The sequence below is a fragment of the Kosakonia sp. S57 genome (genome assembly GCF_016516575.1).
GTDB lineage: Bacteria > Pseudomonadota > Gammaproteobacteria > Enterobacterales > Enterobacteriaceae > Kosakonia > Kosakonia cowanii.
In genome coordinates, this window is sequence record NZ_JACVUL010000007.1 from 1 (window position 1) to 56,337 (window position 56,337).

Genomic DNA, 56,337 nt, shown 5'->3' on the forward strand with positions numbered 1-56,337 from the left:
GGTGTTAGTGTCCTTACGGACGTGGGGGTTCAAGTCCCCCCCCTCGCACCAGATATCTTGCTCACCCCTCTTAATGCCCCTCTGTTTTTACACCATCATTTTCAAATTCAGCAGCATCAAAATGACACCGCCAATCAGAGCAATGCTTGATGGCAACAGAACGTAATGGCGTAATCGCTTGTGGTAAAGCATCACTGGCGTCAATAACAAACCCAGTAAAATCACCGCGCGCCAGCTGTTGACCGACAGGTCTGCCAGCACTAATGCGGCCACAATCATGCCCGGAAAAACGATCCCCCAACGACTTCCTAACGCGCGCTGCAGCATGGTTTCATCTCTTCAATCACGAATGATAACCAATATCATATGATAAAATTTCTCATCTGTCAGCGAGGTCGTCGTGCCGGAAGATTCTGCATCTTCTAATGACAGCCATTGAGTAAGGTGATAAATTAAGCACCGCTTAAATAAAAATTCTTATTACTAATATTTCGCGATGACCATTTCATTGCGCAACGCTATTTTACGACTCATAACGCACTGAAAAACTGCGGATAAATACGACTTATAGGTATGACATCACAAACATGGCAATCTCTTTGCAATAAGAGATATCGATTGTCCCTACGTCTCTTTTTACTGCTTAACGCCATTTCAGCACTCTTTTCTATGCTGGTGCCGCTCTATAATCTGCACGCCGTTACGCTGCCGGTTGGGGCGATCTTCACGCTCAGCGCGGTGTTGCCCGCGTGGCATAAATTTTACCCCAGAAGCAAAATCAACATCACACTGATCTCACTCCTGTTTGGCTGTCTCTGGGCGTGGCATGTTGTTCTTAAAGCGAAACTGATAGGGGATGATGCTTCGGCCTATCTGTTAATCGCGCTGCTTAGCGTTCTGTTTATCGGCACTATCGCCTTCTCCAATAATATCATCGCCTTCCTGCTCCACTCTCTGCCGCTTTTTGTAACCAGCTTATGGCTGAATGAGTCTGAGAGCTGCATGCGCCTCATCTACAGCTTCTCTCTGCCCGTTATCGGGATTGCCATTCAGCATGCGATTCAGAAGCGTAACGATAGTTTTGCCCGCGCTTTAATGCAGCGGTTGATGCAGGAGCGCAAAACGCTTAACGACCTGAGCATGCTCGACCCGCTCACCGGTCTCTATAACCGCCGCGGATTGCAGCATAAGCTCGATAACCTGCTTGCCGTCGATGACAGCAGCCGTTTTGTTCTGCTGTTGGATATCGATCACTTCAAAGCCTATAACGACCATTATGGGCATATGATGGGCGACCAGGCGCTTATCCGCGTCTCTGCTGCGCTGCGCGACGCAGTGCGCTCGCGGGACATTGTGGCGCGCTTCGGTGGCGAAGAGTTTATGATTTTGTTGAATAACATCGACCAGGATCAGGCGCGGATGGCCGCAGAGCATATCCGCCAGCGGGTTTACGATCTGAAGATCCCCCATATGTTTAATGAAAGCGTCGCCACCAATGTCACCATCAGTATCGGCATTGCGCCGTTGCAGAATAACGATATTGATGCCGCGCTGACGCAGGCGGATAAAGCGCTGTATGAAGCCAAGCATTTAGGCCGTAACAGTATTCTGGTCAGCGGAGACTTACAGCTCGCCTGACGTGCGCTGGCGCTAACTTTACGATAAACAACTTGCTATCGGTTTGGCCTCTGGATAGGATTGGCAATCATTATCATTTAGATTCCTTCTCCAGCTGGGGCTATGGCATACCGTACCGCATCGATTACGCAACATGTTATCTGGCAAAGCCCGCTTCATGATGAGCGCGACTCGCTGGCGACTGCCATGCGGGACGCCATTGCCAGCACGCGGGCCCATCTGCTCGATTTCCTCCGCCTTAATGAAGATGCGCCTCATCAGGCAATGACGCTGGCGGAGTGGTCGCGCCCGACGGCGCTAAGCTCGCTTATTGCCACCTACTCCGATCATATTTACCGTAACAACCCCACAGAGCCGCGTGAAAGCAAACCGCTGCTCTCGCTGTGGGCGCAATGGTATCTCGGGCTGATGGTGCCGCCGCTGTTGCTGACGCTGCTAACGCAAAAGAGCGCGCTGGATTTAGACCCCGATAACTTCCACGTTGAATTTCACGAAAGCGGGCGCGCCGCCTGCTTCTGGATCGATGTTCAGCAGGATCACAGCCTGACGCTGAAGAATGATGCGGAACGTATTGCCGCCCTGGTCACCCATACCATCCAGCCGGTAATAAAGGCGCTGGAAGCGACAGGCGACATCAATGGCAAACTTATCTGGAGCAACACCGGTTACCTGATTAACTGGTATCTGGGCGAGATGATGCCGCTTATCGGCGAAGCCCGGCTGGCCGCTCTGCGCCAGATCTGCTTTTTCGAAAAAGCGCTTGCCGACGGCAGCGACAACCCGCTATGGCGCACGGTCGTGCTGCGCGACGGCGCGCTGGTTCGTCGGACATGCTGCCAACGCTATCGCCTGCCGGATGTTCAGCAGTGTGGCGATTGCACGCTGAAATAGCGTCGTACGCTGGAATAGCAAAGGGGCGATGATTCGCCCCTTTGTTGTATCAGGCAACCTGCCGATTTTCCTCTTCTGCGCGACGCGCCTCTTCCGCCTCTTGCTCCAGCAGTTGCTTCTCATACACCTTGAAGAAGGGGTAGTAGATAACCGCCGAGATTGCGGCGAGGAGCAGAACCAGCACGGCAGCGCGGAAATCCCAGCCTAATGCCCACGCGGCACCAATCGGCGCGGGCGCGGTCCACGGTACAACCGAAATCACGCGGCCAATCAGATCCATCTTCATCACCGCCCAGGCAATGATCGCATTAAGCGTCGGTGCCAGCAGGAAGGGGATAAAGAACACCGGGTTCATCACAATCGGTGTGCCGAAAATCACCGGTTCATTAATGTTAAACAGGCTCGGCACAACGCTGAGACGGCCAATCGATCGTAGATGGACCGAGCGGCTACGCAGGTAGCAGAACACCAGCCCCATGGTTGCGCCCGACCCGCCAATCACAATAAAGAAGGTCCAGAACGCCTCCATAAAGATGTGCGGCAGCGGCGCGCTTTGCGCCAGCGCGCTCTGGTTGATACCCAGGTTGGTCAGCCAGAACATCTGCAGCATGCCGGAGACAATCGCTGCGCCGTGGATACCGGCAAACCAGAGCAGATGACCAATGATCACCGCCAGCAGGATCGCAGGCAGCGAGTCTGCTGCCGACACCAACGGTTTAAACAGCGCCATGATCGCCTGCGGGATGAGCATATTGAACTGGGACTGAATCAGCAGGCTGAGCGGATAGAGCGTCAGTACCACCACCAGCACCGGGATCAGCAGATCGAAGGAGTTCTTAATCATCGGCGGTACCTGGTCCGGCAAGCGGATGCCAATGTTGTGCGCCTTCAGAAAACGCATCATCTCCACGCAGTAGATTGCCACAAGGATCGCGGTGAAAATCCCCGTGCCGCCCAGGCTGTCCACCGGCAGCGTACCGCTGGTTTTCGGTGCGGCAACCAGTAAAAACGCCATCAGCGAGAGCATCGCGCACATAAAGGGATCAAGCTGATATGACTTCGCGTAGTGCTTGCCGAGGTTGTAGGCGATAGCGGCGCAAATGTAGATCGACATGATCCCCATGGTCATATCAAACGGCGTAAGGATCCGCCCTTCATACTGCTTCGCCAGATCCAGCCAGCCGCGGGCAAAACCCCACGTGGTATCCGGCGAAAAAGGGGGGTAAGCAAACACCAGTAAAAACGAACCGACGATCATAAAGGGCATCGCGGAGATAAAGCCGTCGCGGATGGCCATAACGTGGCGCTGGGAAGAGATACGCCCGGCTATCGGGCTGACATAGTTTTCAATAAACCGAAAGATAAGGTTAAACGCAGCATGGTTAGCAGACATCGTCGATCTCCTGTCAGAGTTGCAAGGTAATGGCAACAGCAGCGGTGCAGCCGTGCCGCGATCGGTTTCGGATGGTTGAAACCATGCTGATGAGCGGACCAGCATTACAACTGAGTAGGATAGGTTTCATAAGAGGCTCTTTTTATTTTAGGGTCAGGGGGAGTGACAAAATGAGTATTAACCTGCCCAGAGAACACTGCAACTGGTTCATGTAACCGGTTTCCGCGATTGTGAAGGGGATCGAGAAACGTAATGTAAGCGGTTTGTCATGATGGATTATTTACAGAGATAACTCGCTTGTGACAGATTAGCTGCGGTCTTTCGCAGGAGAACATCATGAGTTTGCAGTCCGTGCGGCAATTCTTTGCCGATAACGCCCCTGATATCGATATTATTGAACTCAATCAAAGTACGGCAACCGTTGCGCTGGCGGCGGCGGCTCATCGTGTCGAGCCGGGCCAGATCGCCAAGACGCTGTCGTTAAAGGTGAAAAACGAGGTCATTCTGGTTGTCGCAAAAGGTGATGCCCGGCTTGATAATAAAAAACTGAAAAACACCTTCGGCGCAAAAGCGCGGATGTTGAGCAGTGATGAAGTGGTCACGATTACTGGTCATCCGGTCGGCGGCGTCTGCCCTTTTGGGCTGGAAACTCCGCTGGCGGTCTATTGCGATGTCTCGCTCAAACAGTATCCGGAAGTGTTGCCGGCGGCAGGCGCGATTCACAGCGCGGTGCGTATCTCACCGGAGCGCATGGCGGCGCTGACCTCCGCAAAGTGGATTGACGTTTGCCTGTAGTGTTGCTGCGCCAGGCCCGGTCCTGGCGCTTACGCGCAATGAAGCGAGCGTTACATCAGCTCTGATGCCGCCCGGGTGCTGGGCGGAATCCAGGTCAGAATATCCGCGGCATCAAGTAAACCGACATCGGATGTCACGCCCAATTTTGTCATGGCATTAAATTTGTGCGCGCGGATGGTTTTCACATTGCGGTCCAGCTGCGAGGCGATCTCTGCAATGGAAAAGCCCCGCGTCATATAGTGCAAAATCTCCCTTTCGGTTGGGCTTAGCATACGAAACTGGCTGACGTAGCCATGATTGATCATGTTCTCGTTAACCCGCCGGGTTTCGCCAAGCAGCGTGGTGAGTTGCTCAAGCAGCATCGGCAACTCTGATGATTTACTTAAGATGCCGTGCAGCCGCGACGGGGAGAGGTGCCCCACCAGCCGCGCTTCTCTGTCATCTCCCGCCAGCACGATGCGCTGAACATCCGGGCAGGAGAGCGAGAGCAGATGCAGACACATCAGGCATTCGCGCCGCTCTTTACGCTGACCAAAAAGCGAATAGATGACCGAGAAATAGGCAGACTTTTTTAATGCCTGCCGAAAGGCAATATGATCCTTAAAAAAATGAAAAGAGTAGTTTGCAAAAACGGGCTCGCTGAATAAACTCTGCAACCCTTCCCGACTCATCATGCATTTTTCAATGATGGCTACATGTCCCGCTTGGCTAATGTTTTCCATTCATTATGGTCTCCATATGCTGATCCTAAATTCAGCTCTTTCATACCCTGATGGCTATTAATCCACGTGTACAAATCTGCATTACTGCGCAGTGATAATCGTCGCATTGCGCTATTTTTCTGCGCGCTGACGGTTTTGTTGCTTTTTTTGAGCAACATAGCGATTTGGTTTATTCCCCACCCCTTTCCAAGAAGGCGTAACACTTTCCTTTCCGAAAAGGTGAGTAATTTTCGCGGCGCTGGCGTCTCTGCACAGTGCTGCCGTACCGCAGAAAGTAGCGTTGGGCTCACTTTAGGAGCGTTTTCTTCTCCGCCGCGTAGCGCATTAACCACACTGTCGATAGGCTCAATATCGGCGAGTAGCATGGTTTGCGGCTGGATTAAAAAGTCCACCGCATCAGGATAAAATTCTGGGGAAATAAAGAAGAGCCAGCGCGTTTTATCGCATTGCGAGATCAAGGTGTAGTAGTGTTCACAGCGCTGCTGCGCAGACCGCAACCCACCGGAGAAATCAATGATAACCAAGCTGCTATCCGCTAACTGCGGCAGCGTGACCTCCTCTATCGTGGCGTAATGCGTTACCGAATACTCAGGAAAATGATGCTCAAATATGCTGCCAATACCGGCCCTAAGTACGGGAGCCTGGCTAATAATAATCCCGTGATTGCCGCCTGGTGATAGCATAAAAACCTCCGCTTCCATTTGCGCTCTCTATCAATCCTCGTAATGAGTATTTACTCAATCGGTACCAATAATGCGTAAATTAACAATAATGTTCCGAACCAGCCGTTATAAGAATTGTTGGAATTTATGATTAGCAATTTAATATAAATATTTAAAATCATAATATTGCCAACGTGCGTGACAACATAGCACAACGACTCTTCAAATACTTAGTGCCTTATTAAAAATAAAATAATTAAAAGAATATAATCAAATTGTATATGGTTAATAAAAGATCAATAACCTTAATAAATATTTAATCGCAGATGTAAACCAGGAATATTAACGCTTACCAGGATTATCCGTAATATGTCGCCGTAATTCACATGGCCCTTATAATAATATTCCTAGAAACATTGATGTGGTAAATAATCATAGCGAAATCATTATCCAGATTTATTGCACACTTCTTGATCTGCGTTAGCGCCAGCCTCCCCCGCTCCTGTGCTAAAAAGAGGTGTGCCGTTCCCCCTTTGCGAGCGGCGTGACCAGACAACCAGGGCAAGCATGCAAACAGACCACTCAACGCAGCGAACCATTACGCGCTTGTGTATTCAGTGCGGCCTTTTTTTGTTACAGCACGGCGCAGAGAGCGCGCTGGTGGAGGAGCTGTCGACGCGCCTGGGGAAAGCGCTGGGCATGGACACAGTCGAGAGCCTCATCTCCTCAAATGCCATCGTGTTAACCACCATTAAAGATGGCCACTGTCTGACCTCAACGCGCAAAAGCAGCGATCGCGGTATCAACATGCATATGGTGACGGAAGTGCAACATATCGTCATTCTCGCCGAGCATAAGCTGCTGGATCTTCAGGATATAGAGAAGCGCTTCACCCAGCTAAAACCGCTGCGCTATCCGCGCTGGCTGGTGACGCTGATGGTCGGTCTCTCCTGCGCCTGCTTCTGCAAACTCAACCGCGGCGGCTGGGACGGTGCGTTTATCACCTTTTGCGCCAGCAGCATCGCGATGTATGTCCGTCTGCTGCTGGCAGGAAGACATATGCATCCGCAAATCAACTTCTGCATTACCGCTTTTGTCGCCACCACCGTCTCCGGGCTGCTGCTCACCCTGCCCGCTTTTCTGCACTCCTCAACGGTGGCGATGGCCGCCAGCGTGCTGCTGCTGGTGCCAGGCTTTCCACTTATTAACGCTGTGGCCGACATGTTTAAAGGACATATTAATACCGGGCTGGCGCGCTGGGCGATTGCCAGCCTGTTAACACTCGCGACCTGTATCGGCGTGGTGATGGCGATGACACTCTGGGGGCTGCGCGGATGGATATAATCTCGTTCTTCTACGCACTGGCACAAGATATGTTGCTGGCAGCCATTCCGGCAGTCGGGTTTGCGATGGTGTTTAACGTTCCTCACCGCGCGCTGCGCTGGTGCGGACTGCTTGGCGCCATCGGCCACGGCTCGCGTTTTGCCATGATGCACTGGGGTTTTAATATTGAGTGGTCGACGTTTGTCGCCTCAATGCTGGTAGGCTGCATTGGGATCCGCTGGTCGCGCTGGTATCTGGCACACCCGAAGGTCTTTACTGTGGCAGCGGTCATTCCCATGTTTCCGGGCATTTCAGCCTATACGGCGATGATCTCGGCGGTAAAAATTAGCCACGTCGGCTACAGTGAAGCATTAATGATCCTGCTGTTGACCAACTTCCTGAAGGCCTGCTCGATCGTTGGCGCGCTGTCGATCGGTTTATCGCTGCCGGGGTTATGGATCTACCGCCGACGCCCGCGTGTTTGAGTCGCCTAAAAATATCTTGCAATTAAATCGCACACTACCTATATTTAAAAACATGAAGAAAAGCTCAACATCCACCGCGAATGAGCAGCTCGCGCTAGATAACCAGTTTTGTTTTGCACTCTACTCAACAAACCTGGCGCTGCATAAGCTTTATCGGCAGTTGTTAACGCCGATGAACCTGACCTATCCGCAGTATCTGGTCATGCTGGTGCTGTGGGAGAAAGATGATATTACCGTGTCGGAGATTGGCGAGCGTCTGTTCCTCGACTCCGCCACGCTGACGCCGCTGTTAAAACGTCTGCAAAGCGCCGGGCTGATCGATCGCCAGCGTTCGCGCCATGATGAACGCCAGGTAGTTATCACTCTTAGCGAAAGCGGCCGTGAGTTACAGCAGCAGGCAAAAGCCATCCCGGAAGCGATACGCTGCGCGGTGGCCTGCGATGATGCAACGCTGAATGACGTCAAAAAGCAGCTGGAGCAGTTTCGCCAACAGTTTCACCAGGCATAAATTCCCTTTCGGGGATTTATGCTGATATATAAATCGCACGCTATTTTATAGCAAACACTCAAGATGATAAGGAACCTGTCATGTCTTTAGAAAAAGTGGTTTACACTGCCAAAGCCAAAGCAACCGGAGGCCGTGACGGCCGCGCAACCTCTTCTGACGGCGTACTCGACGTCAAACTGGGTGTGCCAAAAGAGATGGGCGGCGCGGGCGGTGAAGTCACCAACCCGGAGCAGCTGTTTGCCGCAGGCTACTCTGCCTGCTTCCTCGGCGCGATGAAGTTCGTGGCGGGTCGCGACAAAATCAGCATGCCGAAAGAGGCCTTTATCGAAGGTGAAGTGGGTATCGGCCCGTTGCCGACCGGTTTTGGTATTGAAGCCAAACTGAACATTCACCTGCCGGGGATGGACGCTGACGAAGCGAAAAAACTGGTCGACGCCGCGCACATCGTCTGCCCTTACTCCAATGCCACCCGTGGCAACATCGACGTTACGCTGAACATCATCGCGTAACGCGTTTTTTAGCCAGCACGTTTGGGAAATGACAAAGCCGGGGCAACCCGGCTTTTTTCGTGCTGTGCTCCCCTTTCCGCGCGCTGTGTTACTATGTGCCTTTCTGTCGGCGGCCTCTACTGCGCCCGCCACTCTTTCTGTCGTTACCCTGTTTGAGAACGTGTTATGTCTTCCAGAATCCTGACGTCGAATGTTATCGGCATTGATGAATTTATGCGTGATAACGCCGCGATACTGGCGCGCGCGGAAGGCGGTACCGTCGCCGTATTTGCAAATAATAGCCCCGCGTTTTACGCGCTCACCGCCGAGCGCCTTGAGCAGCTACTGGCGCTGGAAGCGCAGCTTTCGCGCCCGCCAAGCGACGTGTCGCTTGATGCGCAATTCTATGAAGAGCCTGCCGCCGCGCCGGTGAGCGTGCCGATGGGCAAGTTCGCTATGTATCCGGGCTGGCAGCCGGATGCCGATTTTCAGCGCCTGGCGGCACTGTGGGGCATCGCCCTCTCCCAGCCAGCCACGCCGGAAGAGCTGGCGTCCTTTGTCGCTTACTGGCAGGCAGAAGGCAAAGTCTTCCACCACGTGCAGTGGCAGCAGAAGCTGGCGCGCAGCCTGCAAATCGGGCGCAGCAGCCAGAGCGGCGCGGCGAAGCGCGATATCAACACGCTCTCTGAACCGGACAACCACATTCCACCTGGCTTTCGAGGTTAGCGATGAAAAACGTTGGCGAATTGATGAAGAGGCTGCAAAAGATGATCCCGGCTCACGTCGAACCGGCGTTCAAAAACAGCGAAGAGTTGATGGCCTGGCAAAAGCAGCAGGGCGAACTGCGCTCAGCGGCGCTGGAGCGTGAAAACCGCGCCATGAAGATGCAGCGCACCTTTAACCGTTCCGGCATCCGCCCTCTGCATCAAAACTGCTCTTTTGACAATTATCGCGTCGAAACGGAAGGCCAGATGCGCGCCCTTAGCCAGGCGCGGCAGTATGTCGAAGAGTTTGATGGCAACATCGCCAGCTTTATCTTCTCCGGCAAACCGGGCACCGGCAAAAACCATCTCGCCGCCGCTATTTGCAATGAACTGCTGCTGCGCGGTAAGTCGGTGCTGATTATCACCGTGGCGGACATCATGTCGGCGATGAAAGAGACCTTCGGCAACCGCGAAAGCAGCGAGGAGCAGCTGCTGAACGATCTAAGCAGCGTCGATCTGCTGGTGATCGACGAAATTGGTATGCAGACCGAGTCGCGCTACGAAAAAGTGATCATCAACCAGATTGTCGATCGCCGCTCCTCTTCCAAGCGCCCGACCGGCATGCTGACCAACAGCAATATGGACGAAATGAATAAGCTGCTCGGCGAACGCGTGATGGATCGCATGCGTCTCGGCAACAGTTTGTGGGTCATCTTCAACTGGGACAGCTACCGCAGCCGCGTCACCGGTAAAGAGTACTAAAATCAGCGCCTTCAACGCCGCGTTATCCCCAATGCGGCGTTTTTACCCCTTTCACGCTGTGCGATAGCGATCACCTTTCCCGCTTTCTAAACCAATTCTGAATAAACCACCGATAAGATGACACTACAATTGCAGGCAGGTGACATCGTCATTAAATTATATCCCCTGTTACAAATATTCATGACCAGTAATATTTCTGGCGCTTTTGAGGAATAACGGTTGTCCGGATTGCTCTCCCTTGTCCTGTTTATCGCCTCGGTGGCGATTTATGCTACGAAAGCGGGCCGCAATAAGTGGTGGTTTAGCGCCACGCTTCTCGTATTAGGCCTGTTTGTTCTATTAAACATTACCCTTTATGCCAGCAACTACTTTACCGGCGACGGCATTAACGATGCGGTGATCTACACCCTGACTAACAGCCTGACTGGCGCGGGTATCGGCAAATATCTGCTGCCCGGCGCAGGCTTAGTGCTGGCACTGGTTGCCGTTTTTTGTGCCCTCGGCTGGGTGCTGCGCCGTCGCCGCCATATGCCCCACCATTTTGGTTACAGCCTGCTGGCTCTGGCGCTGGCCTTAGGCTCGGTGGATGCCAGCCCGGCATTTCGCCAGATAACGGAGTTAGTAAAATCGCAAACCCGCGAAAGCGATCCCGATTTTGCCGCCTGGTACAAAGTGCCTGCAAAGCAGATCCCCAACCCGCAGCTGAACCTGGTCTATATCTACGGCGAAAGCCTCGAGCGCACCTACTTTAATGAGGATGCTTTTCCCGGACTGACGCCGGAGCTTGGCGCGCTAAAAGCCGAAAGCCTTGATTTTAGCCATACCGAACAGCTTCCCGGCACCGATTACACCATCGCCGGCATGGTCTCCTCGCAGTGTGGCATTCCGCTCTTCGCGCCGTTCGAAGGCAATGCCTCCGCGTCGGTCTCCAGCTTCTTCCCGCAAAACCTCTGCCTCGGCGATATTCTGAAAAACTCCGGGTATGAGAACCACTTTATTCAGGGGGCGAACCTGCGTTTTGCCGGTAAAGATGTGTTCCTCAAATCCCACGGTTTTGACCATCTGATTGGTGCGGAGGAGCTGAAGAACCAGGTCGCGGATCCCAGTTACCGCAATGACTGGGGCTTTTACGACGATACGGTGCTGGATACCGTCTGGCAGCAGTATGAATCCCTCTCCCGCGCCGGTAAGCGCTTCTCCCTGTTTGCGCTGACGGTGGACACCCACCACCCGGACGGCTTTATCTCCCGCGGCTGCGAGCGCAAAAGCTACCGTTATGACGATAAGGTGAACCAGTCATTCAGCGCGGTGACCTGCAGCCAGCAGAATATCGCCAGACTGATTAACCGCATCAAAGCGTCGCCGTGGTTTAAAGATACGGTGATTGTGGTCTCGTCCGATCATCTGGCGATGAACAACAGCGCCTGGAAATACCTGAATAAACAGGATCGCAGCAATCTCTTCTTCGTCCTGCGTGGCGACCAGCCGCAGCAGGATCTCTCCGGCATTAAGCGCAGCACGCTGGATAATGGCGCGACCGTGCTCGATATTCTCGGTGGCGACAACTTCCTCGGCCTCGGTCGCAGCAGCCTCTCCGGGCAGTCGCTCTCCGGCGTCTTCCTCAACATGAAGCAGAAGGTGCTGGCGTGGAAGCCGGATATCATCCGCCTGTGGAACTTCCCCAAAGAGATGAAGGATTTCACCGTCGATGGGGAAAAACAGACCATCACCTTCTCCGGCAGCCAGTTCCGCCTGCCGCTGCTGGTGCGCGTGTCGGAGAAAATCGAGCCGTTGCCGGAGAGTGAATACTCCGCGCCGCTGCGTTTCCAGCTGGCGGATTTCGCGCCGCGCGACAACTTTGTCTGGGTCGATCGCTGCTACAAAATGGCGCGGCTCTGGGCTCCTGAGCTGGCGCTCTCAACCGACTGGTGCGTCTCGCAGGGTCAACTGGGCGGTGAGCAGCAGGTGCAGCGCGTGGATAAACCGCAGTGGCACGGTAAAACGGCGTTTAAACAGACAGTTATCGATACTGCCCGCTACCAGAAGAGCGTCGATACGCTGAAGATCCTCGATGATGACATTCGTTATAAAGCCGACAGCTTTATCTTTAATGTCGCGGGCGCGCCGGAAGAGGTGAAACAGTTTAACGGCATCTCACGCCCGGAAAGCTGGGGACGCTGGTCAAATGCCCAGCTTGGCAAAGAGGTGGCCATTGAATACCAGCAGCCGTTGCCAGCACAGTTCGATCTGGTGATCACCGCGAAAGCGTTTGGTGATAACGCCAATCGCCCAATCCCGGTACGTGTCGGCAATGAAGAGCAGATGCTGACGCTGAGTCATAAAGTGAGCACTACCACGCTCCATTTCACCAATCGCGCGGGCAGTAACAAGCTGGTAATTGTGCCGCCGGATCCGCAGTCGACCAACGAAGGGAATATCCTCGGTCATGCGCCGCGTCAGCTGGGGATTGGTCTGGTAGAGATAAAAGTGGTGAAACGCGAAGGGTAAAAGCGCGCCCTGCAGAGCAGGGCGCAGCGGGAAATCAGAAGGTTTCCCAGTTTTCGCCAGAGGTGGTCGCGACCACTTTACGCGGCAGCACTGCCGGCGCGGCTTTGTTACCACCCGATGTTTTCGCAGCAGCGCGCTGCTCGTTCATCAGGCGGAACACGGCAACCGCTTCGGTCAGACGGCTGGCCTGCTCTTCCAGCGCGGCGGCAGCCGCGGCAGACTCTTCCACCAACGAGGCGTTCTGCTGCGTCACGCGATCCATCTCGGCAACGGCAAGGCCAACCTGGTCGATACCGCGGCTCTGCTCATCAGAGGCAGAGGCGATTTCGCCCATGATATCGGTCACGCGGGTAACGGCGTTAACGATCTCATCCATCGTTTCACCGGCGCTCTCAACCAGCGTGGAACCCACTTCAACGCGACCAACAGAGTCTTCAATCAGGCTCTTAATCTCACGCGCCGCCTGGGCACTGCGCTGGGCAAGGTTACGCACTTCACCAGCAACCACGGCAAAACCACGGCCCTGTTCACCGGCACGCGCCGCTTCTACCGCGGCGTTAAGCGCCAGGATGTTGGTCTGGAAGGCAATCCCATCAATCACGCTAATAATGTCAGCGATTTTCTGCGAACTGGCGGTGATATCACGCATGGTCTGCACCACGTTATCCACCACTTTGCCGCCTTTCTGCGCCGTTTCCGACGCGCTCAGCGCGAGGTTGCTCGCCTGACGGGCGTTTTCGGCGTTCTGTTTCACCGTCGCAGTCAGCTCTTCCATGCTGGCAGCGGTCTCTTCCAGAGAAGCGGCCTGCTGTTCAGTACGTGAAGAGAGATCGTTGTTACCCACGGAGATTTCGCTGGCACCGCTGTAAATCGCGTTAGCGCCATTACGCACATCGCTGACGGTGCGCACCAGTTCACCCTGCATGTGACGCAGGCTGTCAGCCAGCACGCCCATTTCGTTGGAGCCCTGCACTTCAATGCGCTGGCCCAGATCGCCACCGGCGATATGGCGAATGTTGTCGATCAGGTGGTTCAGCGGTGCGATCAGCGCACGTTTGATACCGACCCACACGGCGATGATCACCAGCAGCACCACCAGCAGCACGCTGATAATGATCCAGATGGCAGAACCGTAGGAGCTCTCACTGTCAGCCACGGCGGCGTCATACAGACGATCGTTCTGCTGTAAGTAGGAGACATACTGCTTCTCGAAGCCATCCTGGTAGCTTTGCGTCGGCTGATCGAAGAACTCGTTGATCTTGCCTGCGCCAAGTAACTGGATCAGATCCGCCAGCGCGTTATGGTAGATATCGTAGTTACGCTTGATCTCCGCCGCTGCCTCTTCGCTCTGACGCGGATCGCGCGGCAATGCCTGGTAGGCATTCCAGTTCACTTCCGCCTGTTTCAACGAGGTGCTGGCAATCTGCATCAGTTCCGGAACGGTCGCGCCGCTGCCGATATTGTTCTGATCCATCATGTAGCGGATACCCGCGCGGTTCAGGGTATTACGGGTTTGCAGCAGCGCAACCCAGCTGCCGTTAAGCGTGGATTGTTGCTGACGAATGGTTTGAAGGACGGTGAAGTTTTCTTTGTCTTGCTTTAGCGAATTAAAGAACAATCCGCCGGAGGTGAGTTGTAAAAGGCCAAATAATCCGAGTACCAGTAACAAGCTGGTCACGATTTTGATGCGCGTTAACATATCATTCTCTTTCCTTATAGATAGTAAGTAGATTTTCGGCCTGGCGGGGAAAAACTTTATGGCTAAATGCACTATTTTGTAGGGATATTATTAGCGCCATCAGCTTGTTACGTTGGCTAAACTGTGGCGATCTTACGTGATCTTGCTCACATAATTTTTCGGAATAGTTGTAGTGTAAAACCTCTTAGACCCACTTCGATACCGCTCACCGCGCTTATATAACCGCTCGGCAAAATCGCCCCCTTTCACGCGCGTGATTTGCCATCATGGCGGGCAGCATTTGTCCTGTTTAATACCACACACATCTCTTCCCTATTTCTGATAAAAACCAGGTCTGCTATGGATACAAAAAAACTCTTTAAGCACGTTCCGTGGGTCATCCTTGGGGTAATCGGTGCTTTTTGTCTGTCGGTCGTCGCGTTACGCAGGGGTGAGCATGTCAGCGCCCTGTGGATCGTGGTCGCCTCCGTCTCTGTTTATCTTGTTGCTTATCGTTACTACAGCCTCTACATCGCCCAGAAGGTGATGAAACTCGATCCAACCCGCGCCACACCTGCGGTGATCAATAACGACGGTCTTAATTACGTGCCGACCAACCGCTACGTGCTGTTTGGTCACCACTTTGCCGCTATCGCCGGCGCCGGCCCGCTGGTCGGCCCGGTACTCGCCGCGCAGATGGGCTACTTGCCCGGCACCCTCTGGCTGCTGGCGGGGGTAGTTCTGGCGGGAGCGGTGCAGGACTTTATGGTGCTGTTTATCTCTTCACGGCGTAACGGTGCGTCGCTCGGCGAGATGGTGAAAGAGGAGATGGGCCGCGTGCCGGGTACCATTGCCCTCTTCGGCTGCTTCCTAATCATGATTATCATCCTGGCGGTGCTGGCGCTGATTGTGGTGAAAGCGCTGGCAGAGAGCCCGTGGGGCGTCTTTACCGTCTGCTCAACGGTGCCGATTGCGCTGTTTATGGGCATCTATATGCGCTTCCTGCGACCAGGCCGCGTCGGCGAAGTGTCAGTAATCGGCATTGTGCTGCTGGTAGCGTCAATCTGGATGGGCGGCGTGATTTCCCAGGATCCTTACTGGGGCCCGGCGCTGACCTTTAAAGACACCACCATCACCTTTGCGCTGATTGGCTATGCCTTTATCTCTGCCCTGCTGCCGGTGTGGCTGATCCTCGCCCCGCGCGACTACCTGGCAACCTTCCTGAAAATCGGCGTGATTGTTGGCCTGGCGTTGGGGATCGTGATCCTCAACCCGGAACTGAAGATGCCTGCGGTAACGCAGTATATCGACGGCACCGGCCCGCTGTGGAAAGGCGCGCTCTTCCCGTTCCTGTTTATTACCATCGCCTGCGGCGCGGTCTCCGGCTTCCATGCGCTGATCGCCTCCGGTACAACGCCGAAACTGCTGGCGAATGAGACCGACGCACGCTTTATCGGTTATGGCGCGATGCTGATGGAGTCCTTTGTGGCGGTGATGGCGCTGGTGGCAGCATCCATTATCGAGCCGGGCCTCTATTTCGCCATGAACACGCCGCCTGCGGGCCTTGGCATCACCATGCCAAACCTGCATGAACTCGGCACTGAGCATGCGCCGATGATCATGGCGCAGTTGCAGGATGTCACTGCGCACGCCGCGGCGACGGTCAGCTCCTGGGGCTTTGTGATTTCGCCGGAGCAGATCCTGCAAACCGCGAAAGATATCGGTGAACCTTCCGTGCTGAACCGCGCGGGCGGCGCGCCGACGCTGGCCGTCGGTATCGCCCATGTGTTCCACAAAATCATTCCGATGGCGGATATGGGTTTCTGGTATCACTTCGGCATTCTGTTTGAAGCGCTGTTTATTCTGACCGCGCTGGATGCGGGCACCCGCGCAGGCCGCTTTATGCTGCAGGATCTGCTGGGTAACTTCGTGCCGTTCCTGAAGAAAACCGACTCGCTGGTGGCCGGTGTAGTGGGTACTGCCGGTTGCGTTGGCTTGTGGGGTTACCTGCTCTATCAGGGCGTGGTCGATCCGTTGGGCGGCGTGAAGAGCCTGTGGCCGCTGTTCGGTATCTCTAACCAGATGCTGGCCGCCGTTGCCCTGCTGCTCGGCACCGTGATCCTGGTGAAGATGCAGCGCACCAAATACATCTGGGTAACGGTCGTTCCGGCTACCTGGCTGCTGATCTGCACCACCTGGGCGCTCGGCCTGAAACTCTTTAGCAGCAACCCGCAGCTGGAAGGCTTCCTCTACATGGCTAACCAGTACAAAGCGAAGATTGCCGCGGGCGGCAGCGAACTGAGCACAGAGCAGATTGCTAACATGAACCATATCGTGGTGAACAACTACACCAACGCCGGGTTAAGCATTCTGTTCCTCGTGGTGGTTTACAGCATCATCTTCTACGGCATTAAAACGTGGCTCCAGGTACGCAATAACACCACGCGTACCGATAAAGAGACGCCGTATGTGCCGGTGCCGGAAGGTGGCGTCAAAACCTCTTCACACCATTAATCTCAACCCTGTGCCGGAGCGGGCTCGCCCCTCTCCGGCATTACCAATATCTGGATGCGCGAATGTTTGGTAACTTAGGCCAGGCTAAAAAGTACCTCGGGCAGGCGGCAAAAATGCTGATTGGTATTCCGGACTATGACAACTATGTTGATCATATGAAAACCAACCATCCCGATACGCCCTATATGACCTACGAAGCGTTTTTCCGCGAGCGTCAACAGGCGCGTTACGGCGGCGATGGCAAAGGCGGCGTCCGCTGTTGTTAAAGGAGAGTCCATGACACCTGTTGCAGTTACCCTGCTGACCGGCTTTCTCGGTGCCGGCAAAACCACCCTCTTGCGCCATATCCTTAATGCACAACACGGCTATCAGATTGCGGTTATCGAAAATGAGTTCGGCGAGGTCTCCGTTGACGATCAGTTAATTGGCGATCGCGCCACGCAGATCAAAACCCTGACCAATGGCTGCATCTGCTGTAGCCGCTCGAATGAGCTGGAAGATGCGTTGTTGGATCTGCTCGACGGGCTCGATCGCGGCGAACTCCATTTTGATCGGTTGATGATCGAGTGCACCGGCATGGCGGATCCCGGCCCGATCATTCAGACCTTCTTATCTCATGAGATCCTCTGTCAGCGCTACCTGCTCGACGGTGTGATTGCGCTGGTCGATGCGGTGCATGCCGATGAGCAGATGAACCAGTTTACGCTGGCGCAATCGCAGGTCGGTTACGCGGATCGTATTCTGTTGACCAAAACCGATGTCGCGCCGGATAACGCGCCGCTGCGCGAACGGCTGGCCCGCATCAACGCCCGCGCGCCCATCTACACCGTGACCCACGGCGATATCGATCTGGCGCTGCTGTTTAATACCAGCGGTTTTATGCTCGAAGAGAATGTGGTTACCGCCAAACCGCGCTTTCACTTTATGGCCGATAAGCAGAACGATATCAGCTCAATTGTGGTGGAGCTCGATTACCCGGTGGATATCAGCGAGGTGTCGCGGGTTATGGAGAACCTGCTGCTGAGCTTTGCGGAGAAGCTGCTGCGCTACAAAGGGATGCTGTGGATCGATGGCGAGCCGAACCGCCTGTTATTCCAGGGCGTGCAGCGCCTCTATAGCGCCGACTGGGATCGCCCGTGGGGCGACGAAAAGCCGCAAAGTACGCTGGTGTTTATCGGCGTGCAGCTGCCAGAGGAAGAGATACGAGCGGCGTTTGCCGGGCTGAAAAAGTAACTGCCTGATGGCGCTACGCTTATCAGGCCTACAAAAACACAGCAGCACGTATATACGCCGATCAACAAATGCACTGGCTCACCCGTAGGCCGGATAAGGCAAAGCCGCCATCCGGCAAAACGAATGGCGGCCCAACAAAATGGATATGGGGTCATGCGTAGGCCGGATAAGCGCAAGCGCCATCCGGCAAGCGATGCCAGCTACGGCTACTGACGCACCACCACCAGCTTCTGGTTCACAAACTCTTTGATCCCCAGATCCGACAGCTCACGCCCAAAGCCCGAGCGTTTCACCCCACCAAATGGCAGTTCCGCTGCGGTATCGGTCAGCCAGTTGATGTACACCATCCCGGTTTCAATCCGCGAGGCCAGACTTTTCGCCCGCTCAATATCGCGGCTGAAGATCGCCCCGCCGAGTCCATAATGAGAGTCGTTCGCCAGGCGCACCGCCTCCTCATCGTCCTGCACCACATAAATCTGCGCCACCGGGCCGAAGAACTCTTCGAAATACGCCGGGTTGTCGCGGGTAATATGGGTCAGGATCGTCGGCTCAAAGAAGTTGCCTTCGCTGTTCGCCGGTTTACCGCCGAAGTGGAGTTTTGCCCCCTTCTGCACCGCTTCGCTCACCTGTTTGCTGAGGGTCTCCAGCGCATCTTTCGACGACAATGGCCCAAGCGTGGTGCTCTCATCAAGCGGGTCGCCCATCTTCACCTGCTGGAAAGCGTCAGTGAACTGGCGCAGGAACTGATCGGCCACTTTCTGGTGCACGATAAAACGTTTCGCCGCGGTACAGACCTGCCCGGCGTTAGCCAGACGCGCCTGCACCCCGGTTTTCACCGCCTTCTCCAGGTCGGCATCATCCAGCACGATAAAGACATCGTTGCCGCCCAGTTCGAGGGTCGATTTTTTGATGTGCTTCGCCGCCTGAGAAGCGACCGCGCTACCCGCTTTTTCCGAGCCGGTCAGGGCTGCGCCCTGCACGCGCGGATCAGCGATAATCGCCGAAACCTGATCGGAAGAGATAAACAGGTTGGTCCATGCCCCTTCCGGCGCACCCGCTTCACGCACCAGGTGGGCGAAGGCTTCGGCGCAGTGCGGCACGATGCTGGCGTGCTTACAAATTACCGGGTTACCGGCGGCCAGGTTCGGTGCCAGCACACGAATGAGCTGATAGTAAGGGAAATTCCACGGCTCGACCGCCATGATGATACCGATCGGATGGTGTTCAACCCAGGCATCGCCCAGCTCGGTGTCATATTTCACCGGGGCGAGGAATTTTTTCGCGTTGTCCGCATAGTAACGGGCGATCTGCGCACAGATCTGCACCTCGCTGCGGCTCTGGGCAATCAGTTTCCCCATCTCCTGGGTGGCGATTTTCGCCAGCTCCTCCTGATGGCTCTCCAGCAGGTCAGCCAGTTTATGCAGTACCGGCAGCCGCTGGTCGATGCTCCCTTTTGCCCACTCTGAGTGGTAAAGGGCGTCAGCCTGGCGCAGCGTCGCCTCAATATCGGCATCGCTGTGGTTCGGATACGCTTTAATCAGCTGATTGTTGAAAGGATTCACTGTCTGGTAAGCCATATGGGTCTCCTTAATTTACCACTTAGGATAATAAGGGTAGTAAAGCGTCAGGAGGCGTGAAGTAAAGTTGAGTATATCCGGAGTGTTCTTATGTTTCATTTAGCGTGATATTTTTGCCACCAGGAAATATAAAAACTACATAAGAAATTAAAGATCAATCACTTACATTATTTGGCAAGTAACAAAAACTTATTTAACCCTGAACTATCTCTGGATAAGTAAATAAGCGCTCCTGCCTGCCACTTTTTGTTCAATTAAAGCTTAATTAACGTCGCTTTATTTCCACCCCGTCTGCATCCGCTATGCTTAATACCACACAAATAACAGGAGGAAATATGCAGCAGAGCGTCCGCGGAATTGATCATATTGGTATTACCGTGCCGGATATAAAAGCCGCCACCCGTTTTCTTACCGAGGCATTAGGTGCGGAGCTGATTTACCAGTCCGTAGCACCGGAAGATGAGGATATTGATAGCGAAGCGCAACAAAAGACGCTGCGGCTGGTGCCGGGCACGGTGATTAAAGCGGTGAGCATGCTCAAGCTGCAACACGGGCCGGGCATTGAGTTGTTTGAAATGCAGGGGCCTTCACAGCGTGAACCGCTGCGGGCGAACGACTTTGGCCTGCAACACTTTGCGGTCTATGTCGACGATATCGACGCCGCGCTGAAACAGTTTTCTGATGCGGGTGGCGAAGTGTTTACCGCACCGCAGCCGCTCGGTTTCCCGACCGAGAAGGGCGACGGCAACTGCTTTTGCTATGGCCGCACGCCGTGGGGCAGCATCGTCGAATTTATCGCTTACCCAACGCCGATGCCCTACGAGCGCGACACGCCGCTGCGCCGCTGGAAACCGTGACCATTAGTCCGAAGCTCCACCCAATGTAGCGGCTTCTGCACAACGCGTTTCGCGATCCCAGGCGCGCTGTGCTATACCGGAAAACCGCTCCAGATCGAGATGATGAATAGCCATGACTCGCGATATCGCACAAACCTTTTTCCGCTCAGCGGCGCTGCCCGGTGTCGAGCTGCGTAGCACCCGCGCTAGCACGCAGGCGTATAAGCGCCACCGCCACGCAGAGCTCTCCATCGGTGCAATTATCGACGGTCAGACCCGCTGCGTCTGCCATCAGCAGAAGTACCTGCTGCGGCCAGGCGATCTGATTGTGATTCCAGCCCTGACGCCGCACAGCTGCAACCCGCTCGCCGGGCAGCCGCGCAGCTACCATATGCTCTACCTGGCTGATGAAAATCGCGCCCAGCAGGTGATTCGCGACCCGCAGTTGTTCGAACACTTCCTGCGTATTGTCGCGCTGATGGAGAATAACCAGATGCTGGCATTGCCAGAAGCCATCCAGACTCTGCTCGCCGCCCTACCGCAGGTGCCTGATGATGAACCGCTCCACGCAGTCAGTGAGCAGGTGCAGATGGCGTTGCAGGAGAATTTGCAGCAGCCACCGACGCTGGATGCGCTGGCGCACGCCTTTTCACTGCGCAAAGAGACGCTGATCCGCACCTTCAAGCGGGACACCGGTTTAACGCCCGGCAGCTTTCTCAACCTTGCCCGCGTCGAGTTTGCCAAAAGCCGGCTGCGCGCCGGGGATAAACTGGCAGATGTCGGCTACCAGAGCGGTTTTGCCGACCAGAGCCACTTTCATAAAACCTTTGTTAGCTACACCGCCGCCACGCCGCGCCAGTACGCGCGCGGATCAATATCAGACAATAAATAGCGCCGCGCAGCGGCTATGGTGACCGCAATGTTTATGCGAGGTCACTATGGATATCTTTCCCGCCGCTTTTCCCGCCCTGGCGCTGGCGCATTTTGTCGCGCTGCTCAGCCCCGGCCCGGACTTTTTCCTGCTGATAGGTTACGCCATCCGCTACCGCCTGCGCGGCAGCGTCGGGCTCTGCATCGGCATCGCTTTAGGTAACGCGCTCTATATTCTGCTGGTGATTATCGGGGCCAGCGCGCTGCGCCACTTCAGCGGGCTGTTTACCGCCATCGAACTGCTCGGCGCGCTGTATCTGCTGTGGATTGGTTCACACCTGGTGCGCAGCCGCCCGCAAACGCTGGCGCTGGATGAGACGCGTCAGCGCTGCCCCGGCATCGGTAAACAGTTTTTACTTGGCCTCGGCTCGGCGCTGCTCAACCCGAAAAACGCCCTCTTCTACCTGGCGCTGATGACCGCCCTGCTCGGCCCCGATGTGACGCTACTGCAACAATCGGTCAGCGGGATCTGGATGGTGATGGTGGTACTGCTGTGGGATGTAGCGCTGGTCAGCCTGATTGGCCTGCCTGCGCTGCAACGGCGTCTGAGCCGCAGCATTTGCTGGATAGAGCACATCGCGGGTGTAGTGCTGATGGTGTTTGGCGGGTGGATCCTATGGAAAATCTGTAAGGCGTTATTCGAATAGCTCAGCATGGGTGCCCAAATCGGTGAATACCACCAGATGCTTTTCGTCATCAAGGCGATATACCAGCAGATAGTCGCCGCCAATATGCAGCTCGCGAAACCCCTGCATATTTCCGGTTAAAGCATGATCGTTATACTGAGCGGGAAGCGGGTTGCCGGAGAGCACCATCGACATGATAGCAGCCGTCTCATGCATGTCCCGGCGTCCCGCTTTGTTATATCGCTCCCAGGCCTTCACAAAGGTTTTGGTGTAATCGGAGCGGAATGGCAGGCGCGCGCGTTTACTCTTTCCCATCGTTTAAGCTGTCCATTAGCTGTTCAACACTCTCAAAGCGTCCCTGCTTTTGCGCGGCGATCTCTTCGGCCTCAACCATTGCGTTACGTAACCGGGCGGTTGGTTTCGCGGTGATTTCAAAAGGTATCCCTTCGTTTTTAACAATTTGCTCAGCAAACAGGCGTATCGCCGTGCTCCAGTTGAGGCCGCAATTTTCAAGCACCAGCCCGGCGCGTGCTTTGAGTTCGCTGTCGATACGCGATCGGATAACAGAATCCATATAACCTCCTGAACTTTTGTGGGCACAGTGTAGCTACAAAATTGATTCTTTGCACCTTCGCCTCGTCTCGCTCTATGCTTATCAGATGGAAAAATTAGCCGAATTGAAGCGCGCCAAACGACTGGCGCTATCGCTGCTGCTGATCGCTGCCGCGGTGTTTGTTACCACTCTCTTTCTGCCGCCAAACTTCTGGGTGAGCGGGGTCAAAGCCATTGCCGAAGCGGCGATGGTCGGCGCGCTGGCCGACTGGTTTGCGGTGGTGGCGCTGTTTCGCCGCGTGCCGCTGCCGTTTATTTCCCGCCATACGGCGATTATTCCGCGCAATAAAGACCGGATTGGCGACAATCTTGGTCAGTTCGTGCAGGAGAAGTTTCTAGATACCCAATCGCTGGTGGCGCTGATCCAGCGTCATCAGCCCGCGCAGATGATCGGCGTCTGGTTTAGCCAGCCGGAGAACGCGCAGCGCGTTGGCACGCACCTTTTGCAAGTGATGAGCGGTTTTCTTGAGATGACCGATGACAGCCGTATTCAGCGGCTGATCCGCCGGGCAGTGCATAAAGCGATCGATAAAGTCGACTTAACGCAGACCAGCGCCCTGATGCTGGAGAGCCTGACGCGTAATAATCGCCATCAGAAGCTGCTGGACACGTTAATTACTCAACTGATTGCTCAGTTACAGCGGGAGAGTACGCGCACCTTTATTGCCCGCCAGGTGGTGCACTGGCTGGAGACCGATCATCCGGTGAAAGCGAAAGTGCTGCCGAAAGAGTGGCTGGGGGAGCAGAGCGCGGCGCTGGTCTCCGATGCCGTTAACTCCCTACTGGATGATATCAATGCCGATCGCACGCACCAGATCCGCCAGGCCTTCGATCGCGCGACGATGAAACTGATCGCTAACCTGAAAAGCGATCCGGAGATGGCAGAGCGGGCGGAAAACATCAAAGCGTATCTGAAGAACGATGAGGCGTTTAACCGCTACGTGGGTGAGATGTGGGGCGATCTGCGCAACTGGATGAAAGCGGATATGCAGTCTGACGATTCAAAGATGCAAAAGCGCATCAGCGAAGCCGGGTTGTGGTTTGGCGAAACGCTGCTGGCGGACGGCGCGCTGCGCGCCTCGCTTAACGAGCACCTCGAGCAGGCGGCCCATCGTGTAGCACCGGAGTTTTCGGCTTTCCTGACGCGTCATATTAGCGACACGGTGAAGAGCTGGGATGCGCGGGATATGTCTTACCAGGTGGAGCTGAATATCGGCAAGGATCTGCAATTTATCCGCATTAACGGCACGCTGGTCGGCGGCTGTATCGGCCTGATTTTGTACCTCTTGTCGCAGATCCCGGCGCTCTTAAACCTCTCCGCCCTGTGAGTCGCCGGATGGCGGCTTACGCCTTATCCGGCCTACAAAAGCGCCCTCCACGAGAATAGTAGGCCGGATAAGCGCAGCGCCATCCGGCAGTGAACTCACTCCTCAATCACAAACCGCGTCGCTTCAAAGCGGTTCAAAATCAGGTGCACCAGATAAACCATCGTCAGCGTCGCCACCAGCGAAACGGTGACGGAGACAATGCGGTACAGGTCGCTGAACACCAGGTCGGTGTCCGGGTGCAGGTTCTGGCCAAACATAATGCCGATGGTGGTGACGCTGGCGAAACCGACGCCTGCGCCCACCTTCTCCATCACATGCAGCCGCGCGCTAAACGCCAGCCCAAGGCCGATAAGCGGCATCATCAGCAGCATATGGCTACTGTGGTTATAGAGAATCAACTGCACCAGCAGAATATAAAGACACGCCAGCACCACGCCGACTACGCGCCATAACGAACTCAGCACCGACCCGCGATAGTGCATCGGAAAGAGGATCAAAATGCCCGCCATCAATGCCGAAAGCGAATCGCTCAGGTCGCTCATCTGGAAGACAACAAAAATCATCGTCGCCACCGTGCCGGAGAGCAGCGATTCATGGCGCACCCGGGCAGCATTTTTCTCAATCAGCGGCGGACGGGTGCGCGGCTCGACGTCCGGCAGCAGAAAGTGCATTAGCGCGCTAAGGGCGACGGCCATAATACTGGCCTCAATATTGGAAAAGAGCAGCGTATGCCAGTCGCTCGACGGGTAGCTCATAAAGTTGAGCATCGTGCTCTGGCACACCACGCCGGTTGAACCAAAGAGAAACAGCGGGCCTTTGCTCATAAAGCGAAAACGCATCACATAGAGCCCAAACACCACCAGCGTCATGATCACCGGCCACTGCATCAGATAGCCGATGATGAACACCATTTCGACACAGTTAATCACCGCGCTGAACACAAACTGTTTGGCGACGTGGCGGTTAAACACCGGCACCAGCGACAGCAGCATCACCGGGTAGATAACATAAAAGACGCCATACTGCGTGTTGTAAAAGCTCGACACGCTCAGGGCGATCATCCCGGAGAAAACAATGCGCAGCGTCTGGCGAAAATCGTTCGCCGTGTAGACGATGTTGCCGTGCGGCGTAAAGACGCGGGCCAGCGTGTTAATAGACATAGTGCAGCAGGCTTACCAGGCGGATTTGCAGCCCGGAGAAGAATCGGGCGAAGATCCCTTCGCTGTTATAGAGCTGCACCGTAGCGCGCGCGCCGGTCGGCAGTTCTTTGGGCAGTGGCTCATCCAGCGCCACATGAATACGCATACGCTGCGCATCGCGCACCCAGCGGTTGGAAGTTTCCGGCTCCGAAAGCTGACCGTTTACCGCTTCCTGCCCGGCGAGGGTGCCCGCATCGCTGCTGGTGACATGCGCGTGAAACACCTGGCCCGGCAGCGCATCAAACACTACCGCCGCATCGGTGCCAACATGGGTATGACGCAGGCTCTTTTCACGAAAATCGGCGACGATATCGCTCTTTTCATGCACCAGTGCCAGCGACGCGCCACCCGCCTGGGCATAAAAACCGGGGCTGAGTTGCAGGTTGCTGACCGTGCCATCAGCTTCGGCGCGCACCTGCGTCCAGCCAAGGTTCAGCTGCGCCTGTTGCAGGGCGTTGCGATATTTTTGCAGCGTGACGTTATGCGCCTCATCACGTTCACCGCGCTGAATACGCAGCGCTTCAATGCTGGCATTGAGATTCGTCACCGACTGCTCGCTCCCCTGCCAGGTGGTGCGCACGTTATCGAGATCGGACTGCGAGACACTCTGCATTTTGCCGAGTCGCTGGTAACGCTCAAAAGTGACGCGATTATTCTGCGCCGTCAGCTGCGCCGTTTTCAGGCTCGCCTGCGCGGCAGCAATCTGCGCGTCGAGCTGTTGATTGGTCAGACGCGCCTGCGCCAGCGCAATCTCCGCGGCTTCAACCTGGTTTTCAAAGGGAGTAGCGTCGAGTCGGTAGAGCAGATCGCCGCGCTTAACCCGGCTGTTGTTCTGCACATAGACCTCAGAAACATAGCCAGAGACGCGGGCGGAAACCGGCGTCACCACGCGCATCACGGTGGAGTCCGGCGTCAGCGGGATCCAGATATCGGCGACAATAAAATAGACAAACATTAGCAGGAAAGAGGCAATACTGACCCTTACCCAGCGGGCAAATTTTTGTTCAGGCGTCATCATTTTCTTATTCGGTTTTATTATCTTCTTCGCGCATCACGCGCAGATTACAGGCGAGTTGGCTCAGCGTGGCGCTGAACTTTTGCAGATCTTCCGCCGGGATACTCTCCGTTGCCCGCAGCTGACAGGCTTCAATCACTTGCGTGATCTTCTCCAGCAGCGCGCACCCTTTGGCGGTCAATTTCAGCAGGCGGATGCGCTTGTCGTACGGCGATGTCGTACGCGCAATCAACCCCTGCGTCTCCAGCTGGGCGAGCGTGCGCATCAGCGGCGGCAGTTCAATGCCCTGCACTTCCGCCAGCTCGCTGACCGAAACATTGTCCCCCAGTTGCTGTAACTGCATCAGCACCGTCCAGCTCGACTGGGTGATACCGGTATCGCGCAGAGCATGATCAATGGTTGCTCGCCACTGGCGCACTACCATTGCCATGCGCATTCCCAGCGGTCGGCGGACAAACAGTTCATCTTCGGTCATTACGTCCCCTCACATTAGCGGAGGGGCACGATAAAGGTTATCAGGGTAACTATCAAGAAACGGCGGGGCAAAGAGCATGGATTGTGAAAGGCGAGGAGGTCAATCAAAAAACACCATTCCCTTGTAGGGCTTCGCGCGACAAGCCGCCAGGCGCTGCGCCAGATCGCCGACGTGTGCTTCCAGCTTATGACCGTCCGGGTCAAGGAAGTAGTACGATGCCCCTTCGCTTTTGTTCACCTTCCAGTTCACCACGCCCGCCCGTTCCAGCCGCGTGATAAACGCCGCCAGTTCATGCTCGCCAATGCTAAAGGCGTAATGGGTGTAATCGCTTTGATCGGCAGGAACAACCCGGCGCGCCTCATCGACGGAGAGGCAAATCCAGATATCGCCGCAGGTGAGATACGCGCCGTTATCCCAGCGCGCATGCAGCTTCAGGCCCAGCAACTGGTGGTAGAAATCAACGCTGCGCGCCAGGTCGCTGACCGCAAGCGTAAGGTGGTTAAAGGTAGTTAGCACGGTCTCGCCCTCCATTAAACGTTAAACGCCGAAGCCATTCTTTCCTGCTCGCTGCGCGCGATGCCCAGCGTTTCAGCATGGCTGCGCGCAGCAGGCCAACCCGCGCAGGCCCGGCAAAATCTTGCCAGTCGGCATACACCCAAACATCCGTGGTCATTAACGCGGCTCTCCTCTCTTCCTTAAAAGCTCAATATCCTGCAACTTGCGCCCCAGCTCATCATCCCTGGCAAGCAGAAGAAAATCATCGACCAGCCCGACTACGCCAAGCACAGCCACATAGTGCCCAAGCGAAACCCCCGGGTCGCCCTGCTCGATTTTTCGCAAGGTGAGACGGCTCAACCCCGTTCGTTCCGAGAGCATAGTCTGAGTGAGTTTTCGGCGTTTGCGGGCGAGTTTGATGTTCTCACCAAACTGCGTTAGCACTTGTTGATGGCGGGGGAAGATAACCGCGCTGCGTTTATCTCTTGCTGTCATGGTCACTATAATTACCATTAATATTGAATTTGGTAAGTATAGTGACCATGCAATCGAAGGTAAAGTATATAAAATGAACACCACCGCATTCTTTTATCAGGTAGCGGCGGTGTTCAAAGGGTTATTTCGCGGCTTTCACCTCGGCGATAAACTCGGGTAGCTCCCAGGCACCGCCCGCGCGGATGCCGCGGCAAAGGCCGGTGGTGCCTTCGCTGCTTCGACGAAACGCTTCGCCGTCCCACACCCACTCGGCTGATGCCCAGCAGTCGCCAATCCCGCGCCCGCGCTGCGCGAGGGTGATGGCACCATTGCTGTAGTCGGTTCCCGAGCTGGTGACGAATTGCGGTTTCTCTTGCAGGGCGTTATCGACCACCCAGTAGCCATATCCTTCGTTATAGGCGGCACGCCAGCAGAGTGCGGAAACCAGGCCATGTCTGGCGTCCAGCGGCGTCAGGGTGAGGTCATTATCGCCCTTAACCGTCTCCTCTTCCGGGCTGGAGAGCCGGTCACACTCATCATCTTTACCGAGTGTCGCGAGCAACTGTGGCGTCAGTTTTTTTGCTTCGGCTGCGCTAAGGGTACGCGCCTCGCCTTTGCTTACGGTTGCGGCCTGGATCACCGGGGCGCTAATCGCGGCGGTAACCGAGGTTTCAGGCTTATTGCCTTTTTTACTCAGTGCGCCCGGCGTGCCGATGCGCCCCTGCACATCGTCAACCTTTAGCAGTGCGGCGGAAGCGCCGTCGCCAGAGAGCACAAACGGTTTCGCGCCGCCTCTGAACTCAACTTTGCCACTGCCCTTCACCGCAGCAATCATCTGTGCTGCCTGCTCGTCCGTCAGACGCCAGGTGTCGTTATCGCCAGGGGTTAACGCGCCGAGCGATTTGCCGTTGATCCACAGCGCCAGTTTCGTCGGCGACGACGGCGGTTCACTCTCGTCCATATCTGCCAGCACCACCTGCACGGTGACCGGGGTTTGCGGCCCCGCTTTACGGGTGATCAGCACAGAACCGGTTGGGTCGTCCTCCACACTGTAGCCCGCTGCGCGGCAGGTCAGGGTGTTATCGCACACCACTTGCCAGTCTTTATGTTCGAACGAGACGCTGGCAGGTGCCGCCAGCGCAGGAAAGCTCAGGGTCGCTGCGGTTATCAGCGCTGCGGTGATACTGCTTTTCATGCCATCACTCCATAATGAGAAAGGCGTCAGGGGTGCGAAAGAGAATCAGGAAAATGATGAGGCGAGAGAGTTCTCGCCTCAGAAAAGCACAGGAATTAATCGAGGTTGAGATCGGCGTAGGAGTTGACCACGCGGGAGACAATGCCGTAATCCATCGCTTCCTTGGTGTTCATCCAGAAGTTGCGATCGGTATCCTGCTTCACCTTCTCCACCGGCTGGCCGGTCGCGTCAGCAATCATGCGGTTCACACGCTCAAGGGTACGGATAATTTCTTTGGCTTCGATTTCAATATCGCTGGCCTGACCACGCACGCCGCCCAGCGGCTGGTGGATCATAAAGCGGGTATTCGGCAACGAGTAGCGGTGCTCTTTTTTCGCCGCGAGGAAGATGGTGATCCCAGCGCTGGCGACCCAGCCGGTGCCGATGATGTGCACTTCCGGGGTGATAAATTTGATCATGTCGTGGATGGTATCCGCCGCTTCGACATGGCCACCCTGGCTGTTGAGATAGATTTTGATCGGCGCATCGCTGATGCCTTGTAACAGCAGAAGCTGGGTCACCACTTTCTCAGTCAGCGCCTGGTTGATCTCACCGGAGATGATGATCGAACGCGCATCCAGCAGTTTCTGCTGCATCAGCTGGCTGGCATTGCCCGCTTCTTTCTCTTTTTTGTCGTCATCATCGTGGTTAGTAATAAAATGCATGTGCTCTCTCCCTTCAGGTTATGCAGCTAAGCATAGCCCAACGCAGGGTGGGCGGGAACCACCAGATATTTCCTCCGCCCTTTTCGCCTTCAGCTTATATCGCTGCGTCGTAGTCCCATATCCCTTAACTGCTCGTCACTCAGCCTGCGCAGTTCGCGTCGGGTTTTCGCCAACAGGTGCCAGCGCCGCAGCTGGCGCCAGAGTAAAACAAACCCGGAAAACGGGCGCCGTGGTCGATTTTCGAAAAATTCCATGTTGCTCTCCTCGCCTGAAAAGAGCTCTATCTTCGCTGCGATCGCCCTGCACAATACAGACTCAGAAAATACTTTTCTTTAACATACAGATGCCGTAAAAGAGGATCTGAACGCCACTTTCCCGCCCGATCTGTACTGTTTTTTGCAACTGTATGGTGACTTTTTAGGATACAGCATGACCCGCTACCAACATCTGGCCACTTTGCTGGCAGAGCGCATTGAACACGGCTTATATCGCCACGGTGAAAAATTGCCTTCGGTGCGCAGCCTGAGCCAGGAGCATGGCGTCAGTATCAGCACCGTACAGCAGGCCTATCAGGTACTGGAAACGTTGCAGTTAATCACCCCGCAGCCGCGCTCCGGTTACTTTGTCGCGCCGCGCAAAGCCAAACCGCCGGTGCCGGCGATGTCGCGCCCGGTGCAGCGCCCGGTTGATGTCACGCAGTGGGATGAAGTGTTAACCCTGCTTGATGCGCGCACGGATAAAGAGATTATCGCCTTCGGCGGCGGCGCACCGGACCTCAACCAGCCGACCCTCAAACCGCTGTGGAAAGAGATGAGCCGCATCGCGCAGCACCAGGTGATGGATGCGCTTAGTTATGATCCCCTGCCCGGCCAGCACGAACTGCGCGAGCAGGTCGCCCGCCTGATGCTTGATGGCGGTACCTCGTTAAACGCCGAAGAGATTGTTATCACCGCTGGCTGCCACCCGGCGCTGTCGCTGGCGCTGATGGCGGTCTGCGATCCGGGCGATATTGTCGCCGTCGAATCCCCCTGCTTCTACGGCACCATGCAGTTGCTGCGCGGGCTGGATATCAAAGCGATCGAAATCCCGACCGATCCGGAAACGGGGATCAGCATTGAAGCGCTGGAGCTGGCGCTGGAGCAGTGGCCAATTAAAGGGGTGATCCTGGTGCCCAACTGCCAGAATCCGCTCGGGTTTATCATGCCGGAAGCGCGCAAAAAGGCGGCGCTGTCGCTGGCACAGCGCCACGATATTGTCATTTTCGAAGATGATATTTATGGCGAGCTGGCCACCGACTATCCGCGGCCGAGCACCATCAAATCCTACGATATTGATGGCCGCGTGCTGCTCTGTAGTTCACTGACCAAAACCGTGGCGCCGGGACTGCGCATTGGCTGGATCGCGCCTGGGCGCTATCTGGATCGGGTGATCCATAAAAAATATGCCGCCATCGGCACTAATGTCCCTTCCACCCAACTGGCGGTGGCGGCGTTTATCCGCGACGGACACTATCACCGCCACGTACGCCGGATGCGCCAGGTCTACCAGCAGCGGCTGGCGGTCTATACCTGTTGGGTACGGCAATATTTTCCATGCAATATCTGCGTGACGCGCCCGCAGGGCGGCTTTCTGCTGTGGGTCGAACTGCCGGAAAGCGTCGATATGGTCTGCGTTTCCCGCGCGCTCTGCCGGTTAAAGATCCAGATCGCGCCCGGTTCACTCTTTTCGGCCTCCGGCAAGTATCGTAACTGCCTGCGCCTCAACTGCGCCCTGCCGCCGGATGAAGAGAGACGGGAAGCGATCAAACAGCTGGGTGCGACGATCCACCACGCGCTGGAGGAGTAGCCTCAGAGAATCGCCTCGTTGGTCAGAATACGCCGCGCGCCGAGGTAGTGATCCTGCCAGTAATTATTGGTCAGGTTACTGATACGGATCTTCAGCCCGCTGCGCGGTGCTTCGATAAAGCTATCGTTGCCAAGGTAGACGCCAACGTGGTCTGCCGGGCCGCGCCTTTTACTGTGAAAGAAGATCAGATCGCCGCGGCGCAGCTTATGGCGGGCCACTTTTTTCAGCCCCCTATCCCGAAACATCGCCCGGGTGGTGCGCGGCAGTTTTCGCGCCAGCACCTTGTTATAGGCGTAGACCACCAGCCCGCTACAGTCGAACCCCCGCTGCGGTGAGACGCCGCCACGCACGTAAGGTTTACCGAGCTGCTTCTCCAGACGGTTCATCACCGTCAGCAACGATGCGCGAACGCGCGCTTTTCGCCTCGCCTGATGATACGCGGCAGTCGTCTGGGCGTTTGTCTCAGACGTGGTTAACAGAGGCGCCGCTCTGCGCGCGGGGGTTTGCACACACCCGGTTGCAAGCGACAGCACAAGAAGCGTAAAAAAAAGCCCCAAAAACCCTCGGAGCAGGCTCCGACTGGGGGCGACGATGGATGACAAAATCACAGCTTTCACGAGAACAACACATTTAAACCAATGAGTTAAACGGAAGCACCGGCTACAGCCAGCACCATAAATAGCGCGTTTATTGGTGCGTAAACGCCTGAATCTTCTGGGCAATCCCTTTATTGAGCTGGCAGACGCGCGCTTCCGATACGCCGATCACCTGCGCAATCTCTTTCAGGCTCAGCTCATGCTGGTAATAGAGCGCGAGGATCAGCTGCTCACGCTTGTCGAGGGTGGCTACCGCGCTGCGTAACGTATAGGCAGGCAGCAGTTCATCCTCGAGCTGGCGGCTATAGAGCGTGCTGGCGTGCAAATCACTCTCCGGCAGGGTATCCAGGCTCTCCAGGGCACTGGCCGAGTGCAGCAGCAGATATTGCTGCCAGGCTTCCGGCGTCACTGACAGCCGTTCACTCAGCTCCTCAAAGCGCGGTTCATACCCCAGTTCACGGGTGATTTCACGGATCGCATCCGTGAGCTTATGCGTCTGTTGACGCAGCCTGCGCGGTCGCCAGTCCTGCTGGCGTAACTCATCCAGCACCGCGCCGCGAATGCGCTGAATGGCGTAACCGGCAAACTGCGCGTCCGGCGGGCCATAGCGGCGCAAGGAAGCCAGTAGCCCCATCAGGGCAATTTGGCGCATATCCTCTTTGCTCATTACGCTGCTGGTCTGCCAGCTGAACTGTTTGACGACTTTATGTACCAGCGGCAAATAATCACTGATATAACGCGCTTCATCAGCGGGATTTAAGGTTTTTGCGGCAGTTAAATTCATCATTTACATTACGTATGAGGAACAGCGGATAAAACAATTAATAAAAAGTTTCGGCAACACCTAATTAACAAAATGAGAAGAGAAGTAGCGAATAACTTACAAAAGCGCTCCTCAACGGCGTCAAACAATACACCACAAAGACGTTTTTTAATCCTTTGAAAAGCGCCAACTAATGAAATCACATGTAATTTACGCCGTGCCTTCCGTATTATTAACGCCACAAACCGGTGAACTACGAATATTTATTCTGTTATTTATCCGATTCAGCCAACGGCATTATTTCTTGTAAGAAGCCTCTGACGGATTGGTATCAATCGTTAACCTTTTATGAATAAACACAATTGCACCGTAAATAACTGGGTCATCGATCCTGCGTCAGGCGCGATCCACCATGTGGTGACCGGCGAGGAGAAACGGCTGGGAACATACCCGCTCAGACTGCTGGCTGTTTTGCAGCAACACCCCGGCGAGATCCTCTCCCATGAGGCGTTGGCCGCGCAGGTCTGGGAAGATCGCGCGGTCAGCAGCAATAGCCTCGCCAGTGCCATTCACGCGCTGCGCACCGCCCTGGCGGATAACGGTAAGCAGCAACGAATTATTCGCACCATCCCCAAAAAGGGATACGTGCTGGAGGCAAAATATTGCCGCCCTCTGGTCAGCGGGCCGCCGCCAGACCCGCGCCCTGTCGCGCCTGAAATCGATATCCCCGTACAGGAGCCGGCACTTTCCGCGCCTGAGTTACCCGCACCAACCCGGCAACAGACGCCCGCTGCTGCGCAACCTTTCTCCTGCATTAACGTTCTGCTTATTATGCTGCTGTTTATATTCACTGTTCTCTGTAGCGGCTATCTGGCGCTCACCTATAACAACAAGATAGTGGCAAAAGAGGTGGCAAAAAATATCTACAGCCATCTGCGTATATTTGCCCTGCTGGCACCGGGCGAGAGAATGAAAGAGCCGACGGCTATTTATGATCGCTTAAAAGAGAGCTATACCCGGCTTAATCGGCAGGCCAAGCAGAAGGCGCTGCGTATTGCTATTTACTATCGCAGTGAAAATCAAACCTTGAATTATACCTTCCGCATACATAATGGCTGCGAGCAGCGGGTACTGGTGATGCAAATTGACCACTGGCGTTCCGATACGGCGTTATTAAATAAGCTAATTGTCAGTGAGACACGGAGAAAAATGGATGAGATGGCACGCTGTAACAGCCAGTAAATGGACACTATTTTTGCTTGCTATCACCCTGGCGGCGTTAGCCTGCGGCATCGTTTTCCAGCGCGGGCAGCGCGCCCTTAACCAGACGGAGGAGATCGTACAGCAGGTGGGGTTTTACGATTTGATGCTGCATCAACAGGAGATCTACGATTCGCGCATGAGCACGGCGGGCAATATTATTATCAGCACGCTCAGCAGCCCGCAGGATGCGGCCTTTATCCTCAAAAGTAACTTTGTCCACACGCGTCAGCGGTACGGTAAACACTATTTTGCCTACGCACCGGTGCTGTTTAACCCGGCAAAAGATAACCGCATGGTGACAAACAATGTTGATCTCCTCACCTACTCGGAGAATGCCATGCAGCAGATTGCGCCCGACGGCGTGCCGCTGGTTTGTCAGCAAAATGGCATGATTTTTCGCTATCAACTGGAGCAGGATTAAGCAAAAACGCGGGGATTAAGTTTGCAACGTCGGTGGTCGTTTTAGGTAGCCAGATAGCCGCCAAACGTTAACCGCCCTCTGTGAGACGCACATCATGACAGCGCCCCCCTTTTCTGACGCGACCCTCTTTTTGCTTAACCAGGCGCAGGCCGACCTTGATCAATTGCCGGAGATTGACCAGCCTAAGATTGAACGCCTTCGCGCAGCGCTTAACGCTGGCGAACTTGAGCTCGATCCCGATGCGCTGGTGCAGGCCATCGTCACTTTTCATCAGCGCTGACGCGCCGCTTAATGATCACTTATGCGCATCATGAGCAGCGTCACACTCTCGTTTCGCGCCCCGTGTAAGAATAAATTATTCTTAAATTGATAGTTATGAATAATATATTATTCCTTTTTCGGCTGCCGGGGCCGTGAGGCGGCAGGCAGAAAGTCATAACGCAGAGTGAAGTGAGACGTGATGAACATTGATCTATCCACATTGACGACCGAAGGCCGCAACAGCGCCAGCGCCAATATCGACATGCTTGATACCGAGGCGATGTTACGGGTGATTAACCGTGAAGATCAGAAGGTCGCACTGGCGGTTGAGCAGGTGATCCCGGCGATTACGCAGGCGGTCAATGCGATTGTCAGCGCCTTTAAAAAGGGCGGACGCCTGATTTACTGCGGCGCGGGCACCTCCGGGCGTTTAGGCATTCTGGATGCCAGCGAATGTCCGCCCACTTACGGCACGCCACGTGAGCAGGTTGTCGGCCTCATTGCTGGCGGCCATCGCGCCATTTTGCAGGCGGTGGAGAACGCCGAAGATAGCCTGACGCTCGGCGTCGACGATCTTAAATCCCTCAATTTCAATGCCAACGACGTGCTGGTCGGCATCGCCGCCAGCGGGCGCACGCCCTATGTGATTGCCGCCATGGAGTACGCCAAAAGCCTGCATGCCACCACCGTATCGCTGACCTGCAACGCCGGTAGCCCGATGACGCAGATTGCCGATATCGCCATTACGCCGGTGGTCGGCGCGGAAGTGGTTACCGGCTCCTCGCGCATGAAAGCGGGCACAGCGCAAAAACTGGTGCTCAATATGCTCACCACCGGGGCGATGATCCGCAGCGGCAAAGTCTACGGCAACTTGATGGTGGACGTAGAAGCGACGAACCAGAAGCTGGTGCAGCGCCAGGTCAACATTGTTATGGAAGCCACCGGCTGCGATATCGACGAGGCGAAGCAGGCGCTACAGGCCTGCCACGGCCACTGCAAAACCGCCATCCTGATGGTGCTGGCGCAGATCGACGCCGAAGAGGCCGCGCGTTTGCTCGCGGATAACGGCGGGTTCATTCGCCAGGCGCTGCTCCACGCAGGAGTGAAGTAATGGCCAAAATCACGCCGGAACTGATCGCCTCCATCCTGCAACGGGTCGGTGGTGAAGCGAATATCAAAAGCTGCGGCAACTGCATGACACGCCTGCGCCTGGCGCTGCATAACGATGCGCTTGTCGACAAGGCCGGGTTGCAGGCGCTGCCCGGCGTGCTCGGCGTGGTGAACAGTGACGATCAGTTGCAAATCATCGTTGGCCCCGGCAAAGCGCAAACCGCGGCAGAGATGATGAGTCTCTTAATCAGCCGTGACAACGCGCCGGCTGAATCGGCCTCGCTTAAAGAGGTCGCCCGCGACACCAAACAGCAGATGAAGGCAAAGCAGACCAGCGGCCTGCATCAGTTTCTGGCAAAATTCGCCACCATTTTCACGCCGCTCATCCCAGGCTTTATCGCCGCCGGGATGCTGCTCGGCTTCGCCACGCTGATTGAGCAAAGCCTGCTGGTTGGCGCGCAGGATAAGAGCAGCGCGCTCGCGCACGTCGTCGGTTATATGAAAGTGTTCGGCAAAGGGTTGTTCACCTTCCTGCCAATCCTGATCGGCTACAACGCGCAAAAAGCCTTTGGCGGCAGCGGCGTCAACGGCGCGATTATCGCCGCACTGTTTGTGCTCGGCTACGACGCGAAAGCGACGGTCGGCTACTTCTCCGGGATCGACACCTTCTTCGGCATGAGCATCGATCCGCGCGGCAACATTATCGGCGTGCTGATCGCCACGATCCTCGGCGCGTGGATCGAGCGGCAGATCCGCCGCTTTGTGCCCGACAATCTCGATATGATCCTCACCTCGCTGCTGACGCTGCTGATCACCGGCGCGCTCACCTTTACGCTGATCATGCCGATCGGCGGCGAGCTGTTTAAAGGAATGTCGTGGCTGTTTCTGCATCTGAACGGCAACCCGTTTGGCTGCGCGGTGCTGGCGGGGCTGTTTCTGATTGCGGTGGTGTTTGGCGTGCATCAGGGCTTTATTCCGGTCTACTTCGCCCTGATGGATGCGCAGGGGTTCAACTCGCTCTTCCCAATTCTGGCGATGGCGGGCGGCGGCCAGGTGGGCGCAGCGCTGGCGCTCTACTTCCGCGCGGCGCGTGAATCGACGATCCGCAACCAGATCCGCGGCGCGATCATTCCCGGCCTGCTCGGCGTCGGCGAACCGCTGATCTACGCCGTGACCCTGCCGCGCGTTAAACCTTTTGTCACCGCCTGTATCGGCGGTGCCTGCGGCGGATTTTTTATGGGTGCGGTGGCGTGGCTTGGCTTACCGGTCGGATTGAATACGGTATTTGGCCCTTCCGGGCTGGTGGCGTTGCCGCTGATGACCTCCGATCACGGCATCTATGCCGGGATGGCGGTCTATGCGGCAGGCGTGGTGGTGGCCTATCTCGGTGGGTTTATCGTCACCTGGCTCTTCGGACATAAAGGCGTCGATCTCAGCTAAGAAAAAACCCGGCGCAGCGGCCGGGTTTATCACATCAGAATGCGTAAGAGAGGCTGCCAACGATGCTGCGCTCGGCACCAAAGTAGCAGTAATTGGCGGAGTTACAGGCGGCGACATAGCGTTTATCGGTGAGGTTATTCACGTTCACCTGGGCGCTCAGCCCTTTCAGACCGACATTCGACAGATCGTACCCGACGGCCAGATCCACAAGCGTGTAGGAGGGCAGCGTGTGGGTATTCTCACGATCGGAGGTGATGCCGTTAACATAGCGCACGCCGGAACCGAGAGTCAGGCCATTTAGCGCACCCGCTTTCACGTCATAGCTCAGCCAGGCGCTGGCCTGGTTACGCGGTGCGTAAACCGCGCGTTTGCCCTGCTCCTCGGGGCTGCTTTTCTTATAACGAATGTCGTTATAGGTGTAAGCCGCTTGTAAGCGCAGGTTATCCGTCAGCTGACCCACCGCTTCCAGTTCAACCCCTTCTGATTCAATCTCGCCGATAGCGCGGTAGGGATCGGTCGGCTCCACTTTGGTGGCGATATTGTTCTGGTTGATGCGGTAAACCGAGGCGCTGTACATGGTCTGCGACCCTTCCGGCTGGAACTTCAGCCCCGCTTCCCACTGTTTGCCCTTCATCGGTTGCAGGATCTTGCCGTTCTCATCGGTAAAGCTGGTCGGCGTAAAGGCCGTCGAATAGCTTACGTAGGGCGCAAATCCGCTGTCGAAGAGGTACATCAGCGCCGCGCGGCTGCTGATATGGTCTTTCTCCAGCGTATCGTGCGTGTCGCCGATCTTATTGCTGTTGGTGATCTTCACCTGATCGTGACGGCCGCCGAGGGTCAGGCGCCAGCGATCGAGCGACATCTGATCCTGCACATAGATCCCGGTCTGCTCCAGTTTATGCTTTTCACGGCCATACACGGAAATAGAGAGCGGATCGGCACCGTAAACCGGGTTAAAGGCATCGATCGCCGGGAAGCTGCCATAGGACGAGGTGACGTTGTTATTGCGATGCTGATAATCAACGCCCACCAGCAGACGGTGGTTAATCGCACCGGTATCGACGCTGCCATCAAGCTGGTTATCCAGCGTCACCGCCGAGAGGGACTCATCTGAGCCGGAGTAACCGCGGTTCAGCTCGGTCTCATTCAGCCAGCCCGAGGCATAAACCTGATTGAGATCGACTTTGGTACGCAGGTAGCGCAGCTTCTGGCGCACCGACCAGCCGCTCTCAAACATGTGCTCAAAGTTATAGCCGACCATGTTTTCACGGCGTTTGTACTTGTCGTACTGATCTTCGCCCTCAAAGAAGGTGTTGGAGATTTTGCCCCCGGCGTGCGGCACCACGGTGCCTTCATAGGGCAGGCCAGAGTGGCTGCCACCTTCCGGATCGCGATGCAGATAGGCCATCACATCGAGGCGCGTGCTATCGGTAATACGCCAGGTGACGCTCGGCGCGATGGCGTAACGCTGCTCTTTCAGGTGATCAAACTGGGAGTCGGCATAGCGGGTCATACCGGTTAAACGCACCGCTACACGATCGTTATCATCCACCGGCCCGGTCACATCAAACGCCGCGCCGCGCTGGTTGTTATTGCCCGCGAAGAGTTTCACTTCACCGCCCGGATCGAACGACGGTTTACGCGAGTTCAGCGCCACAATGCCGCCCGGCGACGAGCGGCCATAGAGCACGGATGCCGGGCCGCGCACCACTTCCACGCTGTCTAAAAACCACGGGTCGATCACCAGCGAGCTGTGGGAGTTGGTATCGCCCATCATCTTCAGGCCGTCGAGATAGACGTTATCGAGGCTGCCGTCGGAAAAGCCGCGCAGCACGATGTAATCAAAGCGGTTAGAGGCGCCGATTTGGTTGCTGTAGACGCCCGGTGTGTAGCTGACGGCCTGGCGCACGCTGGTTGCGCCCTGCTCTTCATACTGCTGGCGCGTGACGATCGAGACCGCCTGCGGCGTTTCGATATCCGGCGTCTCAAGCTTGGTCGCGCCGCTCTGCACCTGCGACGTTACCACCACGGTATCTTTGGCGTTTTCCTGCGCCAGCGCCGAAACGCTTATCCCACCCGTTATGCAGCCAATCATCAATGCCAGTCGCGTTTTTGCGAACATGAAACTCTCCAGAAGCGGTTATTATTGTAAATAAGAATTATTACCCTTTTGGATTCGCCAATAGCTATGCGCAATGACAATTCACATATGCGCGGTGACAAAATGGCGCGCAGGGCGAGAGAAAAGGTCTACGGGGAGGCGATCGGCTGGCGCGCTTCACTCGGCGCGATGCCATACCGGCGACGAAAAGCGGTGGAAAAGTTGGTAGCGTGTTGATAACCCGACATCCAGGCCGCTTGCTGCACGCTATAACCCTGGGCGAGGTAGCGCCGCGCCAGCGCCAGGCGGCAGTCGCGCAGATAGTCAAACACCGAGTGTCCATAGGCCTGGCGGAACTTCACCCGCAGGCTGCTGGTGCTCATCGCCGCCAGCTGCGCCAGCGCGGTCAGGGTGTACTCTTTTTCCGGCTGCTGCTCCAGCAAACGGCGCACCGACTCAAGCCGCTGTCCCTCACCGCCGCAGGCGCGCGTACAGCGCTCCACGCCCGCCATCCGCTGTGACAGCGCGTGCCCGACCAGTTGCAGCATCACCCCTTCGAGGATCAGTTCGCGCGAAAGTGCGGGCAGCGTTGACAGCTGGCTCTGTTGTAAGCCGGAGAGCAGAAACTCGGGCACCTGCCATAAAAAGGTTGGCGCGCCGTGGGATTCCCACTGCTCCAGTAGCGCGGTAAGCAGCGGCGAGCGCTGGCAGCTGGCCGGATCGACGCCGAGAGACAGCGTGCGCAGGGAGTTATCTGCCAGATGACGGGCGTTCATCACCTGCTGCTCGCTCAGACGCGAGGTAAAAGCCATACCAGAGCGAACGATAAACTCCTCGCCGTTGAGGCGCAGCATTACGCTGCCTTCAAGCACTACCAGCATATAGAGCGGGCAGCTGTGCAGAGAGGTGGTTTCATAGGGTTGCAGAACGCGAATGTCGGAGCGGGTCAGGTTCAGGCCGCTGGAGAAGCGCATCTCCTGCACATCGCCCTGAATCACGATGCGCCGCTCCTCGCTCAACGAGCGGCAGGAAGCCAGCGCCGGAAAGCGGTAATCGATGCCGTAGCGCTCGCCAAAGCCGATAAAATCTTCAACGGAAAAGTCTCTTTTTTGCATAACCGGCAGCCGTTCGTTCTCGGTCAAACCCAGGCCCCACGCCGGGCGAAACGGCCTACACCTTACCATCCGCATCCGGCTGCTTCAATGCTATTGAGAACGATTCTCATAAAACTGGTAAGAGGGCGTTGCGGGCATCATGGGCAAGAATTGCTCATCCTGTCGGCCTATAACGGCAAATAAGAGTGCCTCCTTTATATAGGGCAATATCACTCTGCCAGGATCATTTTTATCTCTTTGCAACCTCTCACATTGCCATCACATTGGCTCCGCACTTTCACGCTAATATATCCCTCAATCTTTCCTGCTTATTTTTTCTTTATTTCTCCACATTATGAAATTTCGTAAAACGGACCTATTTATAAATAAAATATTTACCCAAAAAACATAATTTCAATTAATGTACTGCGTAATGAGAATGTTCATTCTCATCCTTATTTAACCGGGGGTCGCGATGTCGCAAAAAGCACTACAGGAGCAACGCCATCAGCAGCGTAAAGACGAGATCATTGCGGCTGCCCGGCGGCGTTTTCGCATCAGTGGCTTTCATGCCGCCAGCATGTCGCAAATCGCCCTCGAAGCGCAGCTGAGCGTCGGTCAGATTTACCGCTACTTCATCAATAAAGACGCCATTATTGAAGAGATGATTTGCCGCATTATCGACTACCGCATCGCCGAAATGGAGAGCAAAGCCGAGACTACCCATCTACCGGAAATGCTGGCCTGGCGGCACACCCTCAGCCCGGATGACGATGCGTTAATGCTGGAGATGTCCGCTGAAGCGACGCGCAACCCGCAGGTGCAGGCGATGATGATTGAAGCCGATGCCCGCATGTTTAACACCGCCTGCCAGCACTTGCACAACAGCCACCCTCACCTTTCGCAAGAGCGCATACGGTGCTGCGTGGAATTACTGGCAGTGTTAATGGAAGGCAGCACATTTCGCCGCCTGACGCCGCAAAAATGCGACCCGGCACAATTACAGCAGCTCTATCAGGAAATTACCGCGATGTTATTTGCGAAGAAATAAGAAGCCGTAGATGAAAAAGCGGCGGCGCTATTTCTGGCGCCGCCGAAATAACCTGTTTACTCGCCTGCTCCACACTCCTGTTAATCAAAACGGGCAGGCTTCGCTCATGCCAGGAAAAGTGAAATGAAGTTAATAAAAACAACCCTGTTGGCCGCGATCGCTCTTGTCGGTTGCGATAACGCCACGCCACCTGCACAACGCCCGCCCCAGCAAGTGGGGATTGTCACCTTAAAAAGCCAGCCGCTGGAGGTTACCAGTCAGCTTACCGGGCGCATATCCGCCGCGCAGTCGGCAGAGGTTCGCCCTCAGGTGGGTGGCATCATTCAAAAACGGCTGTTTACGGAGGGCGATACGGTAAAAGCCGGGCAGGCGCTTTACCAGATCGACCCTTCCAGCTATCGCGCCGCCTTTGATGAAGCCAGTGCCGCACTGAAACAGGCGCAGGCGCTGGTCGTTTCCGACTGCCAGAAAGCCACACGCTATGCGCAACTGGTAAAAGAGGATGGTGTCTCGCGCCAGGATGCAGATGATGCGCAATCCACCTGCGCGCAGGACAAAGCCAGCGTGGCGTCGAAAAAAGCCGCGCTGGAGAGTGCGCGCATCAATCTCAACTGGACCACCATTAGCGCACCGATTGGCGGACGCATCGGCATCTCCTCCGTCACCCCCGGTGCGCTGGTCACGGCTGAGCAAACCACGGCACTCGCCACGATTCGCGGGCTGGAGAGCATGTATGTTGATCTGACGCGATCCAGCGTCGATCTTCTGCGCCTGCGCAAGCAAGCGCTCACCAGCGACAGCAATACGCTGGGGGTGACGTTAACGCTTGAAGATGGCAGCACCTACAGCGAAAAAGGGCGCCTGGCGCTGACGGAAGTCGCCGTTGATGAGTCCACCGGATCCGTTACGTTACGCGCCATCTTCCCGAACCCGCAGCACCAGCTATTACCGGGAATGTTTGTCCGCGCGCGCGTCGATGAAGGGGTAATGGCTGATGCCATTCTCGCACCGCAGCAGGGAATCACGCGCGATGCAAAAGGCAATGCCGTCGCGCTGGTAGTGAATGCGCAGAACAAAGTGGAGCAGCGCACGGTTGAAACCGGCGACACTTACGGCGACAAATGGCTGGTGGTAAAAGGCCTCGCCAGCGGCGATAAACTCATTGTGGAAGGCAGCGACAAAGTGAGTGCTGGCGCAACGGTGAACGCGGTGCAGGTGCGAGAGACTGACGGAGGGAAAGCCTGATGTTCTCTCGCTTTTTTGTCCGCCGCCCGGTCTTTGCCTGGGTTATCGCCATTCTTATCATGATGGCCGGTATTCTGGCGATCCGCTCACTGCCCGTTGCCCAGTACCCGGATGTCGCCCCACCTGCTGTCAAAATCACCGCCACCTATACCGGCGCATCGGCGCAGACGCTGGAAAACAGCGTCACCCAGGTGATTGAACAGCAGCTCACCGGGCTGGATAACCTGCTCTACTTCACCTCCACCAGCAGCTCCGACGGCCAGGCGACCATCACCGTCACGTTTGAGCAGGGCACCGATCCGGATACCGCGCAGGTTCAGGTGCAGAATAAAGTCCAGCAGGCGGAGTCGCGCCTGCCAACGGAAGTCACGCAATCGGGCGTCACGGTAGTGAAATCCCAAAGCAACTTCTTGTTGATCATGGGCTTATACGATAAGACCGACCGTGCCAGCAGCTCCGATATTGCCGACTGGCTGGTCAGTAACATGCAGGATTCGCTGGCGCGCGTAAACGGTGTCGGCAGCCTGCAAGTCTTCGGCGGTGAATACGCGATGCGTATCTGGCTGGATGCAGACAAGCTCAAATCCTTCTCGCTGATGCCGTCTGATGTGCAATCGGCCATCGAAGCGCAGAACATCCAGGTCTCCGCCGGAAAAATCGGCGCCCTGCCCGCGTCCGATAAACAGCAGTTAACCGCCACCGTGCGCGCCCAGTCGCGCCTGCAAACCGTGGCACAGTTTCGCGACATCATCGTCAAAAGCCAAACCGATGGTGCCGTGGTGCGCGTTAAGGATGTGGCGCGCGTCGAGATGGGCAGCGAAGACTACAGCGCTCAGGCAAAGCTGAATGGCCATCCGGCGGCGGGTCTGGCGGTGATGCTGGCACCCGGCGCGAATGCGCTGGACACCGCCACGCTGGTCAAAAACAAGATCAATGAGTACCGCAACAACATGCCGCAGGGCTACGACGTGGCCTATCCGAAAGACAGCACCGATTTTATTAAGATCTCCATTGAAGATGTGGTGAAGACGTTAATCGAAGCCATCATTCTGGTGGTCTGCGTCATGTACCTGTTTTTGCAAAATATCCGCGCAACGCTGATCCCGGCACTGGCGGTGCCGGTGGTGCTGCTCGGCACCTTCGGCGTGCTGGCGCTGTTTGGTTACTCGATCAATACCTTAACGCTGTTTGCCATGGTGCTGGCGATAGGGCTTTTGATCGATGATGCGATTGTGGTGGTGGAAAACGTCGAGCGCATTATGCGCGACGAAGGTTTGCCTGCCCGTGAAGCGACGGAGAAATCGATGGGCGAGATCTCCGGCGCGCTGGTGGCCATCGCGCTGGTGTTGTCTGCCGTATTTCTGCCAATGGCCTTCTTTGGCGGCTCGACCGGGGTAATTTACCGGCAGTTCTCCGTCACCATTATTTCAGCAATGGTGCTCTCGGTGGTGGTCGCGCTGACGCTCACCCCGGCGCTGTGCGGCGCAGTGTTAAAACACAGTGCACCGCATAAAAAGGGCTTCTTCGGCGCCTTTAACCGCTTTTACAACAACACCGAACAGAAATATCAGCACGGCGTATTGCGGGTGCTGCGCCGCGCGCTATCCGTGCTGGGAATCTATGCCGTGCTGTGTGGCGCGATGGCGCTGGTGATGTGGCGCTTGCCGGGCAGTTTCCTGCCAACGGAGGATCAGGGCTCGATTATGGTGCAGTTCACCCTGCCCGCCGGTGCCACGGCAACGCGTACCGATGCGGTGGCGAAAAAGGTCACGGAGTGGTTCCTCAACAATGAAAAAGCCAATACCGATGCCATTTTTACCGTTACCGGTTTTAGCTTTAGCGGCAGCGGGCAGAACGCAGGGATGGCCTTCGTCTCGTTGAAAAACTGGTCTGAGCGCGACGGTGCGCAGAACACCGCCCAGGCGATTGCCCAGCGCGCCAGCCAGCAGTTAGCCACCATCCGCGACGCCACCATTTTTGCGATGACGCCACCGTCGGTTGATGGCCTCGGCCAGAGCAACGGTTTTACCTTTGAGCTGCTCGCCAGCGGCAGCACCGATCGCGATCGGCTCCTCACGCTGCATAACGAGTTGCTGGCCAATGCCAATCAGCGTGCTGAGTTGCAGGCGGTTCGCGCCAACGATCTGCCGCAGATGCCGCAGTTGCAGGTCGATATCGACAGCAACAAAGCCGTGGCGCTGGGGCTCTCCCTGAGCGATGTGAGCGATACGCTCTCCAGCGCCTGGGGCGGCACCTACGTTAATGACTTTACCGATCGCGGCCGGGTGAAAAAGGTCTATATCCAGGGTGATAGCGACTTCCGCGCGTCTCCTTCCGACCTGCAAAAATGGTACGTGCGCGGCAGCGATAACAGCATGACGCCGTTTTCAGCCTTTGCCACCACCCGCTGGGAGTATGGCCCGGAGAGCCTGGTGCGTTACAACGGTTCGGCGGCGTATGAGATTCAGGGCGAGAATGCCAGCGGCTTTAGCTCCGGCGCGGCAATGACCGAAATGGAACACCTCGCCGATAATCTGCCCGCGGGTACCACCTGGGCGTGGAGCGGCCTGTCATTACAGGAGAAGCTCGCCAGCGGCCAGGCGATGAGCCTCTACGCCATCTCCATCATGGTGGTGTTTTTGTGCCTTGCCGCGCTGTATGAAAGCTGGTCAGTGCCGATCTCGGTGATTTTAGTCATCCCGCTCGGCCTGCTCGGGGCGGCGCTGGCGGCATGGATGCGCGGGCTAAGCAACGACGTTTACTTCCAGGTCGCGCTGCTTACCACCATCGGCTTGTCGTCGAAAAACGCCATATTGATTGTTGAATTCGCCGAAGCCGCGGTGCAGGAGGGCCAGTCGCTCTCCCGCGCGGCCCTGCGCGCTGCGCGCACCCGCCTGCGCCCAATCATGATGACCTCGCTGGCGTTTATAGCCGGGGTTGCGCCGCTGGCGATTGCCACCGGGGCCGGGGCCAACAGCCGCATCGCCATCGGTACCGGCATTATCGGCGGTACGCTGACGGCAACACTGCTGGCGATCTTCTTTGTTCCCCTTTTCTTTGTGCTGGTGAAAAAACTCGTCACCGGTAAACGCGCGCGTCAGGAGTAATTATGTTGCGTATAAGTGTTCTGTTTCTTGCCCTGCTGAGCGCTGGCTGTGTCTCCCTCGATCCGACTTATCAGCGCCCGCAGGCTCCGGTTCCGGCAACCTTGCCGGGCAGCGGCGGCCAGGCGCAGGCCGTCGCCACAGAGTGGCAGCAGATTGTGAATGATGGTCGCCTCAAACAGGTGGTCAGCAATGCGCTGACGCAAAACCGCGATGTCCAAAAAGCAATTGCCGATATCGACGCGGCGCGCGCGCTTTATGCTGAAGATCGCGCCGCGCTCTTCCCGACGGTCAATGCCGAATTGAGCAACACCCGTAGCCGCACCGTGGCGGGCGGATTAACCAGCAGCGCGGAGGCCGACGGTGCAGTCTCCAGCTTTGAACTCGATCTCTTTGGCCGCAATCAGAGCCTCGCCCGCGCCGAGCGCGAAACCTGGCTTGCCAGTGAATATACCGCGCAAAATACCCGGCTGAGCCTGGTGGGGGAAATCACTACCGCCTGGGTGACGCTGGCGGCAGATAACAGCAACCTTGCCCTCGCCAGGCAGACGATGGAGAGCGCGCAAAACTCGCTGAACATTGCCAAACGCAGGCAGACGATCGGCGTCGCGGCCGCAGGGGATACCGCGCAAGCGATGGCGGTATTTCAGCAGGCGCGCGCCAGCGTTGCCAGCTATCAGACGCAAGTGATGCAGGATAAAAACGCGCTTAATCTGCTGGCGGGCGAGACGGTGCCGGAAGCGCTGTTGCCGGGTACGCTGGAGAGCCTGGCGGATAACAGCATTACGCTGACCCCGGCGGGCGTCTCCTCCTCCGTGCTGCTGCGCCGCCCCGATATTCAGGAAGCGGAACATAATCTGAAAGGCGCGAATGCCAATATCGGTGCCGCGCGGGCAAACTTCTTCCCGACCATTTCACTCACCGCCAGCGCAGGTGTTGGCAGCAGCTCACTTTCGTCCCTCTTCAGCCATGGCATGAAGGTGTGGTCATTTGCGCCGTCCATCACGCTGCCGCTCTTTACCGGCGGGAAAAATATGGCGCAATTGCGTTACGCCGAGGCGGAGAAAAAGGGGCTGATTGCCACCTATGAGAAGACGATTCAGAGCGCGTTTAAAGATGTTGCCGATGCGCTGGCGCGCCGCGAAACGCTCACCGAGCAGCTGGATGCACAGCGTGAATATGTGGCAGCCGAGCAAAAAACGCTGGATATCGCCCAGCGCCAGTACAAGGCGGGAACCGGCGATTATCTCTCGGTTCTGACAGCCCAGCGCTCGCTCTGGTCGGCGCAGGAATCATTGATTTCACTGCAACAAACCGACCTGCAAAACCGCATCACGCTCTGGCAATCCCTCGGCGGCGGCGTCAGTTGATCCTCTCACCCCTTTTTACCGCCCGGCTTTAAACCCCGGTGAAACTCATTGATGCGTTTCACCGTTTTAATCGCCCGCTGCGAATTGGCTGACGCCACCGACAGGACAATCATCTCCAGGCAGAGCAACACCGTGCCGTGCAGCGGGATTTTGCCCTTCTCGCCGCCGCGCGGGACATGGATCACCACATCCGCCTGCTGGCTGAAGCGCGAGTCGACGGCGTTGGTCAGCAGGATCACCGGAATGCCGAGCCGCCGCGCCTCTTTCAGCGTGGTAAGCCCTTCGCGGTGCGCCGATTTCTGCGCCATCATCACCAGCACATCGCCGCGCTGTAACCCAATCAGCTGCTCAGAAAGGGCGATGCCGGTGCGGTTAAGTTCAATAGCGGGTAAGCCGATGCGGTTGAAAAGCCGTGCGCTGTACTCCGCCAGGATCCCCGATGCGCCAATGCCGAAAATCGCCACCTGGCGGGCGTCGACCAGCAGTGCCACCGCCTGCGCAATGGCGTAACGGTTGGCGGGCGCGGAGAGCACCTCGCAGGTGTGCTGATGCCCTTCGAGGACAAAATCGATACCTGAATTGACGTCGCAGGCGAGCGCATTCACCGTGGTGCTCATCTTCTCAGCCGACGACGCCGCCGGGCCAAACCACTGCTCCAGCGTCTGCTTCAGATCGCGCAACCCGGCAAAGCCCAGCGCCTGAATCGCCCGCACGACGGTGGCGTCAGAGGTGTGGGTGGCGGCAGCAATCTCCATCGCCGTCTGCTCGAGCACCGCTTCACGATGATCGTGGATATAACGCGCCACCGCCTGCAAACGCGGTGACAGCGTCTGCACCCGCGCGCGAAAACGCTCGCCGTACACATCGACGCGGCTTCTGGCCCGCTTTGCGTTCTGCATGTTCATTTCCCTTGTTGCGGCAGCGGTCGCCCGGCAATCTGCGACTGCACCTGCGCCACCATCAGGCTTAACGAGGCAAAGGAGTTTGAGATCGCCTCTTCCCGTGAAATCAGGACATAGCGCCCGTTGTGACAGGCGGTGAGGAAATCGCACCAGCCGGGCATCACCGCGTTCATGGCGGCCATCTCATCCTGCGGTGTGCCGCCGGTATCGCCGCGCCATGTTGCAAAGACAAAGTCCGCATCCAGCTCCGGTAGCCGCTCGGCGCTGACATCCATCCGCCCGCCTTCAGGGATGCTGTCGATAAGCGGCGGGAAGCGAAAACCGGCATCCCGCAGCACGCGGCCCAGCGAGTGATAGCTGTGTAGTACGTTGATTTTGCCGTTGTTCGCCTGGATAACCGACACCGTTATCTTGCGGGTATCAATGGTCTTTTTCAGCGCCGCAATCTGCTCCTGATAGCGCCGCATCAGGATCGCCAGCCGCGACTGCGTGCCGGTCAGCTGCGCCAGCTTGCGATAGATCTCCGGCGCGCCGCCCTGCAGATGATCGATGCTCACCGTGGGCGCGATCTTCTCCAGTTGCTCTACCGGCGTATTACGGCTGGGCTCGGTAATGATCAAATCGGGTTTTGCTGCTGCAATGGCTTCCATATCGATATCGGCAGAGCCGATAAAGCGGATGTCAGAGTTATCAAAGTCGACGCCGGTTAACAGCGCGCCGGAGCGTAACACGTGGCGACCATCCGCCTGCGTGCGCCCGTGGCTGGCGACGGGCGGCACGCCAAGCTCAATCAGCGGAATGGTGATATCGAGATCGTGCAGCGACACAATGCGTTTCGGGTGCTGCGGTACCTTGACCACGCGCCCTAAGTCGTCGGTAAAACTCTGCACAGGCTCTGCGGCAGCGGCGGCGAAACCTGCCAGCAGCAGCAGGGAGAAGAGAAAGCGCATAGAACTCCTTAAGGTTATAAGCGATCGCGCCGCTGCCAGAGCAGCAGCAGGAAAAAGGGGCCACCCACCAGCGCAATCACAATCCCGGCGGGAAGTTGCAGCGGCGCAAACGCCAGCCGCCCAATCGTATCGGCGGCGAGCACCAGCAACCCACCGAGCACTGCGCTGCCCGAGAGCAGCGCGCGCTCACCGCCGCGCAGCAGAAAGCGCGCCATATGCGGGGCAATCAGCCCGACAAAGCCGAGGCTGCCGACGCAGGAGACGCTGGCCGCGGTCAGCAACACCGGCGCGAACACCCGCAGGCCGTTAAGCAGTATCAGCCGCACACCCAGCCCGGTTGCCGCCTGATTGCCGAGCTGCGCGACATCCGCCGCCCGGGCGGTGAGCAGCAAAATAAGCGCCGCAGGCAGCGCCCAGCAGAGCGCCACGCCGAGCAGCGGCCAGCTGGCGGCCTGCAAACTGCCCGCCAGCCACAGCATCGCGGTCTGTACGTCGCGCACGTCGGCGGTGGTCATAAAGAGGCCGATACCGGCGGCGAAAGTCCAGGAAAGTCCAATACCGAGCAGCACAAAGCGCGGTCGGGAGACGTCGCGCGCCAGCGCGATCACCAGGCCTGCGGCAAGCAAGCCGCCCGCCATTCCCGCCAGCGGACGCCACATCACGCTTACCGCCGGAAAGCTGAACACCAGCGTTAACACCGCAACGCTGGTCCCCTCTTTCACGCCAATTAAGCCCGGATCCGCCAGCCCGTTGCGCGTCATAGATTGCATCGCCGCGCCCGCCATGCCGAGCATCGCTCCGCAGAGCAGCGCCATGCAGAGCCGCGGCAGGCGCAGATCCCACACCACATAGTGCTGCTCGCCGCTGAGCATCTGTGGCATAAACAGCGCGCGTGTAAGGCTCGATGTCGGCACGGGCAGCGATCCGTGCGAAACGCCGAACAGCAGCAGCCCCAGCGCCAGCAGCAGCAGGCCGCTTAGCCACAGCAGCGCGCGCGGGCGGAGCAGGCGGGAGAAGCCGCCGATCCGAAGCGCACGCAGCCCGGCGCGATGCAGTTGGTGGCTCATTTGAAGAACCTCGCCGCCAGCAGCATAAACAGCGGCGCGCCGACCAGCGCAGTCATCACCCCGGTCGCCAGCTCCTGCGGCGACAGCAGCGTTCGCGCGGCGATATCTGCCAGCAGCAATAGCACCGCGCCGCCGAGCGCCGAGAGTGGGATCACTACGCGCAGATCGCTCCCCGCCAGACGGCGCACCATATGCGGCACCACCAGCCCGACAAACCCGACCGGCCCGGCAATGGCCACCGCCGCACCGCACAGCAGCGCAATGGCGAATAAAGAGAGCAGGCGAATTCGCGTCAGCGAAACACCAAGGCCGCGCGCCAGCGTATCGCCGAGCGCCAGCATATTCAGTGCCGGTGCCAGCCCAATCGCCAGCGCCAAGCCAGCGGTGGCAGCCATCGCCGCAGGGGTGATTTGCGCCCAGCTCAGCCCGGCAAGATCGCCCGCCAGCCAGGTGCGCATGCTCAGCAGGGTCTGCTCATCAAGGATCAGGATCGCGGCGGTGATTGACGAGGCAAAGGCCGACAGCGCCACGCCGCAGAGCGTCACCTTCATCGGCGTAAAGCCAGCGCGCCCGGCAGAACAGAGCAGCATCACCAGTGAGAAAAGTAGAGCCGCGCCGCAAGCGGCAATCAGCGGTCGGCTGACGGCGGCATCGCCCACCGTGATGCCAAGCGCGGTAGTTGCCACCACCGCCAGCGCGGCACCGGCATTCAAACCGAGGATATGCGGCTCGCCCAGCGGGTTGCGAATAACCGACTGCAAAAGTGCTCCGGCCACGCCCAGCGCGCCGCCGGTAAAGAGCGCGGCGACGAGGCGCAGCAAGCGCAGGCTGACGATCACCCGGTGATCGAAATTGTGCGGATCAAAGGCGATCAGCGCCTGTACCACCGTCGGCGGGTCGATGTAGCGCGCGCCGAGGCCAAGATGGCAAATGGCCGCCATTATCACTAATGCCAGCAGGCCAGGCGCGGCGATACTCACGCGGGCAGAGTGACGAACGCTCATGCGTTACTACCGCCCGGTTTGCGAAAGGGCATAAAGAATGGCTTGCCGGTCAACGGGTTAACCGACATCTGCACCTCGACATCAAACACGCGTTTGATCAGCTCCGGCGTGCAGGCCTCGCCTTCGTTGATCACCCCCTGCAAACGCCCCTGCCTGAGGAAGATCAGCGTGTCGGCGTAGTTCACCGCGAAGTTAAGATCGTGCAGCACCACAATCACCGTGCGGCCATGATCGCGGGTTAAGGTGTGCAGCAGTTCGAGGATCTCCACCTGATAGCGAAGATCGAGGAAGGTGGTTGGCTCATCAAGCAGGATCACCGGCGTTTGCTGCGCCAGCGCCATCGCGATCCAGCAGCGCTGCCGCTGGCCGCCGGAGAGGCTGTCCACGGGCTGATGGGCAAACCCGGCGGTGCCGGTCATTTCCAGCGCCTGCTGCACTGCGTTTTCATCCTCTTGCGACCACTGGCGCATAAAGCTTTGCCAGGGGAAACGCCCGCGCGCGACCAGCTCAAACACCGTCAGCCCTTCCGGCACGACCGGCGACTGCGGCAGGATGCCCAACTGGCGGGAGACGGCTTTTGTCGGCTGCTGATGGATCGCTTTGCCATCCAGCAGCACGCTGCCGCCAAGCGGTTTCAGCATGCGGGCAATGGTGCTGAGCAGGGTGGATTTCCCGGAGCCGTTTGCGCCCACCAGCACACTCATTTTGCCAAGGGGAATGGTGAGGCTGATCTCATCGATAATCAGTTGCTTGTGATAGCCCGCCGACAGGCGGTCGAGCACGATACCTTGCCCGCTTTCAGGTTGTTCCACGTGTTGTGGCATGTTGACTCCTGCGCCGCAACAGCGTGGCTACCCGCGCGTGCGTTAGCATCAAATAAAAATAAATCTCATTCTCTTTTGAAATTTTGCAGTTTACCGCTGTAGTAGTCAAGTATCCTAATCCGCTAACGCACTTACCCTCTCAGGCAGATGATCGGTGCTTATCTGCAAACCGAACCTAACTATTAACTTATTTATTTTTAATAACTTAATTAACTAAACCCACCGCGTTACCTGCTCTTCTTTGAACCTCATTTTTCTGTAGTGAATCTCTCCTGTTTTTCGTTTACTACTACGTAAGCTCATGTTTGAATGATTATCAATTACAAATCCGAAGCCGCACACTACGGTTAACGGATAGCGCTTTATCCACCAGCAATAACCATAAAAAACGTTCACGCCTGCCGGTAACGCAGGCACGCTTCGGGAAAGAAGAAGACATGGCAGATTTAACAGGTTGTTATTTCGGGCAAAAAGGGCGCACGCGCCTCTCTGCGCTCATTTTAGGCGCGCTCGTTTCACCGCTCACGCACGCAGCAGATAACAAAGAGGGCGACACCGTAACGGTGGTGGCAGATGCCGCCGCCGATAAACCGGCCACCTCCGGGTATCAGCCGCTCAACTCCTCCACCGCCACCCTGACCTCGATGCCGCTGCTGGATATTCCGCAAGTGGTGAATACCGTCAGCGACCAGGTTCTGGAAGATCAACACGCCACTACGCTTGATGAAGCGCTCTACAACGTCAGCAACGTTGTGCAGACCAACACGCTCGGCGGCACTCAGGATGCGTTTGTGCGCCGCGGTTTTGGTGCCAACCGCGACGGCTCGGTAATGACCAACGGCCTGCGCACCGTGGTGCCGCGCAGTTTTAACGCCGATGTCTCCAGGGTGGAAGTGCTGAAAGGCCCGGCCTCAACGCTGTATGGCATTCTCGATCCCGGCGGGCTTATCAACGTGGTGACCAAACGCCCGGAGACCACTTTTGGTGGCTCTGTTTCCGCCACCTCCAGCAGCTTTGGCGGCGGCACCGGTGAGTTTGACGTTACCGGCCCGATCGAAGGCACGCGGCTGGCCTGGCGCCTGATCGGCGAATACCAGAACGAAGATTACTGGCGTAATTTCGGCAAGCAGAAAAGCACCTTTATCGCCCCCTCGCTGAGCTGGTTTGGCGATAACGCGACGATCAACGTGCTCTACTCCCATCGTGATTATCAGATGCCGTTCGATCGCGGCACGATCTTCGATCTTGCGACCAAACAGCCGGTCAATGTCGACCGTAAAACCCGCTTTGATGAGCCGTTTAATATTACTGACGGTGAATCTGACATCGCGCAGCTCAACGCCGAATATCGCTTTAACAGCCAGTGGACCGGAAAGCTGGAGTATGGTTTCAGCCAGGATAAATACAGCGATAACCAGTCGCGGGTGATGGCCTATAACGCCGCCACCGGCGGGCTGACGCGTCGGGTGGATGCCACGCAGGGATCGACCCAGCGCATGCACACCACGCGCGCCGATCTGCAGGGCAACGTGACGCTTGGCGGTTTTTATAACGAGATCCTCACCGGCGTCGCGTATGAAAATTACGATCTGCTGCGCACCGATATGATCCGCTGTAAAAACGTGAAGGATTTCAATATCTACAACCCGAGCTACGGTCGTGCCAGCAAGTGCACAACCGTCTCGGCCTCCGACAGCGATCAGCGCATCCAGCAAGAGAGCTACTCGGCGTATGCGCAGGATGCGCTCTATCTGACGGACAACTGGATCGCCGTCGCCGGGATGCGCTACCAGTATTACACCCAGTATGCGGGCAAAGGGCGTCCGTTTAAGGTCAACACCGACAGCAGCGATGAGCAGTGGACGCCGAAGTTTGGCCTCGTTTATAAACTCACGCCGTCGATCTCGCTGTTCGGTAACGTGGCAAAAGCCTTTATGCCGCAGTCGTCGATTGCCAGCTATATCGGTGACCTGCCGCCAGAAACATCGACTTCCTATGAAGTGGGTGCCAAATTCGACCTCTTCGACGGTGTTACCGCCAATATCACGGCGTTTGATATTCACAAACGTAACGTGCTGTATAACGAAATCGTCGGCGATGAGACGGTAGCGAAAACCGCCGGGCGCGTGCGCTCCCAGGGCGTTGAGATGGATGTGGCAGGTGCGCTGACGCCGAATATGAATGTGATCGCCAGCTACAGCTATACCGCGGCGAAAGTGCTGGAAGATCCGGACTACGCCGGTAAACCGCTGCCGAACGTGCCGCGCCACACCGGTTCGCTGTTCCTGACCTATGACATTCACAATGTTTATGCCGGTAATACGCTGACCCTCGGCGGCGGTGGGCACGGCGTCAGCCGCCGCTCGGCCACCAACGGCGCGGATTACTACCTGCCGGGCTATGTCGTCGCGGATGCCTTTGCCGCTTACAAAATGCAGCTGCGCTACCCGGTGACGCTGCAACTGAACCTGAAAAACCTGTTTGATAAGACCTATTACACCTCATCGATGGGCACCAATAATTTGGGTAACCAGATTGGCGATCCGCGTGAAGTGCAGTTCACGGTGAAGATGGATTTTTAAGGTTTAACCGGTAACCCTTCTGCATTGCCCGATGGCGCTTACGCTTATCGGGCCTACGTGTTGAATCCTCGCTTTTCCCAGGCCGGGTAAGGCACAGCCGCCACCCGGCACCTCCCCTGCATTGCCCGATGGCGCTTACGCTTATCGGGCCTACGCGTTGAACCCTCTCTTTTCGTAGGCCGGGTAAGGCGCAGCCGCCACCCGGCATCTCCTCTGCATTGCCCGATGGCGCTTCGCTTATCGGGCCTACGTTTAAGCCTCGCTTTTCGTAGGCCGGGTAAGGCGTAGCCGCCACCCGGCATGTTCCCCGTACCGCCGGTTCATTAAACAGTCACCTGCACGCCATGCTTTTGCAGCATTGGTTTCACACAATGCCCGCTTTCGAAACCCGTGACGTTTTTTTCAGGCAACTATGAAAAAGTACTGGCTTCCCTGGCTTATCCTCTCGCCGTCGCTGCTCTTCCTGGCGCTGTTCACCTACTTTCCCCTGCTGCGCTCGGTCTACGACAGCCTGTTCGATACGCGCATGGCGAGCGACAACCCGCCCTTTGTCGGCGCGGCTAACTTTACGCGCCTGCTGGAGGACAGCGTCTTCTGGCAATCGCTGCTCAATAACCTGCTCTATATCCTGCTGACGGTGATCCCGGGCGTCACGCTGGCGCTGCTGCTGGCCGTCGCGCTGTGGGAAAACCACCGCGTAAACCGCTGGCTGCGCACCGCTTTTTTCTTCCCGATGATTATCCCGATGGTCAGCGCCGCCGCGCTGTGGCTGTTTATCTTTATGCCCGGCCTCGGCATGCTCGATCACTACCTGGCCACCCTTTTTGGCCCGATGAATAACAACTGGCTCGGTCGCAGCAACAGCGCGCTGTTTGCGCTGGCGCTGATTGGCGTATGGAAATTTGCTGGCTACTACATGCTCTTCTTTCTCGCCGGCTTGCAGGGCATTCCGGCCTCCACGCGCGAAGCGGCGGTGATGGAGGGCGCAACGCCAACCCAGGTTTTCTTCAAGGTCACGCTGCCGCTGCTGCGCCCGACCCTGAGCTTTGTGCTCACCACGGCGCTGATCTACTCCGTAACGCAGATCGATCACGTTGCGGTGATGACCCACGGCGGGCCGGATAACGCCACCACCGTGCTGCTCTACTACATCCAGAATCTCGCCTGGGAGACGCACGATCTCGGTAAAGCGTCGGCGGCCACCTTTTTAACGCTGGTCGGCCTGTTCATCTTTTCGCTGGTTAACCTGAAATTACTGGAAAGAGGAGCGCACTATGAGCGTTGAGATCTCGCCTGCCCTCAATTCGACGGCTGCCGTAGCCCGCCCGCGCTGGCTGCGTCTACGTCACTCCCGTTCGTTTACCCTCGCGTTGCTGATGAGCTGCCTGGCGCTGCTGTGGGTCAGCCCGTTTATCTGGATGCTCTCGTCCGCTTTCAGCACCACCACCTTCGGCGAAGAGATGGCCTCAATTCTGCCGCGCTTCCCGCTGACGCTGGATAACTTCCGCGAGGCGTGGAACAGCGCCGACTGGCTGAGCCTCTATGGCAACACGCTGATTTTCGCCTTCGGCACC

Annotated in this window: 55 protein-coding genes (1 of these 55 only partly in view); 30 read left to right on the plus strand and 25 right to left on the minus strand. The window is 56.8% G+C overall.

Features of this window, described 5'->3' with window-relative positions; all coding sequences use genetic code 11:
• Positions 1 to 87: 87 nt before the first annotated feature.
• Entirely contained in the window at positions 88 to 327 is a 240-nt protein-coding gene (locus IAE48_RS08320; protein ID WP_128483687.1) for a DUF1435 domain-containing protein, read from the minus strand.
• 246 nt (positions 328 to 573) lie between these two features.
• Here IAE48_RS08320 and IAE48_RS08325 point away from each other — a divergent pair, with 246 nt between their 5' ends.
• A complete protein-coding gene (locus IAE48_RS08325; RefSeq protein WP_200134059.1) occupies positions 574 to 1,638 on the plus strand; it encodes a GGDEF domain-containing protein in 1,065 nt (354 codons plus the stop codon).
• A gap of 102 nt (positions 1,639 to 1,740) precedes the next feature.
• A complete protein-coding gene (fhuF, locus tag IAE48_RS08330; protein WP_200134060.1) occupies positions 1,741 to 2,529 on the plus strand; it encodes a siderophore-iron reductase FhuF in 789 nt (262 codons plus the stop codon).
• Between the two features lie 49 nt (positions 2,530 to 2,578).
• Here the strand turns inward: fhuF and IAE48_RS08335 are convergent, their stop codons facing one another.
• On the minus strand, positions 2,579 to 3,922 hold the full coding sequence (locus tag IAE48_RS08335; RefSeq protein WP_023480312.1) for a PTS sugar transporter subunit IIC: 1,344 nt from the start codon (positions 3,920 to 3,922) through the stop codon (positions 2,579 to 2,581).
• Between the two features lie 336 nt (positions 3,923 to 4,258).
• On the opposite strand from IAE48_RS08335, the gene IAE48_RS08340 reads away from it, so the two are divergent.
• Positions 4,259 to 4,717 (plus strand): YbaK/EbsC family protein, encoded by a 459-nt coding sequence (locus IAE48_RS08340; RefSeq protein WP_042715755.1) that lies wholly within the window; start codon positions 4,259 to 4,261, stop codon positions 4,715 to 4,717.
• Between the two features lie 50 nt (positions 4,718 to 4,767).
• On the opposite strand, the gene bglJ is transcribed toward IAE48_RS08340, so the two are convergent.
• On the minus strand, positions 4,768 to 5,388 hold the full coding sequence (gene bglJ / locus IAE48_RS08345) for a DNA-binding transcriptional activator BglJ (RefSeq protein ID WP_076770267.1): 621 nt from the start codon (positions 5,386 to 5,388) through the stop codon (positions 4,768 to 4,770).
• A gap of 20 nt (positions 5,389 to 5,408) precedes the next feature.
• The gene (locus tag IAE48_RS08350; protein ID WP_370568987.1) at positions 5,409 to 6,140 is read right to left on the minus strand and encodes a LuxR C-terminal-related transcriptional regulator; all 732 of its coding nucleotides are present in this window, start codon (positions 6,138 to 6,140) and stop codon (positions 5,409 to 5,411) included.
• 528 nt (positions 6,141 to 6,668) lie between these two features.
• Here IAE48_RS08350 and IAE48_RS08355 point away from each other — a divergent pair.
• From IAE48_RS08355 to opgB, 7 genes are all read left to right on the plus strand, one after another.
• Positions 6,669 to 7,445, plus strand: a complete 777-nt coding sequence (locus tag IAE48_RS08355; RefSeq protein ID WP_200134061.1) for a threonine/serine exporter ThrE family protein — start codon at positions 6,669 to 6,671, stop codon at positions 7,443 to 7,445.
• The gene (locus IAE48_RS08360) at positions 7,436 to 7,909 is read left to right on the plus strand and encodes a threonine/serine exporter (protein WP_042715758.1); all 474 of its coding nucleotides are present in this window, start codon (positions 7,436 to 7,438) and stop codon (positions 7,907 to 7,909) included. The genes IAE48_RS08355 and IAE48_RS08360 overlap by 10 nt, the downstream gene beginning before the upstream one ends.
• A 52-nt stretch (positions 7,910 to 7,961) precedes the next feature.
• Positions 7,962 to 8,417 (plus strand): MarR family winged helix-turn-helix transcriptional regulator, encoded by a 456-nt coding sequence (locus IAE48_RS08365; protein WP_042715760.1) that lies wholly within the window; start codon positions 7,962 to 7,964, stop codon positions 8,415 to 8,417.
• A gap of 80 nt (positions 8,418 to 8,497) precedes the next feature.
• Positions 8,498 to 8,926: an organic hydroperoxide resistance protein gene (locus IAE48_RS08370; RefSeq protein ID WP_042715761.1), complete on the plus strand. Its 429-nt coding sequence runs from the start codon at positions 8,498 to 8,500 to the stop codon at positions 8,924 to 8,926.
• A 165-nt stretch (positions 8,927 to 9,091) separates the two neighbouring features.
• Positions 9,092 to 9,631 carry a primosomal protein DnaT gene (gene dnaT, locus IAE48_RS08375; RefSeq protein WP_094419300.1) on the plus strand — a complete coding sequence of 180 codons (540 nt, stop codon included), beginning with the start codon at positions 9,092 to 9,094 and terminating at the stop codon, positions 9,629 to 9,631.
• 2 nt (positions 9,632 to 9,633) lie between these two features.
• Positions 9,634 to 10,371 (plus strand): DNA replication protein DnaC, encoded by a 738-nt coding sequence (gene dnaC / locus IAE48_RS08380; protein WP_023480325.1) that lies wholly within the window; start codon positions 9,634 to 9,636, stop codon positions 10,369 to 10,371.
• 219 nt (positions 10,372 to 10,590) lie between these two features.
• Positions 10,591 to 12,879 carry a phosphatidylglycerol--membrane-oligosaccharide glycerophosphotransferase gene (opgB, locus tag IAE48_RS08385; RefSeq protein WP_200134062.1) on the plus strand — a complete coding sequence of 763 codons (2,289 nt, stop codon included), beginning with the start codon at positions 10,591 to 10,593 and terminating at the stop codon, positions 12,877 to 12,879.
• 34 nt (positions 12,880 to 12,913) lie between these two features.
• Here opgB and tsr read toward each other — a convergent pair whose 3' ends face one another.
• Positions 12,914 to 14,578, minus strand: coding sequence for a methyl-accepting chemotaxis protein (gene tsr / locus IAE48_RS08390; protein WP_054802765.1), 1,665 nt, complete (start codon positions 14,576 to 14,578; stop codon positions 12,914 to 12,916).
• 339 nt (positions 14,579 to 14,917) lie between these two features.
• On the opposite strand from tsr, the gene IAE48_RS08395 reads away from it, so the two are divergent.
• The 3 genes from IAE48_RS08395 (at position 14,918) to yjiA (ending at position 18,304) form a co-directional block, all read left to right on the plus strand.
• Entirely contained in the window at positions 14,918 to 17,071 is a 2,154-nt protein-coding gene (locus IAE48_RS08395; RefSeq protein ID WP_200134063.1) for a carbon starvation CstA family protein, read from the plus strand.
• A gap of 62 nt (positions 17,072 to 17,133) precedes the next feature.
• The gene (locus IAE48_RS08400; protein WP_042714577.1) at positions 17,134 to 17,337 is read left to right on the plus strand and encodes a YbdD/YjiX family protein; all 204 of its coding nucleotides are present in this window, start codon (positions 17,134 to 17,136) and stop codon (positions 17,335 to 17,337) included.
• Positions 17,338 to 17,347: 10 nt separating this feature from the next.
• On the plus strand, positions 17,348 to 18,304 hold the full coding sequence (yjiA, locus tag IAE48_RS08405) for a GTPase (protein WP_200134064.1): 957 nt from the start codon (positions 17,348 to 17,350) through the stop codon (positions 18,302 to 18,304).
• Between the two features lie 206 nt (positions 18,305 to 18,510).
• Here yjiA and IAE48_RS08410 read toward each other — a convergent pair whose 3' ends face one another.
• Positions 18,511 to 19,881: an NAD-dependent succinate-semialdehyde dehydrogenase gene (locus IAE48_RS08410; RefSeq protein WP_200134065.1), complete on the minus strand. Its 1,371-nt coding sequence runs from the start codon at positions 19,879 to 19,881 to the stop codon at positions 18,511 to 18,513.
• 335 nt (positions 19,882 to 20,216) lie between these two features.
• Between IAE48_RS08410 and IAE48_RS08415 the strand changes: the two genes are divergently transcribed.
• The 3 genes from IAE48_RS08415 to IAE48_RS08425 all read left to right on the plus strand — a co-directional run bounded on the left by IAE48_RS08415 (position 20,217) and on the right by IAE48_RS08425 (position 22,294).
• Positions 20,217 to 20,738, plus strand: coding sequence for a VOC family protein (locus IAE48_RS08415; RefSeq protein WP_200134066.1), 522 nt, complete (start codon positions 20,217 to 20,219; stop codon positions 20,736 to 20,738).
• Between the two features lie 106 nt (positions 20,739 to 20,844).
• Positions 20,845 to 21,609, plus strand: coding sequence for an AraC family transcriptional regulator (locus IAE48_RS08420; RefSeq protein WP_200134187.1), 765 nt, complete (start codon positions 20,845 to 20,847; stop codon positions 21,607 to 21,609).
• Between the two features lie 46 nt (positions 21,610 to 21,655).
• Entirely contained in the window at positions 21,656 to 22,294 is a 639-nt protein-coding gene (locus IAE48_RS08425; RefSeq protein ID WP_200134067.1) for a LysE family translocator, read from the plus strand.
• Here the strand turns inward: IAE48_RS08425 and IAE48_RS08430 are convergent.
• Both IAE48_RS08430 and IAE48_RS08435 read right to left on the minus strand, forming a co-directional pair.
• Positions 22,283 to 22,588, minus strand: a complete 306-nt coding sequence (locus tag IAE48_RS08430) for a type II toxin-antitoxin system YafQ family toxin (RefSeq protein WP_042714566.1) — start codon at positions 22,586 to 22,588, stop codon at positions 22,283 to 22,285. The genes IAE48_RS08425 and IAE48_RS08430 overlap by 12 nt on opposite strands.
• Positions 22,575 to 22,847: a type II toxin-antitoxin system RelB/DinJ family antitoxin gene (locus tag IAE48_RS08435; protein WP_042714565.1), complete on the minus strand. Its 273-nt coding sequence runs from the start codon at positions 22,845 to 22,847 to the stop codon at positions 22,575 to 22,577. The genes IAE48_RS08430 and IAE48_RS08435 overlap by 14 nt, the downstream gene beginning before the upstream one ends.
• An 85-nt stretch (positions 22,848 to 22,932) precedes the next feature.
• Between IAE48_RS08435 and IAE48_RS08440 the strand changes: the two genes are divergently transcribed.
• A complete protein-coding gene (locus IAE48_RS08440) occupies positions 22,933 to 24,213 on the plus strand; it encodes a DUF445 domain-containing protein (protein ID WP_200134068.1) in 1,281 nt (426 codons plus the stop codon).
• A 95-nt stretch (positions 24,214 to 24,308) separates the two neighbouring features.
• On the opposite strand, the gene IAE48_RS08445 is transcribed toward IAE48_RS08440, so the two are convergent.
• From IAE48_RS08445 to IAE48_RS08480, 8 genes are all read right to left on the minus strand, one after another.
• Positions 24,309 to 25,373 (minus strand): DUF2955 domain-containing protein, encoded by a 1,065-nt coding sequence (locus tag IAE48_RS08445; protein WP_042714560.1) that lies wholly within the window; start codon positions 25,371 to 25,373, stop codon positions 24,309 to 24,311.
• Positions 25,363 to 26,430 (minus strand): HlyD family secretion protein, encoded by a 1,068-nt coding sequence (locus tag IAE48_RS08450; protein WP_042714559.1) that lies wholly within the window; start codon positions 26,428 to 26,430, stop codon positions 25,363 to 25,365. Before IAE48_RS08450 ends, IAE48_RS08445 begins: the two co-directional genes overlap by 11 nt.
• Positions 26,431 to 26,434: 4 nt before the next feature.
• Positions 26,435 to 26,902: a MarR family transcriptional regulator gene (locus IAE48_RS08455; protein ID WP_200134069.1), complete on the minus strand. Its 468-nt coding sequence runs from the start codon at positions 26,900 to 26,902 to the stop codon at positions 26,435 to 26,437.
• A 99-nt stretch (positions 26,903 to 27,001) separates the two neighbouring features.
• Positions 27,002 to 27,418, minus strand: a complete 417-nt coding sequence (locus IAE48_RS08460) for a FosA family fosfomycin resistance glutathione transferase (protein WP_200134070.1) — start codon at positions 27,416 to 27,418, stop codon at positions 27,002 to 27,004.
• A 156-nt stretch (positions 27,419 to 27,574) separates the two neighbouring features.
• The gene (locus IAE48_RS08465) at positions 27,575 to 27,892 is read right to left on the minus strand and encodes a helix-turn-helix domain-containing protein (protein ID WP_233631499.1); all 318 of its coding nucleotides are present in this window, start codon (positions 27,890 to 27,892) and stop codon (positions 27,575 to 27,577) included.
• Positions 27,893 to 28,013: 121 nt separating this feature from the next.
• Positions 28,014 to 29,066, minus strand: coding sequence for a DUF1176 domain-containing protein (locus IAE48_RS08470; RefSeq protein ID WP_200134071.1), 1,053 nt, complete (start codon positions 29,064 to 29,066; stop codon positions 28,014 to 28,016).
• 95 nt (positions 29,067 to 29,161) lie between these two features.
• Positions 29,162 to 29,770: an ATP-dependent Clp protease proteolytic subunit gene (locus IAE48_RS08475; RefSeq protein ID WP_023480386.1), complete on the minus strand. Its 609-nt coding sequence runs from the start codon at positions 29,768 to 29,770 to the stop codon at positions 29,162 to 29,164.
• 89 nt (positions 29,771 to 29,859) lie between these two features.
• Positions 29,860 to 30,024, minus strand: coding sequence for a DUF1127 domain-containing protein (locus tag IAE48_RS08480; RefSeq protein ID WP_076768952.1), 165 nt, complete (start codon positions 30,022 to 30,024; stop codon positions 29,860 to 29,862).
• 175 nt (positions 30,025 to 30,199) lie between these two features.
• Here IAE48_RS08480 and IAE48_RS08485 point away from each other — a divergent pair, with 175 nt between their 5' ends.
• Positions 30,200 to 31,615, plus strand: a complete 1,416-nt coding sequence (locus tag IAE48_RS08485) for a PLP-dependent aminotransferase family protein (RefSeq protein WP_200134072.1) — start codon at positions 30,200 to 30,202, stop codon at positions 31,613 to 31,615.
• Between the two features lie 2 nt (positions 31,616 to 31,617).
• Here IAE48_RS08485 and IAE48_RS08490 read toward each other — a convergent pair whose 3' ends face one another.
• Complete coding sequence (locus IAE48_RS08490) at positions 31,618 to 32,001, minus strand: C40 family peptidase (RefSeq protein ID WP_200134073.1); 384 nt, start codon at positions 31,999 to 32,001, stop codon at positions 31,618 to 31,620.
• A gap of 301 nt (positions 32,002 to 32,302) precedes the next feature.
• Positions 32,303 to 32,998: a FliA/WhiG family RNA polymerase sigma factor gene (locus IAE48_RS08495; protein ID WP_200134074.1), complete on the minus strand. Its 696-nt coding sequence runs from the start codon at positions 32,996 to 32,998 to the stop codon at positions 32,303 to 32,305.
• Positions 32,999 to 33,322: 324 nt separating this feature from the next.
• Between IAE48_RS08495 and IAE48_RS08500 the strand changes: the two genes are divergently transcribed.
• The 5 genes from IAE48_RS08500 (at position 33,323) to murP (ending at position 37,469) form a co-directional block, all read left to right on the plus strand.
• Positions 33,323 to 34,216, plus strand: coding sequence for a winged helix-turn-helix domain-containing protein (locus tag IAE48_RS08500; RefSeq protein ID WP_200134075.1), 894 nt, complete (start codon positions 33,323 to 33,325; stop codon positions 34,214 to 34,216).
• A gap of 13 nt (positions 34,217 to 34,229) precedes the next feature.
• Positions 34,230 to 34,658 (plus strand): hypothetical protein, encoded by a 429-nt coding sequence (locus IAE48_RS08505; RefSeq protein ID WP_200134076.1) that lies wholly within the window; start codon positions 34,230 to 34,232, stop codon positions 34,656 to 34,658.
• Positions 34,659 to 34,752: 94 nt separating this feature from the next.
• Positions 34,753 to 34,938, plus strand: a complete 186-nt coding sequence (locus tag IAE48_RS08510) for a flagellar biosynthesis anti-sigma factor FlgM (RefSeq protein ID WP_200134077.1) — start codon at positions 34,753 to 34,755, stop codon at positions 34,936 to 34,938.
• Between the two features lie 180 nt (positions 34,939 to 35,118).
• Complete coding sequence (gene murQ, locus IAE48_RS08515; RefSeq protein WP_200134078.1) at positions 35,119 to 36,030, plus strand: N-acetylmuramic acid 6-phosphate etherase; 912 nt, start codon at positions 35,119 to 35,121, stop codon at positions 36,028 to 36,030.
• Positions 36,030 to 37,469: a PTS N-acetylmuramic acid transporter subunit IIBC gene (gene murP / locus IAE48_RS08520; RefSeq protein WP_200134079.1), complete on the plus strand. Its 1,440-nt coding sequence runs from the start codon at positions 36,030 to 36,032 to the stop codon at positions 37,467 to 37,469. Before murQ ends, murP begins: the two co-directional genes overlap by 1 nt.
• A gap of 34 nt (positions 37,470 to 37,503) precedes the next feature.
• On the opposite strand, the gene IAE48_RS08525 is transcribed toward murP, so the two are convergent.
• Together IAE48_RS08525 and IAE48_RS08530 are read right to left on the minus strand one after the other, a co-directional pair.
• Positions 37,504 to 39,591, minus strand: coding sequence for a TonB-dependent siderophore receptor (locus IAE48_RS08525; protein ID WP_094419282.1), 2,088 nt, complete (start codon positions 39,589 to 39,591; stop codon positions 37,504 to 37,506).
• A 128-nt stretch (positions 39,592 to 39,719) separates the two neighbouring features.
• Positions 39,720 to 40,685 (minus strand): helix-turn-helix transcriptional regulator, encoded by a 966-nt coding sequence (locus tag IAE48_RS08530; protein ID WP_042714586.1) that lies wholly within the window; start codon positions 40,683 to 40,685, stop codon positions 39,720 to 39,722.
• 454 nt (positions 40,686 to 41,139) lie between these two features.
• Between IAE48_RS08530 and IAE48_RS08535 the strand changes: the two genes are divergently transcribed.
• The 4 genes from IAE48_RS08535 (at position 41,140) to IAE48_RS08550 (ending at position 47,434) form a co-directional block, all read left to right on the plus strand.
• Entirely contained in the window at positions 41,140 to 41,715 is a 576-nt protein-coding gene (locus IAE48_RS08535) for a TetR/AcrR family transcriptional regulator (protein ID WP_124970067.1), read from the plus strand.
• 123 nt (positions 41,716 to 41,838) lie between these two features.
• Positions 41,839 to 42,960 carry an efflux RND transporter periplasmic adaptor subunit gene (locus IAE48_RS08540; RefSeq protein WP_200134080.1) on the plus strand — a complete coding sequence of 374 codons (1,122 nt, stop codon included), beginning with the start codon at positions 41,839 to 41,841 and terminating at the stop codon, positions 42,958 to 42,960.
• On the plus strand, positions 42,960 to 46,067 hold the full coding sequence (locus tag IAE48_RS08545; protein WP_200134081.1) for an efflux RND transporter permease subunit: 3,108 nt from the start codon (positions 42,960 to 42,962) through the stop codon (positions 46,065 to 46,067). Before IAE48_RS08540 ends, IAE48_RS08545 begins: the two co-directional genes overlap by 1 nt.
• A 2-nt stretch (positions 46,068 to 46,069) precedes the next feature.
• Positions 46,070 to 47,434, plus strand: coding sequence for an efflux transporter outer membrane subunit (locus IAE48_RS08550; protein WP_200134082.1), 1,365 nt, complete (start codon positions 46,070 to 46,072; stop codon positions 47,432 to 47,434).
• A gap of 5 nt (positions 47,435 to 47,439) precedes the next feature.
• Here IAE48_RS08550 and IAE48_RS08555 read toward each other — a convergent pair whose 3' ends face one another.
• From IAE48_RS08555 to IAE48_RS08575, 5 genes are read right to left on the minus strand one after another with little or no spacing between them, the layout of a single operon-like run.
• Positions 47,440 to 48,333 (minus strand): MurR/RpiR family transcriptional regulator, encoded by an 894-nt coding sequence (locus IAE48_RS08555; protein ID WP_042714521.1) that lies wholly within the window; start codon positions 48,331 to 48,333, stop codon positions 47,440 to 47,442.
• Positions 48,334 to 48,335: 2 nt separating this feature from the next.
• Entirely contained in the window at positions 48,336 to 49,286 is a 951-nt protein-coding gene (locus IAE48_RS08560) for an iron-siderophore ABC transporter substrate-binding protein (protein ID WP_200134083.1), read from the minus strand.
• A gap of 14 nt (positions 49,287 to 49,300) precedes the next feature.
• Positions 49,301 to 50,353 (minus strand): iron ABC transporter permease, encoded by a 1,053-nt coding sequence (locus tag IAE48_RS08565; RefSeq protein ID WP_200134084.1) that lies wholly within the window; start codon positions 50,351 to 50,353, stop codon positions 49,301 to 49,303.
• Entirely contained in the window at positions 50,350 to 51,294 is a 945-nt protein-coding gene (locus IAE48_RS08570) for a FecCD family ABC transporter permease (protein WP_370568994.1), read from the minus strand. The genes IAE48_RS08565 and IAE48_RS08570 overlap by 4 nt, the downstream gene beginning before the upstream one ends.
• 59 nt (positions 51,295 to 51,353) lie before the next feature.
• Positions 51,354 to 52,181, minus strand: a complete 828-nt coding sequence (locus IAE48_RS08575; RefSeq protein ID WP_200134086.1) for an ABC transporter ATP-binding protein — start codon at positions 52,179 to 52,181, stop codon at positions 51,354 to 51,356.
• Positions 52,182 to 52,618: 437 nt separating this feature from the next.
• Between IAE48_RS08575 and IAE48_RS08580 the strand changes: the two genes are divergently transcribed.
• The 3 genes from IAE48_RS08580 to IAE48_RS08590 all read left to right on the plus strand — a co-directional run.
• On the plus strand, positions 52,619 to 54,763 hold the full coding sequence (locus IAE48_RS08580) for a TonB-dependent siderophore receptor (RefSeq protein WP_200134087.1): 2,145 nt from the start codon (positions 52,619 to 52,621) through the stop codon (positions 54,761 to 54,763).
• 412 nt (positions 54,764 to 55,175) lie between these two features.
• A complete protein-coding gene (locus tag IAE48_RS08585; RefSeq protein WP_076768957.1) occupies positions 55,176 to 56,048 on the plus strand; it encodes a carbohydrate ABC transporter permease in 873 nt (290 codons plus the stop codon).
• Positions 56,038 to 56,337, plus strand: partial view of a carbohydrate ABC transporter permease gene (locus IAE48_RS08590; protein ID WP_042714510.1) — the 5' portion only. 588 nt of this gene lie beyond the right edge of the window; only the first 300 of its 888 coding nucleotides appear in the window; its start codon is at positions 56,038 to 56,040; its stop codon lies beyond the right edge, outside the window. Before IAE48_RS08585 ends, IAE48_RS08590 begins: the two co-directional genes overlap by 11 nt.

Excerpts from the sequence above, each read along its gene's own strand:
- IAE48_RS08425 (WP_200134067.1), top strand. The coding sequence starts at position 21,656 with ATGGATATCTTTCCCGCCGCTTTTCCCGCCCTGGCGCTGGCGCATTTT.
- murP (WP_200134079.1), top strand. The coding sequence starts at position 36,030 with ATGGCCAAAATCACGCCGGAACTGATCGCCTCCATCCTGCAACGGGTC.
- bglJ (WP_076770267.1), bottom strand. The coding sequence starts at position 5,388 with ATGAGTCGGGAAGGGTTGCAGAGTTTATTCAGCGAGCCCGTTTTTGCA.
- IAE48_RS08450 (WP_042714559.1), bottom strand. The coding sequence starts at position 26,430 with ATGATGACGCCTGAACAAAAATTTGCCCGCTGGGTAAGGGTCAGTATT.
- IAE48_RS08365 (WP_042715760.1), top strand. The coding sequence starts at position 7,962 with ATGAAGAAAAGCTCAACATCCACCGCGAATGAGCAGCTCGCGCTAGAT.
- IAE48_RS08340 (WP_042715755.1), top strand. The coding sequence starts at position 4,259 with ATGAGTTTGCAGTCCGTGCGGCAATTCTTTGCCGATAACGCCCCTGAT.
- dnaC (WP_023480325.1), top strand. The coding sequence starts at position 9,634 with ATGAAAAACGTTGGCGAATTGATGAAGAGGCTGCAAAAGATGATCCCG.
- IAE48_RS08370 (WP_042715761.1), top strand. The coding sequence starts at position 8,498 with ATGTCTTTAGAAAAAGTGGTTTACACTGCCAAAGCCAAAGCAACCGGA.
- IAE48_RS08485 (WP_200134072.1), top strand. The coding sequence starts at position 30,200 with ATGACCCGCTACCAACATCTGGCCACTTTGCTGGCAGAGCGCATTGAA.
- IAE48_RS08355 (WP_200134061.1), top strand. The coding sequence starts at position 6,669 with ATGCAAACAGACCACTCAACGCAGCGAACCATTACGCGCTTGTGTATT.
- IAE48_RS08465 (WP_233631499.1), bottom strand. The coding sequence starts at position 27,892 with ATGACAGCAAGAGATAAACGCAGCGCGGTTATCTTCCCCCGCCATCAA.
- IAE48_RS08335 (WP_023480312.1), bottom strand. The coding sequence starts at position 3,922 with ATGTCTGCTAACCATGCTGCGTTTAACCTTATCTTTCGGTTTATTGAA.
- IAE48_RS08500 (WP_200134075.1), top strand. The coding sequence starts at position 33,323 with ATGAATAAACACAATTGCACCGTAAATAACTGGGTCATCGATCCTGCG.
- IAE48_RS08445 (WP_042714560.1), bottom strand. The coding sequence starts at position 25,373 with ATGTCTATTAACACGCTGGCCCGCGTCTTTACGCCGCACGGCAACATC.
- IAE48_RS08490 (WP_200134073.1), bottom strand. The coding sequence starts at position 32,001 with ATGAACCGTCTGGAGAAGCAGCTCGGTAAACCTTACGTGCGTGGCGGC.
- IAE48_RS08525 (WP_094419282.1), bottom strand. The coding sequence starts at position 39,591 with ATGTTCGCAAAAACGCGACTGGCATTGATGATTGGCTGCATAACGGGT.
- IAE48_RS08585 (WP_076768957.1), top strand. The coding sequence starts at position 55,176 with ATGAAAAAGTACTGGCTTCCCTGGCTTATCCTCTCGCCGTCGCTGCTC.
- IAE48_RS08320 (WP_128483687.1), bottom strand. The coding sequence starts at position 327 with ATGCTGCAGCGCGCGTTAGGAAGTCGTTGGGGGATCGTTTTTCCGGGC.
- IAE48_RS08440 (WP_200134068.1), top strand. The coding sequence starts at position 22,933 with ATGGAAAAATTAGCCGAATTGAAGCGCGCCAAACGACTGGCGCTATCG.
- IAE48_RS08560 (WP_200134083.1), bottom strand. The coding sequence starts at position 49,286 with ATGCGCTTTCTCTTCTCCCTGCTGCTGCTGGCAGGTTTCGCCGCCGCT.
- fhuF (WP_200134060.1), top strand. The coding sequence starts at position 1,741 with ATGGCATACCGTACCGCATCGATTACGCAACATGTTATCTGGCAAAGC.
- IAE48_RS08545 (WP_200134081.1), top strand. The coding sequence starts at position 42,960 with ATGTTCTCTCGCTTTTTTGTCCGCCGCCCGGTCTTTGCCTGGGTTATC.
- IAE48_RS08535 (WP_124970067.1), top strand. The coding sequence starts at position 41,140 with ATGTCGCAAAAAGCACTACAGGAGCAACGCCATCAGCAGCGTAAAGAC.
- IAE48_RS08415 (WP_200134066.1), top strand. The coding sequence starts at position 20,217 with ATGCAGCAGAGCGTCCGCGGAATTGATCATATTGGTATTACCGTGCCG.
- IAE48_RS08455 (WP_200134069.1), bottom strand. The coding sequence starts at position 26,902 with ATGACCGAAGATGAACTGTTTGTCCGCCGACCGCTGGGAATGCGCATG.
- IAE48_RS08495 (WP_200134074.1), bottom strand. The coding sequence starts at position 32,998 with ATGATGAATTTAACTGCCGCAAAAACCTTAAATCCCGCTGATGAAGCG.
- IAE48_RS08555 (WP_042714521.1), bottom strand. The coding sequence starts at position 48,333 with ATGCAGAACGCAAAGCGGGCCAGAAGCCGCGTCGATGTGTACGGCGAG.
- IAE48_RS08400 (WP_042714577.1), top strand. The coding sequence starts at position 17,134 with ATGTTTGGTAACTTAGGCCAGGCTAAAAAGTACCTCGGGCAGGCGGCA.
- IAE48_RS08435 (WP_042714565.1), bottom strand. The coding sequence starts at position 22,847 with ATGGATTCTGTTATCCGATCGCGTATCGACAGCGAACTCAAAGCACGC.
- tsr (WP_054802765.1), bottom strand. The coding sequence starts at position 14,578 with ATGTTAACGCGCATCAAAATCGTGACCAGCTTGTTACTGGTACTCGGA.
- IAE48_RS08395 (WP_200134063.1), top strand. The coding sequence starts at position 14,918 with ATGGATACAAAAAAACTCTTTAAGCACGTTCCGTGGGTCATCCTTGGG.
- IAE48_RS08480 (WP_076768952.1), bottom strand. The coding sequence starts at position 30,024 with ATGGAATTTTTCGAAAATCGACCACGGCGCCCGTTTTCCGGGTTTGTT.
- IAE48_RS08475 (WP_023480386.1), bottom strand. The coding sequence starts at position 29,770 with ATGCATTTTATTACTAACCACGATGATGACGACAAAAAAGAGAAAGAA.
- IAE48_RS08565 (WP_200134084.1), bottom strand. The coding sequence starts at position 50,353 with ATGAGCCACCAACTGCATCGCGCCGGGCTGCGTGCGCTTCGGATCGGC.
- IAE48_RS08580 (WP_200134087.1), top strand. The coding sequence starts at position 52,619 with ATGGCAGATTTAACAGGTTGTTATTTCGGGCAAAAAGGGCGCACGCGC.
- IAE48_RS08540 (WP_200134080.1), top strand. The coding sequence starts at position 41,839 with ATGAAGTTAATAAAAACAACCCTGTTGGCCGCGATCGCTCTTGTCGGT.
- IAE48_RS08510 (WP_200134077.1), top strand. The coding sequence starts at position 34,753 with ATGACAGCGCCCCCCTTTTCTGACGCGACCCTCTTTTTGCTTAACCAG.
- dnaT (WP_094419300.1), top strand. The coding sequence starts at position 9,092 with ATGTCTTCCAGAATCCTGACGTCGAATGTTATCGGCATTGATGAATTT.
- IAE48_RS08550 (WP_200134082.1), top strand. The coding sequence starts at position 46,070 with ATGTTGCGTATAAGTGTTCTGTTTCTTGCCCTGCTGAGCGCTGGCTGT.
- IAE48_RS08530 (WP_042714586.1), bottom strand. The coding sequence starts at position 40,685 with ATGCAAAAAAGAGACTTTTCCGTTGAAGATTTTATCGGCTTTGGCGAG.
- IAE48_RS08575 (WP_200134086.1), bottom strand. The coding sequence starts at position 52,181 with ATGCCACAACACGTGGAACAACCTGAAAGCGGGCAAGGTATCGTGCTC.
- IAE48_RS08325 (WP_200134059.1), top strand. The coding sequence starts at position 574 with ATGACATCACAAACATGGCAATCTCTTTGCAATAAGAGATATCGATTG.
- IAE48_RS08430 (WP_042714566.1), bottom strand. The coding sequence starts at position 22,588 with ATGGGAAAGAGTAAACGCGCGCGCCTGCCATTCCGCTCCGATTACACC.
- IAE48_RS08360 (WP_042715758.1), top strand. The coding sequence starts at position 7,436 with ATGGATATAATCTCGTTCTTCTACGCACTGGCACAAGATATGTTGCTG.
- IAE48_RS08570 (WP_370568994.1), bottom strand. The coding sequence starts at position 51,294 with ATGGCGGCCATTTGCCATCTTGGCCTCGGCGCGCGCTACATCGACCCG.
- yjiA (WP_200134064.1), top strand. The coding sequence starts at position 17,348 with ATGACACCTGTTGCAGTTACCCTGCTGACCGGCTTTCTCGGTGCCGGC.
- IAE48_RS08350 (WP_370568987.1), bottom strand. The coding sequence starts at position 6,140 with ATGGAAGCGGAGGTTTTTATGCTATCACCAGGCGGCAATCACGGGATT.
- IAE48_RS08410 (WP_200134065.1), bottom strand. The coding sequence starts at position 19,881 with ATGGCTTACCAGACAGTGAATCCTTTCAACAATCAGCTGATTAAAGCG.
- IAE48_RS08470 (WP_200134071.1), bottom strand. The coding sequence starts at position 29,066 with ATGAAAAGCAGTATCACCGCAGCGCTGATAACCGCAGCGACCCTGAGC.
- murQ (WP_200134078.1), top strand. The coding sequence starts at position 35,119 with ATGAACATTGATCTATCCACATTGACGACCGAAGGCCGCAACAGCGCC.